This is a genomic window from Streptomyces uncialis (assembly GCF_001905345.1).
In the GTDB taxonomy this organism is placed as follows: Bacteria; Actinomycetota; Actinomycetes; order Streptomycetales; family Streptomycetaceae; genus Streptomyces; species Streptomyces uncialis.
In genome coordinates, this window is sequence record NZ_LFBV01000006.1 from 288,358 (window position 1) to 346,028 (window position 57,671).

Below are 57,671 nucleotides of genomic sequence, written 5' to 3' on the forward strand. Positions count from 1 at the left end.
CGGGGTAGGCGGCCGGGTAGGAGACATGGTCGCCCTTCTCCCCGCCGTTGCCCGCCGAGGCGATGACGGACGCGCCCTTCTTCAGGGCGTACTGGACGGCCGCGTCCTCGGCGGGTTCGGGGTGGGCGGAGGCGGAGTCGTCGCCCAGGGAGAGGTTGATGACGTCGGCGCCCTGGTCGGCCGCCCAGCGGATGCCTTCGGCGAGGGCGGTGCCCCGGGTGTCGCGGGCCTCCTTGCGGGAGGGGTCGCCGTCCTCCAGGATCACCCGGATCGGCAGGATCTCGGCCTCGGGGGCGATACCGAGGACACCGTCGGTGTTGCCCGCGCCGTGTCCGTGGCCCGCGATGATCCCGGCCATGGCGCTGCCGTGCCGGGCCCAGGAGCGGTCGCCGCGCCGGGCGCCGAAGCCGATGAGGTCCTTGCCGGGCAGGACGCTGCCGGTGAGGTCCGGGTGGCTGTCGTCCACCCCGGTGTCCAGCACGGCCACGGTGATGCCGTCGCCCCTGGTGGTGCGCCAGGCCTCCTCGACGCCGAGTGCCTGGTGGCTCCACTGGCGGGCGCGGATGCCGTCGGCGTGGGCGGAGGTGGCGGGCAGCAGGGCGAGCGCGGTGGTGAGTCCGGCGCAGACGAGGGCGGTGGCGGCGTGGCGCGCGGGCCTGGAGTGAGGGGCCGTGCGGTGGGGTGGGGGGAGCTGCCGGGGCGTCATGATGTCTTCTCCGGGGTCGCGCTCGCGCCTTTGCGGAACACGCGCTCCACACGGTCGGCGAGGCCCTTCGCCTCATGGCCGAGGCCCGACTGGGCGGGGGTGGTGGTGCTGTCGGAGCGGGCTGCGTCGGTGGCGGGCTCCGGGTCGGTGACGGTACGGCCGTCGGCGAAGCCGGACACCGCGAGGACGACGACCGGGGCGTCGGTGAGCACGGACACGGTCCAGGACGCGCGCTGACGGTCCCCGAATCCTTCGGCGACGGTGCCCTCGGCCGCGTACGGACGGGGCATCAGATCACGGCGGCGGTCCAGTTGCTCCTTGGTGAAGCGGGCGCGCAGGGCGCGCATCCCGTCGGCGTCCGTCTTGGTGAACAGCATCGCGACGGTGGTGACATGGCTGCGGGTGGCGTCCGTGTACGTGGCGCGCAGCAGCCGTACGCAGCCGGCCGGGGCGAGGGCGCGGCGCAGCAGCGGGTCGAGGCCCTGGGCGCAGGTGCCGTCGGGGGCGACGGCGACCCGGGTCCAGGTGCGGTCGGCGCCGCCCGGTCCGGCGCCCTCACCGCGGACGGTCCGGGGGAACAGGTCGTCGACGGGGGTGCTGTGCCAGCGTTCCCCGGCGGCGGCGAAGCGGTCGGCGGGGCCGGGCGCGGCGGTGCTGTCACCGGTGAGCCAGCTGCCGGTGACAGCACCGCCGATGAGGCCGAGTCCGAGGACGGCGCAGGCCACCGCGGCGGCGGCCCGGCGTCCGGTCCAGTGGCCGGTGGGCCGGGCGCGGTGTCCCGGGGGGTCGTCGAACGGGTCGTAGGAGCGGGGCGGCGGACGGTCGAGGGGGTCGTCGTCGCGGATAGGTCTGAGCCGGGTGGTGGTCTCGGTGGGGCGGGGGGCCGTGGTGAACGCGGGGGGCGCGCCGAGGTGGTGGGCGGGGCCGGGGGCGCGCGTGGCCTGGGGCGGACGGGGTCCCGGGTGGGTGTGGGGGCCGGGGTATCCGGGGTGCTCCGGACCGACGGGCGGGGCAGGTCGGCCCGGGTGGCCGGGGTGGCCGTGCGCGGGGTACGGGGGGCGGCCCGGGTGGCCGGTGCCCGGGGCGGGCGGGCCGCCGCGGCGGGGGCCGCCGCCTTCGTGGCGGGGGCCGTCGCCGGGCAGGTCGGCGCCCTGCGGCGGGGCGGGTACCTGGCGGGGCGGGACGCGCCGACGGGGTTCGGGGGGCGGTTCGTCGGGGAACCGGGCGGAGGCCGGGGGCGGGGGCGGCTGGTTCCCCGGGACCGGGCGGGTGGTGCCGGGGCGGGCGGGGGTCCGGGGGCCCGGCGGGCCGGGGACGGTGTCCCGCCCGGGGTGTCCGGGCATGCTGGTGCGGGGTCCGGGCGAACCCGGTCCCGGGTCGTTGTCGGCCATCCCGCGAACGTCGAACACCCCTTGAGTATCCAGTGACTTGGCCGTCCGGGTCCCGGGTGCCCCGGAACTGGCCGCGGAGGCAGGCATTCCGGATGGCTCGCCGAGCGGTGCGGGGGCGGCCGGTCGGGCCGTTCCGGGGGCCGTCGGGCGGGGAGTCGCGGCCCCGGGAGGCACGGCGGACGGGGGCGGGACGGGGCGCCAGGGTTCTCCCGGCGCGGGCGCGGTCGGGGCGCTCGACGCGGCGGGGGCGGTCGGAATGCCCGGCGCGGCCGGGGCCGGTGCGGTCGGGGCCGGGGCGGTCGGGGCCGGGGCGGTCGGCGCGGCGGGGGCGGGGGCCGTCGGGCCACCCGGCGCGACCGGGGCAGGTGCCGCCGGAACGCCGGTCCGGACCGGGGCAGGTGGCATCGGAGTACCCGTCCTCCCGACCGGCGCGGGCGCGGTCGGGGCACTCGGCGCGACCGGGGCGGGCGGGGTCGCGGTCCGGGGCGTGGGGACGGACCCCGGTGCGGAACCGCGCGGGTGGCCGGGGCCGCGGGCCGGGTCGCGGGCGGGCTCGGGCGGGGGGCGGTCCGGGCCGGACGGCGGCCGGGCGGACGAGGGCCGGGCGGACGGGGGCGCGGTGGCGGGCCTCGGAGGGTACGGGGGTGGCGCGACCGGGGGCCGCACGGGGTGGGGCGGGGCGGCGGGGCGCGGCGGGGCCGGGGAACCGGGCGGTGCCGGGGGCCGGGGCGGGACAGGGGGCGGGGGTGGGTAAGGGGGTGACGAGGGCTCGTCCGTCTCCGTGGTCATACGCCCCTCGCCTCCGGGCCGGTCCCCCTCGGACCGGGTCAGCTGTTCCCGGGGGTGATGCCCGGGTCCGTCGTCACCGGGCCGGGTCCGGACCAGGTCCGAACCGGCGCCGGGCCATGCCCTGTCCGGCTCCCCGGGCGGGACACGCGCCGCGCCCGGAAGCGCCCGGACCTGTCCGGAACCACGTCCGGGAGCACCGTCCCTTGCCGGGCGGGCCGTGCGGCCGCCCGTACGAACGGCGGGCCGCGGTGCGGGCGTCCGGGCCGGGGCCCGGGTCGTCCGCGCGGTCGGGGCGGGCTCCTTCCGCGACCCCGGGAAGGCGGTCACGGCGGGGTCCCAGCCGGTCCGGGCGCGGGCCCGGGACCGGTTCCTCCGTTTGCGTTCGCGTCACTCTACGGGCTGGCGACCACCGTGCGGGAGGCGGTCCGGGCAGCGGTGGCATCTGCCCGGTACATCCCCCTACCCTCCGGTAACCGGGTCTGGCAGGCTGCGGACATGAGTGCTCGCGCCGCCGACCGGGCCCGGTACGACCGGGCCACCGCCTCGTTCGACGCGCCCGTCGCGATCGTGGACCTGGACGCCTTCGACGCCAACGCCGCGGATCTGGTCCGCCGGGCGGCGGGCACCCCCGTGCGGGTGGCGAGCAAGTCGGTGCGCTGCCCAGCCCTGCTGGAACGGGTCCTCGCCCGGGACGGCTTCGCGGGTGTCATGTCGTTCACGCTGGCGGAGTCGCTGTGGCTCGCGCGGTCCGGTTTCGGGGACGTGCTGCTCGCGTACCCGTCGGCCGACCGGGCCGGGTTCGCGGAGCTGACGGGTGATCCGAAGCTCGCGGCGGCGGTGACGGTGATGATCGACGACCCCGCTCAGCTGCGGCTGATCGACGCGTCGCGCGGCGGTGGCCGGGAGCAAGTACGGGTCTGTCTGGAACTCGACACGTCGTTGCGGCTGCTGGGCGGCCGGGTGCGGATCGGGTCACGGCGTTCGCCGGTGCACTCCCCCGCCGAGGCCGCCGAGCTGGCCCGCGCGGTGGCCCGGACGCCCGGGTTCCGGCTGGTGGGGATCATGGCGTACGAGGGGCATGTGGCCGGGGTCGGGGACGTGGTGGCCGGGCGTCCGGTGCTCTCGGGCGCGATACGGCTGATGCAGCGCGCGGCGCGGCGGGAGCTGGCGGCGCGGCGCGCCGAGGTGGTGCGGGCGGTCCGGGCCGTCGTCCCGGACCTGGAGTTCGTGAACGGCGGCGGGACCGGGAGCGTGCAGCACACGGCCGCGGAGGACGCGGTGACGGAGGTGGCGGCGGGGTCGGGGCTGTACACGCCCCGGCTGTTCGACGGCTACTCGTCGTTCCGGGGCCGGCCCGCCGCGCTGTTCGCGCTGCCGGTGGTGCGGCGCCCGGGGGTCGGGGTGGTGACGGTGCTGGGCGGGGGATATCCGGCCTCGGGTCCGGCCGGGGCGGACCGGCTGCCGGTGCCGTGGCTGCCGGAGGGCCTGCGGTACGCCTCCCAGGAGGGCGCGGGTGAGGTGCAGACACCGTTGCTGGGCGGGCCCGCGGACGATCTGCTGATCGGCGACAAGGTGTGGTTCCGGCACGCGAAGGCCGGGGAACTGTGCGAGCGGTTCGACGCGTTGCGGCTGGTCGAGGGCGACACCGTCACGGCGACGGTTCCGACGTACCGCGGTGAGGGGCACACCTTCCTGTAGCGGGTCCCGTTCCGTTCGGCCCGGAGCGGGCGGGCGCGGGCGGGAGCGGGCGGCGCGGGTGGGCGAGGCGTACGGGCGGGGTGTACGGGCCCGCGAGTGGCGTGGGTGGCGTGCGTGGTCTCCGGCGCGGGCGGCGGGGTGGAGCGCTGTCCGCGGGCGGGCGGGCCGACGGGAGCGGGCGGGCGGGGCGGCGGGAGAGCGGGCGGACGGGTCGCCTCCGGGGTGCCCGCTGGGTAGTGCCGCGCCGCACCGGTGAGTAGTTCTCCCGTACCGGACGGCGTTTCCGCAGGTCACAGGGGGCGCGCGGCGGGGAGAAGTTTCCGGCGGGGGGCGCTGGATGGTGCCCCGGGGACTGGCACACGATGGGGAGCGTCTGCAAAGAGGCCCTTTTCGGCCCCCGCGTCAGAAAGCAGGTGCCATGGTCGTCAGCGCAGCGCCCGGAGCAGCGCCGCTTCCCCTCGACGGGGTCCTCTTCGCCGTCGTCGTGATCCTGGTGTGCTGCAAGTCCGTGGGCGCGCTGGCCCGTCGGCTGGGGCAGCCCGTGGTGATCGGGGAGATCGCCGCGGGACTCATACTCGGGCCCTCCGTGCTGGGCGCGTGGTGGCCGGAGGCGATGGACGCGCTGTTCCCGCCGGAGGTACTGGCCCCGCTGCATGTGCTGTCGCAGCTGGGCGTGGTCCTGTTCGTCTATCTCGCGGGCCTTGAGGTGGATCTGCGGCTGCTGCGCGGCAAGGGCAGGCTGACGTCGTACGTGAGTGTCACCAGCATCGTGATCCCGGTGCTGCTGGGTGTGGGTTTCGGGGTGCTGACGCACGAGCGGTTCGGGGGCGGGGACACCGGGCCCGTGCCGTACGCGCTGTTCCTCGGGGTCGCGATGGGGGTCACCGCGCTGCCGGTGCTCGCCCGCATCCTGGAGGACAGCCCGCTGCGCGGGACGGTCGTCGCCACGGTGGCGCTGACCTGCGCGACCGTCGGTGACGTGGTGGCGTGGTCGCTGCTGGCGGTGGTCGCGGGCATGGTCGCGGCGAGCGCGCCGAGTGCCGCGCTCACCGTGGCGCTGACGGTGGCGTTCACCGCGGCCTTGGTGTTCGTGGTGCGTCCGGCGCTCGCCCGGATGCTGGCCGAGCCCCGGTTCGGCGCGACCACCCGCACGGGTGTCCTGCTGCTCGGCGCGCTGGCGTCGGCCGCGGTGACCGAGTGGATCGGGGTGCACGCGATCTTCGGCGCGTTCCTGTTCGGGCTGGCCGTCCCCCGTGACCGGACGGTGGTCCAGGAGTCGGCGGAACGGCTGGGCACCGTCGCCGGGGCGCTGCTGCTGCCGCTGTTCTTCGCGTACAGCGGGCTGCGCACCGACCTCGGCTCGCTGGCCGGGTCGGGCGCGGTGTGGCTGTGGTGCCTGGTGGCGATCGCCGTGGCGGTCGCGGGCAAGCTCGGCGGCACGGCGCTGGGCGCGCGGGCGGCGGGGTCCGGCTGGCGGGACTCGCTGCGGCTCGGCGCGCTGATGAACTGCCGGGGCATGACGGAGCTGGTGGTGCTGAACGTCGGGCTCGACCTCGGTGTGCTCAGCACGGAGATGTTCACGGCGCTGGTCGTGATGGCCTTCGTCTGCACGGCGATGACCTGGCCGGTGGCGGGACGGCTCGGACGGGGCCGGGACGGCACCCTCGCGGCCCCGCCCACCCGGCGCAAGGGCCCGGACACGTCCGCCGCCTTGGGCGGCGTACCGCACCAACCGACCAGGAAGGAAGCGTGAGACAGCGTGACGGACATGGCTTCGCAGGACGGTGGGACTCCCCACGAGACGGGTACGGGCGGGGACTTCGCGGGTGATCTGCGGGGGTTCCTCGGCTCACTGCCGCGCGGGGACGCGGACGCGGTCCTCGGCTGGTTCGGCGGTTCCCCGGCCACGGGTCCCGGTGAGGGGCTGACCCCGGAGCTGACGGCGCTGTTCGAGGACGGGGAGGGCGGGCCCCGGGACGCCGGTATCGACCCGGCGAGCCGGCCGCGGCAGGGCGACCCGCGCGCGGTGCGCCGGGTGGGCGTCATCGGCGGGGGCACCGCCGGATATCTGACCGCGCTCGCGCTGCGCGCCAAGCGGCCGTGGCTGGAGGTCACGCTCGTCGAGGCGAAGGGCATCCCGATCATCGGGGTGGGCGAGGCGACCACCCCGTCGATGGTGCCGTTCCTGCACCACTATCTCGGGATCGATCCGCAGGAGCTGTACGAGGCGGTCGCGCCCACCTGGAAGCTGGGCATCCGCTTCGACTGGGGCGGCAAGCCGGGCGGGTTCATGGCGCCGTTCGACTGGGGCTCCAACTCGGTGGGCGTGCTGGGCTCGCTCGCCACCCAGGACGACATCAACGCCTTCACGTTCCAGTCGCTGCTGATGGAGCGCGACCGGGCGCCCGTGTTCCGGTCCGGGGACGACGGCCGGCTGTCGCTGATGAAGCATCTGCCGTTCGCCTACCACCTCGACAACGCGCGCTTCGTCCGCTACCTCACCGAGCTGGCGGAGCGGCGCGGGGTGGGTCATATCGACGCGAAGATCGACGAGGTGGTCCTCGGCGCGGACGGCTGGGTGGACCATCTGGTGACCGACGGCGGTGAGCGCCTCGACTTCGACCTGTACGTCGACTGCTCCGGGTTCCGTTCGCTGCTGCTCGGCAAGGCGCTGGACTCGCCGTACGTCAGCTTCGCCGACAGTCTGTTCACCGACCGGGCGGTCACCGCGATCGTCCCGCACCACGGCCGGATCAAGCCGTACACCCGGGCCACCACGATGGACGCGGGCTGGTGCTGGACCATCCCCACCCGGGACGACGACCATGTCGGGTACGTGCACTCCTCGGGGTTCATCAGCGTGGAGGAGGCCACCGCCGAGCTCCAGCGCCTCTACCCCGAGGCGCATACCTTCCGTACCGTGCACTTCCGTTCCGGGCGCCATGAGGAGGCGTGGATCGGGAACGTGATGGCGATCGGGAACTCGTACGCGTTCGTGGAGCCGCTGGAGTCCAGCGGTCTGATGATGATCACGCTGGGCATCCTGTCGCTGGTCGGTTCGCTGCCGGGCTCGTGGGACGAGCCGTGCCCGCGCAAGGTCGTGAACGCGGCCCTGGCGAAGAAGTGGGACGAGATCCGCTGGTTCCTCGCGATGCACTACCGGTTCAACACCCGTAAGGACACGGACTTCTGGCGGGCCTGCCGGGCGGACACCGATGTCTCCGGTCTGGAGGCGCTGCTTGAGGTGTTCGCGGGCGGCGCGCCGCTGCGGTTCCGGGACCCGGTGGTCCGGGGGTTCCTCGAATCGACCGCGCCGACGTTCTACGGACTGGACGGGGTGGACTGTCTGCTGCTCGGGCAGGGGCATCCGACCCGGCTGCTGCCGATGACGGAACCTGTCGACGCGTGGCGGGCCCGCAAGGCGGCGGCCGATGTGCTCGTGGACCGGGCGCTGACCGCGGCGGAGGCGCTGGCGGCGTTCGACCAGGACCCGCGGCTGAACGCGCAGTTGGTGGGCGATCCGGACAGCTGGGTCGTCAGGACCGGTACGAACCGGCTGGTCAGCGCGGATCCGGACGCGCCGGCGGCTCGTGGGTCGGCCGCGGACGGGCCGGCCGACGGGGCGGCGGTTGACGGGGCCTCCGGCGAAGGGGCCTCCGGCGGCGCGCTGGCCGGGACGGGGTCTTCGCGGGGCGACGGGACGGACGGATGACCAGGCCGCTGGAGCGGGTGCTGCCGGACGCCTCGGGCGAGTACGGGGCGCGGGTGCGGCGGCGGCTCGCGCGGGAGCGGGTCGTGTGGCTGTCCACGGTGTCCGACGAGGGGTTCCCGGAGCCCAATCCCGTGTGGTTCCACTGGGACGAGGACGACGGGTTCACCGTGTACAACGACACGGGGTCGCGCCGGGTCCGGAACATCCGGGCCCGGCCGGAGGTCACCCTGCATTTCGACGGCGGGGAGTTCGGGCGGGACATCGTGGTGTTCCGGGGGCGGGCCGAGGTGCTGGTGGGCGTGCCGCCCACGCTTCCGGGGTTTCTCGCGAAGTACGGGGACGACATCGATCGGATCATGGGCGGGCCCTCGGCGTTCCGGGTGGGGCACCCGGCCGTGGTGCGGGTCCGCCCGGTGGGGGTGAGGGGGCGGTAGTCCGGCCCCCTCTCCGGGCCGGGCCCCCGGGTTCGCTGTGCCGGGCGCACGTTGTTCCTGTGCCGTCGCTCGTGGGGTGCGCGGTTCCTCGCGCCCCTGGGTTGCCTGTGCTGGGCGCACTTTGTTCCTGTGCCGTCGCTCGTGGGTGCGCAGTTCCTCGCGCCCCTGGGTACTCCCCGGTTGGCGCACCTTGTTCCTGTGCCGTCGCTCGTGGGGTGCGCGGTTCCCCGCGCCCCTGGGTACTCCCCGGTTGGCGCGCTTCGTTTCTGTGCCGTCGCTCGTGGGTGCGCGGTTCCTCGCGCCCCTGGGTTTCCTGTGCTGGGCGCACTCTGTTCCTGTGCCGTCGCTCGTAGGGTGCGCAGTTCCCCGCGCCCCTGGGTACTCCCCGGTTGGCGCACCTTGTTCCTGTGCCGTCGCTCGTGGGGTGCGCGGTTCCTCGCGCCCCTGGGTTTCCTGTGCTGGGCGCACTTTGTTCCTGTGCCGTCGCTCGTGGGGTGCGCGGTTCCTCGCGCCCCTGGGTTGCCTGTGCTGGGCGCGCTTCGTTTCTGTGACGTCGTTCGTGGGCGGGGGCTGCTCGCGGAGGGGAGCTTCTCATTTTCCGCCAAGCGCGCCCCACGGTGACGGGCGGATGAACGCGGGTGTGGCGACGCGCGTCACCCCGCGCCGCCGCTGGGTGGAATCCATCGGGGCGAGGTGAGTAGTTCATCCGCGCCGGAGGAGAGAACCGCTGGTCGGGAGCGGGTGCGCCGGAGGAGAAAGTTCCCCCTGGATTGCGGTGGGACCGCGGAAGCCGTTTGCACACGATAGGAGAGCCCCAACCGACGTGGTTCGGCCAATGATCCCGAACCACTGGAACGCGATCGAAAGGGATGGACCCGTCATGAGCGAGCTTGAACTGACCGAGCAGACGTCGGACGCGGAGACCGGGACCGACGAGCTCGCGGATCTGGACGACATCGACTTCGACCTGGACGAGGTGGAGAACAAGATCGCTCCGCTGGCCCTGGCGCTCGCCGAGACCCGTTCATGGTGAGGCCGTCGCCGGACCCGTCGGCGGCCGGTCTGCTCGGCGGCGCCCGCACCTCCCCCCCGGTGGGTGCGGGCGCCGTCCGGGTGGACGTGGCCACCGGGCCCGCCGCCTCGTTCACGGGGCTGCGGGTCGCGCTGGGTGAACTCCGTTCGCGGGGGGCCACGTTCGGCGGCCTGCCGGAGCGTTACGCGGCGGAGTGGGCGGAGCTGTTCCCGGGCGGGGACGGGGCACCGGACGCCCTCGGGATCGCCGAGATCGCGCTCGCGCCGTCCGAGCGGCGGCTGCACCGGGAGTCCGAGCAGAACTACCGGGTGCTCGCCACCGCCGCGGCGGCGCTGTGCGCGGGGGCCGAGGAGCTGGGACGGCCCCTGGAGCTGTCCGGGGTCGGCGGTACGGACCTCTCGTCGCTGCGGGGCTTCATGCGCGCGGTGGAGCACTCCCGTACCCGCCCCGGTGCCGAGCTGCGGCTGGACGCGCCGGAGCGGGTCGCGCCGCCGGTGCTCCCCGAGGCGGACTACCGGGCCGAACGCGCCCGGTGCCTGCGCCGGATGGGGGTGCCCGTGGACGTGGCCTCGCTGCGTACCGAGCTGCCCGCGTACCGGCCGGGGCCGGACCCGGTGGGCGGCCAGGAGGCGGCGCTGTTCGCCGCGGCCTTCGGGGACGGCACCGCCTTCGACCGGCTCACCGCGGTCCTCGCGGGCTGCCGCCGGGGGTTCTTCACCGGCAACTGGGAGGCCATGGCGGCCCTCGCCGGGCTCGGCGGACGGCTGCTCGACGGCTTCCCCGACGCCTCGGTCGGTGATCTGCTGACGGCGGCCCGGGAACAGGACCTCCAGGCGGAGGCCATCGAGTTCGAGCCGGGCATCCTGCGCACCGCGGACGACGTACGGGCGTTCCTGCTCAAGGTGCTCGGGGTGCAGGCCACCTTCCGGGGGCGGCAGGACCAGGCGCTGGCGTACTTCCGGGCGATGCGGGAGGGCGAGCGGCTGTCGCCGGAGGTCCGGTCCCAGTCGCATCTGTACGCGGCGCTGACCCTGACCAAGCGGCTGGGGCACGTCGGGGACGCGGTGGCGGAGCTGGAGCAGGGTTTCGCGGCCGTACCGCACCGGGAGGGCGAGGAGAAGAGCGTGCGCCGCGAGCGCGGCTGGCTGCACAATCTGCGCGCGCTCACGCACTTCGCGCAGAAGGAGCTGCGGGACGCGTTCGGGCACGAGAAGCAGGCGCTGGCGTGCATCGAGGGCCTGGACGACGCGAGCTCGATCCATCTGCGGGTCAATCTGTTCTCCAACATCAGCGTGCTCCAGGAGAAGGCGGGCCGGCATCCGCAGGCCGCGCGCACCTGGGCGCGGTTCAAGGAGGCGGCCGGGTCCGGGAACGCGACGTTCGTCAAGCACCACGCGTACCGGGCGGCGGGGCTCGCCCTGCTGTGCGGGGACCGGGACGCCGCGCTGGAGGACCTGTCGCGGTCGGTGGCGTGCGCCGCCGAGTTCGACGACGACTTCCACGAGGCCGAGATCCGGCTGGAGACCGGGACGCTGCATCTCGCCGACGGGCAGCGGGCGGAGGCGGCCGGGCACTTCGAGCGGGCCGTCGAGCTCACCGCCCGGATCGGGGACCCGTACCGGATGGCGCTCGCGGGTGTCGGGCGGGCGGAGGCCGCGGGGACCGCGCCGGACAGCTCGCTCGGTGAGCTGGCGCTGCGCGGTCTGACCCGTCCCGGGGACGGGGCGGAGCTGGCCGCGCGGATCGCCAAGGGCGACACGGCGGGGCTGCTGCCCCGGGTGCGCACCAAACTCAACCGGCCGTTCGACCTGATCAACTTCCAGGAGTGATGCGGGAGTGAAGACGGGAGGGACCCACGCGGAGGGAGCGTCCTGGCGCCTGTACCCCCGGCTGCTGCTGCGGCGCGCGGGGTTCGGCGTCGAACTCCTCACGGATCTCGCGGACGGGGCCGTGGCGGGCGCCGCGGCGGACTACCGGCTGCGGGCGGACGAGTTCGAGGCGCGACGCGGTCTGTCGCTGGCCGCGCTGCGCGCCGAGGTGGACTCGGCCGCCGGGTCGGGCGACCGGGAGCTGCTGCGGCTGCTGTCCCGGGCGCGCGGCCGGATCGGCCGGCGACGGCCGCTGGACGGCCCGCTCGCCGGGTGCGGGCCCGCCGCCCTCGGGTACACCGGGGCGTGGCGGGCCCGTGAGGCGGCCTGGTCCACGCTGGCCGGGGCGCTCGCCGCCGAGCGCGACGGCAGGACGGCGAAGGTGCGCCGGGTGCTGGACGACGAGCGGCTGCTGGACGCGGTGCTGCAACTGGCGCCGTCGTTCGCGGCGGAGGTGGACCGGTTCGCCGCGGCGCCGCCGCGCGCGGGAGGTCCGACGGCGAAGGACCGCGCGTTCCTGCGGCGGGTGTACCTCTACTGCCAGCGGCTGGGTGCCAAGAACGAGACGACGAGCTTCTTCGGTCCGCTGGTGCACGGTGAGGTGACTGCCGCGCCGGAGGGTGACGCGGGCAATGGCGCGGCGGGCGTCGTGACGGGTCCGGAGACCTCGTCGGGCACCGTGGAGACGGAGGCGTTCCTGGCGTTCTGGGCGGTGTGCGAGCTGGCTGCGGTGCTGGCCCGGGACCCCCGGGTGGCGCGGCGGCTGCCGGTGTCGTGGATCGCGGCGTGCCGTCGTGACGGTGACTCGCTGACGCTGCCCGACGGGCGCCGGGTGCGGCTGACCGGGGCGCAGCGCCGGGTGGTGGACCTGGTCGACGGGGAGCGTTCGGTGCTGGCGCTCGCGCGGGGCGCGGGGCTCGGCACCGATGAGGTGACGGAGGTGGTGGAGCGGCTCCAGCGGGCCGGGGCGCTGCGGCACCGGCCGGAGCCGCCGTCGACCGCGCCGCGTCCGCTGGACTGGCTGACCGCGCGCGCCGACCGGTACGCGGCGGACACGCCGTGGCCGGGGGCGTTGCGGGGTCTCGCGCACCGGGCGGCGCTGTACGCCCAGGCGGAGGGTCCGGTGAAGCGGCGGGCGGCGCTGGAGGCCGTCGAGTCGGCGTTCAGCGAGCTGACGGGGGGTGAGGCGCGGCGGGCCGGTGGGCGGATGTACGCGGACCGGATGGTCGTGTCGCTGGACGCGAAGGGTGACCAGGGTCCGGTCCGGGTGGGCGCGGGGACGGCGGCGCGCTGGGAGCGTGAGCTGACGCCGGTCCTCGATGTGGCGGCGCGGTACGGCGAGTTGCTCCAGACGGCGTGCGCGGAGCTGTGCGCGGATCTGCTGCGGGAGGCCGGGGTCGGCCGGATGCCGTACGACGAGCTGATCCGCCGGTCGGCGGCGGCCGTCGCCGAGGGGCGGCTCGACGGGTACACGGCGCGGGCCGACGCGTTCGCCGCGGAGGTGGCCCGGGTGGTCACGGACGCGGTGCGCACCGACGGGGGCGGTCCGCCGGCGGCGGTGCTGAGGGCGGAGGAGCTGGCGCCGCTGGCGCCGGCGCGGGACCGGGCTCGGTTCGTCAGCCCCGATCTGATGCTGGAGGCCGCGGGACCCGGCGGTGAGCCGGAGGGGCTGGTGCTCGGGGAGCTGCATCCGTATGTCTTCGCCTGGGGTTCCCAGGGGTTGTTCGACCATGACCCGGAGGGGACGCGGGCGGCGTTCGGGGACCGGCTGGCCCCGTGGGGCGGCGCGGCGCGGCTGGCGACCGTGATCCGCAGGCGCCGTCACAAGGGGCTGGTGGGTGAGTGGTTCCCGGGCCGGTTCGTGGAGATCACCGCGGTCGCCACCGACGACCGGTCGCGTGCCGTGCCGGTCACCGCGCTGAGCGTCGAACTGGACGGCGCACGCGCCAGGTTGCTGGGTCAGGACGGTGAACTCGTGCTGTACGCCGGGGAGGACGACCATGTCCATCTGCGGGCGTTCGCCGCGCCGACGGCGGTGCTGCCGCCGGTGGTGGTCGACGGGATGATGCCGCGCTGGGGTGTCGGCGCGCTGATCGCGCAGCGTGCCCGCTGGTGGATCACGCCCGCCGATCTCGGCCCCGGGGCGGGGAAGCCGTCGGCGGACGAGGTGTTCCGGGCGGTGCAGGGGCTGCGGGTGGCCCTCGGTCTGCCCCGGTACGTCTTCGCCCATATCAGCGGTGAGCCGAAGCCGGTCGGCGTCGATCTCGACGCCCCGCTCGCGGTGGAGACCCTCGCGGCGCTGGCCACGGCGTCGGGCACGGAGCGGATCGCGCTCACCGAGATGCGTCCGGCGCCGGACCGGCTGTGGCTGCGCAGGCAGGGCCGTGCCGTGACCTCGGAGTTCCGGCTGGCCCTGCACCGGGAACCCGGATGAACCCCCCTTCGGAAGGTTCGATGACGACCTCGCGCCCCTCCCCGACGACCTCGCACCCCTCCCCCACCCCGTCCCTCCCGCCCGACTCCCGCGCCCCGGACCCCGTCCCGTCCGGCTCCTCGTCCCCCGCCCCGGCACCGTCCCGCCGGTCCTCCCCCGTCCGGACGGCCGCCCCGACGGCGGCCGGGGAATGGGAGACGCTGCCCACGTTCGTGGTGCGGACCGCCGGGTTCCCGTGGCGGCTGGTGGAGCGTCTCGGGTACGGCGCCGCCCGTCGGCTCGCGGCGGAGCTCGTCGTACTGGAGGAGCGGGCCACCGCGCTGGCTCAGGGGGCGGCGCCGGAGCGGCGGCTGCCCCGCGCGCTCGCGGCCAGGCTGCGCAATCGGCGTCCGATGCCCGCTGACGCGCCGTTCCCGCGGGAGTGGCTGGCCGGGTGGAACGAGCTGACCGGGCGGCTGGCCCGGACCAGGGAACTGTTCACGGCGGCGGTCGCCGAGGAGTCCGCCGCCGTCACCGGTGTGCTGGCCGGGATGACCGCCGACGAGCGGTTCCTGGAGGCCGTCGTGTGCTCGTCGCCGCCCGCCTACCGGGAGTTGCGCAAGGGGGCCAAGGGGGCGCGGCTGCGCCGTCAGAGCGCCTCGTACGCCCAGCGGTTCGCCGCCAAGTGCGAGACGATGAGCTTCTTCGGGCCGATCAACTACGGGCGGCTGGACCCGGCTCCCGGCGCTGTGGCGCGCTGGTCGTGGGAGGGCCATGAGCGGGTGCCGTGGCGTACGGCGTTCACCGCGGCGCGGGTCGTCGACCGGATACAGGAGGCCGTGCTCGCGGACCCCGCGGTGGTCGCCGCGCTGGTACCGGACCGCAAGTCGTGGCTGGCGCCGACCGGTACCGCGCCGGGGGCCTCGGTCCGGGCGCGGCTGGTGGGCGCGGCCGACGGCGTCCGGGACGTCGCCGCGCTGGCGCGGGCCCTGGACCTGGAACCGCCGGTCGCCGTCGAGGCGTTCCGGGACGCGGTGGCCCGGGGGCTGCTCACGCATTCCTTCGCGCCGCCCGCGACCGTCGCGGACCCGGTGGGCTGGCTGGCCGGGCGGCTCGCCCGGGAGCCGGACGCGCTGAGCCCCGCGCTGCGCGCGCTGGTGGCCGGGGTACGGGAGGTGCTGGCGCGCTATCCGGACGCGGCGCCGGACCACAAGGTCGAACTCCAGTCCCGGCTCCTGGGGCTGGCCCGGGACGCGGTCCCCGGCGACGGGCCCGGGGCGGACCCCGGTCGGGACGAGCGGGCGATCGCCGGGCGCGGACGGTTCTACAACGACCGGGTCATCGTCCACGAGGCCGCCGCCGGGACGCTGGACCTGCGGCTCGGCGGCGGGCTCGCCCGGGATCTGCGGGAGCGGGTGGCCCCGGTCCTGGATCTGCTGGCGGAGGACGCAGGTCTGACCCGCGCGCTCGCGGGCCGGCAGGTGGCCGGGCGGCTGGGCCCCGGCCGGTTCCCGCTGCTGACCGCGATGCGTCGGTGCGAGGGGCTGGCGTTCGAGCGCAGCGAGAGGCTTCCCTCAAGGCTGCTGGACATACTGACGGGCATGTCCGCGGACACCGCCGAAGTGGATCTCGCGGACCTGCTGGAGCGCCCCGCGCCCGCCGGTCCGCCGGTGCTGTGCTCCGTCGACGTCATGATCGACACGGCGGGACTGGACGACTACGTCCCGGGGCGGACCCCGCTGGTGCTGGGGGACATCCACGACGCCGCGCTGCTGACGCCCTGGGCCCTCCAGTTCCATCCGGACGGGGCCGCGCTGCGGGCGGGGAGGGACGCGGCGATCCGCCGGGTGCTCGGCGACCAGGACATGGTCAGTGTGATCGCGCGCCGTACGACGGGGCTGCCGCCGCTGGAGTTCCCGGGTCTGGTCCTCGAACTGGGCGGCACCAGCGAACGCGACGACGCCCCGCGGATCGGCCTCGACCGGCTGTACGTCGACAGCGACGGCGAGCGCGTCACCCTGCGGGCCACCGGGCACGACCGGCCGCTGATGCTCCACAACGGCGAGCTGGACACCGCCTTCCACACGGCCCTGGCCCTGCCCCGTATCCGTCGCCCACGACTGCCGGACCTGCCTCATGTGCCCCGGCTGACCTGGGGCAACGCCGTGCTGTCCCGGCGGCGCTGGACGGTGCCGTCCGAGGCGGTGGCGACGCTCGGCAAGGCGACGGGCGACGCGGAGCGACTGCTGGCGGCGGCCCGGCTGTGCGCCGCGCACGGCCTGCCGGACACGTTCTTCGCCAAGTCCGCGAACGAACGCAAGCCGGTGTACGTGGACACCGCGTCCCCCGCGCTCCTCGACTGCCTGGTGCGGCTCGCGACCACCGATGAGCGGCTGGTGCTCGGGGAGACGCTGCCCGGTCCCGGCCGGTCGTGGCTGCGGGACGGGGACGAGCGGATCGCGGCGGAGCTGCGGTGCGTGTATCTGCGGGGGGCGGTATGAGCGGCACGGGTCCGGGCGGCGACGGGCCGCTGATCGTCCCGCCGCTGACCGACTTCACGACCGCCGTCTCCGTGCCGTCCGGCGGTGAAATCCTCGACCTCGGGGAGCACTTCGTGCGCAGGCTGGCCGATCCGGAGCCGCTGCTGGCCCGTGCCGAGCGGCTCGACACCGGGCGCGGCACCTCGGCCGACGCGCTGCGGGCGCTGTTCGCGCGGGCCGCCGCCGACGCGCTGCGGCGGGGCCGCGCCGACCGGGCCGCGCTGCGGGCCACCGGGATGGCGCTGCGGCTCGCGGGCGACGCCGATCCGGCGCTGACCCTGGCGGTCGACGACCTGGAACTGCGGGACGGGACCACGGAGTCCGCCCCGGCGACGGACACCGCCGCGCGCCGCACCCGGCTGTTCGGTCCGGAGGTGGAGCTGGCGCTGCGGTGGGCCGGGGACCGTACGGTGCGGGTACTGGTCGACACCGACCAGCAGTTGCCCGCCGCGCTCGCCCTGGTCCGGGCCCTCGGTCCGGCGCGGGTGACGCTGTGCGGGCGGTTCGCCTGGGAGCACCGGGCGGTCCTGGGGCAGCTGCCGTCGGCGGCGGGCGCGCGGTTCGATCCGGCGGTCCCGGCGCGGACGGTCCGCCCCGGGTGGCTGCCCGGTACGGAGGACGTGCGGTGGGTGACCGTCCCCGGGGAGCGGACGCCCGGGGCGCCCTGGCTGGGGTGGCTGGACGTGGTGGACGCGGCGGCGTCGGCCGACGGGCACTGGGCGCGCTGCCGGGGGCTGACGGTGACCGTGGCACGGCTCGACTCGTGGGAGACGGCGGTCGGCGCGCGCGGCGGCCGGGCGGATCTGGCGGCGCTGTGCGCGCGGCTGCGGCCGGGGACCCCGCTCGCGGTGGAACTCCTGGTCGGGGCGCCCGGCACCGACGCCAAGGACGCGGCGGCGGCCGTGGCGCTGATCGCCGACGGCCCGGGGCCCGCCCCGGGGGTGCGGCCGGTCCTCGCGGGGCTGCGGCCGTTCCGGCTGCCCCGGCCGTCCGGCGGCGGGACGCCCCCGGCGGGCTGGGACGGGGTGCCGCTGCGCCTCCGGCCGCGTCCGGAGCACGATCTGCCGCGCTGGACGGACTTCGACGCGCCGGGCACCCTGGCCCCCGCCGAACGCTCGGCCACGATCCACGCCCTGCTGGGCGACCTGGCGCGGGACACCGACCTGTACCCCGGCAGGCTCGCCGGAGCCGCCGCGACCGCCCACGCGGTCGGGCCGCCGGCGGACGGGCCGCCGGTCTGGGACCCGTCGGCGCGGGTCGCCTCGACCGCACGGGCCGCGGTGGACGGCAAGGGGCCCGGCACGTTCGTCGCGCATCTGCGCACCGGCACCGCCTTCCGGCTGCACCCCCGGCTCGTCGAGGTCGTCACGGACCTCGCGGCCGGCGGCACGGACCGACTCGACCGGCTGTCCCCGGCTACCCGTACCCGACTCCTCGGCCTGCTCACCCGGGCCGGGGCCCTGGCCCCAGGGAGGACCCCATGAGCCGTGAGTGGACCATCGGCGGCGACTTCGTGGTCCGCCACGCGGGCATGCCGTTCGACTGGCTCGAAGCGCTCGGCGCGCCGGACGGCCCGCTGGCCGCCGCGCGCGAGCTGCTGGACGCGGAGGACGCCCTGCGGGCCGCCGCCGGGACGGGCTTCGGACGGCTGGCGCGGGCGGTGGAGGGCTGCGAACCGGAGCGGCTGCCGTCCGTCCCGGCCGCGCTGCGGACCGCGGCGGACCGCTGGCGCGGCGCGGCACACCGCTACCGGGACCTGTACGAGGGCGCCGACGCCGACGCGACGAAGGAACTGCGGGTGGTGCTGGAACGGCCGCAGGTCGCGGAGGCCGTGCTGCTGTCCAACCCGGACGCCTACCGCAACATGCTGCGTCCGCTGCTCACCGCCGACGGACCGCTGAACTCCCGCAGGCGCCGGGCCCGCCGTCAGCTCTACACCTATGTCCAGCGGTTCTGCGCGAAGAACGAGACGGTGAGCTTCTTCGGCCCGATGGCGTACGGCACCCTCGCGGAAACCGGCCCCGAAGCCGAAACCGACACCGGCCCTGGCCCTGGCACCGGCACCGGCACCGGCACCGGCACCGACGGCTCCGTCGACGTCACGACCTCCCTGCGCACCGATCTGCCGCGCCGCCGGAAGGTGTTCCTGTCCCACTGGGCGGGCCGCGCCCTCGCCCGGTCTGTCGCCCGGGACGGCGCGCTCCTGCCCGACCTGGTGTTCCACCAGGCGCGCCCCGGCGATCCGGACGGGGTCCCGCCCGAGCTGCCCGAGGGCACCGCGCCGGAGCTGACGCGGGCCGCGGGGGCCGCGTACGGGCGGCTCGGCGCGGACGGCGCGACGCTGCGCGGACTGGTCCGGGCGACCGGGCTGCCCGCCCGGGACCTGGCCCGGGGGCTGCGGCTGCTGCTCACCGCCGGGGCGGCCGATGTCCGGCTCGGGGGCGGCCCGTACGACCTGGAGCCGCTGCGGACCCTGCGCGGTCAGCTCGCGGAGCTGCCGCCCTCCGGCGCACGGGCGGTCTGGCTGGAGCGGATCGCCGGGCTGGAGGCGTGCCGCGCCGAGCTGGAGGCCGGGCCCCTGGACAGCGGGCCCGGGCCACGGGCGGAACGGATCGCCGCGCTGGAGGCGGCGTTCACGGCGGCGACCGGGGAGAGCGCCCGTCGTGCGGCCGGGGCGACCTACGCCGACCGGGCCGTGTTCTACGAGGAGGGCGCCTCGCCGTTCGCGCTGCGGGTGGGCACGGCGGCGGCCCGGCACTGGCACGAACGGCTGCGCGCGGTACTGGAGGTGTGCGTCGCGCACGGGGCCGCCACCCAGCGGGCGGCGACCGACGCGGTACGGGCGGCACTCGGTGACACGGGACCGCTCAGCCTCACCGCGTACGCAGCACGGGCCGCAGAGGCGTTCCCCGCGCCGGGCAGCGCCTTCGCGGTGCCGTACGCGCCGACGTACCCGGTCGCGTACGCGGCGGCCGGACTGGCCCGGCTGGGCGCCGCCGCGCGACGGGTCACCGGGGACCGCTACGCGCTGGTGGACCTGTGTGTGAAGGCGTCCGGCCCGGCGGAACTGGAGGGCGCGGCGCTGGTGGTGGCCCGGGTCCACCACCATCTGCTGGTGCCCGGCTGGCTGGGCACGATGCACTCCGGCCCGCGCCCCTTCGGTGCCGACGCCGAGCGGTGGGTCGCCGAACAGGACGGGCGGCTGGTGGGCTTCGACTTCGGACGGCGCAACAAGGGGTACTACCGCTTCCCGGGCCGCGAGGTGGCGCTGCGCCCGGGTTCCTGGGCGGACGCGGAGCGGGCGCCCTGGCGGCCGGAGGACGTGACGGTGACCGTCGGCCCCGGCACGGACGGCCCGGCCTCGGACGGCCCGGCCGGGGGTGGCCCGGCCAGGAGCGGCCCGGCCGTGGACGGGCGGGCGGTGGGCGACGGAAGGCGGGCCGAGGTGCGGATGTCCGGTCCGGCGGGGGAACCCGTCTCGGCGTACCTGCCGCTGAACGACTTCGTGAAGTACGCGCCGTTCGCCGCGCTGTCCCATCCGCAGGTGGCGCACCCGGCGTTCGTCCCCGGGGACGGGGAACCCGCGGACGGGGGCACGGTGTCCGGGGGCACGGTGTCCGGGGGCACGGTGTCCGGGGAAGCCGCGTCCCGGAGCACGGCGTCCGAGAGCGCGACACCCGGGGAAGCCGCGTCCCAGGGCGCGACCGCCGAGAGCACCGCACCCGAAATCGCGACACCCGAGGTCACCGCACCCGGGATCACGACGTCCGGAATCACCGCACCCGAAGGCGTGATCTCCGAGGTACCCGAGGTCACCGTCGACGGGGTGGTCCTCCAGCGGGCCCGCTGGACGCTGGACACCGGACGGCTCGGGCTGCCCGCCCCGCACGCGCGGTTCCTGGAACTGCGGCGGATCGCGCGCCGCACCGGGCAGCGGTTCCTGTTCTGCCGTTCCCCGAGGGAACGCAAGCCGTACCTCGTGGACCTGGCGTCACCGCTGGCGGCCGACCTGGTGGCCCATGTCGCGCGGGACGCGGGGCGGTTGACGGCGGAGGCCATGTCCCCCGGTCCGGACGAGCTGTGGCTGCGCGACGCGGAAGGGCGGCGTTACACGTGCGAGCTGCGGATGCAGGTCGTGGGCCGGGAGGTGACCGGATGAGCCGCCGGACCGGGGTGTTCGCGGAGCACTCCCACCGGCTGCGCCGGGTGTACCGGGAGCGGGGCGCCGACGAGGCGCGGACCGAACGGCGCTGGGGCGCGTGCGTGGAGACCCATGACGGACGGGGGCACGTCACCCATCGGTTCGCGGACGGGGCGGACCTGTTCGCGGACCGGACCAGGCCGGTCGGGGCGCGGGTGGCCCAGCGGGCCCGGGGGCTCGCGGACCGTCCGCTGTTCGCGCCGGACGACGCGGCGGACAAGGTGCTGCGGGACCTCGCCCGGGACGGCACGGAGCTCACCCTCGGGGTCATGCACCAGCATGTGGCCGCCGGGGACGACGCGTGGGTGACGGTGGACGAGCGGCTTTGGTGCACGGTGGAGGTCGGTGCCCGCGCGGCGGACGGGACACACGGGACCGAGGTGGTGCCGTGGCCGGTGGACGGCGACGCGGCCGAGGGCGCCGAACGGGTCGGGGCGGCCGTCGCGGCGCTGCGGTCCCGGCTGGCGCTGCCCCTCGCGGACACCGTGCCCGAGGGCTGCGACCTGGTGCTGGACCCGGGGCGGGCGGGGGCGTTCTTCCATGAGCTGGTGGGCCATCCGATGGAGGCCGACGTGGTGGCGTCGGGCACCAGCTATCTCGGGCGGCGCGCGGATCTGCCGGTCGCGCCCGGCTGGCTGACGGTGGTGGACGGCGGCGGGCGGGCGGCCCGTGGGCTGCGGTCGGCCGTCGACGACGAGGGCACTGCGTGCCGGGACGCCGTACTGATCGACGGGGGCCGGGTCGGTGAGCCGATGACGGACCTGGCGACGGCCGGGCTGCTGGGCACGGCCCCGACCGGGCACGGGCGGCGGCTCGACTACCGGCATCCGGCGATCCCCCGGATGACGCACACGGCCGCGCTGGTGGGCGACGCCCCTGGCGGTACCGGCGTGGGCGACGCGCCCGGCGGGATCGGCCCCGCCGGGGCCGGGCGCCGGTGGCCGGTGCCGCGCGGGGAGTGGATCGCGCCGCTCGATCTCCAGCTCCAGGTGATGAACATCGCGACCGGGGCCTTCGTGTTCCGTTCGTACACCCCGCTGCACCACCGCCCGGACGGTACGGTCCGGCGGCTGCCCCCGCTGGATCTGCGCGGCGACGGGCTCACCGTGCTCGCCGGTCTCGCACCGGTCACCACCCGCGCCGTGGAGTACGGACGGGCGACCAAGGGCTGCGGCAAGCTCGGACAGTTCCCGCTGGTGGTGACCTTCGCCAACGCGGGGGTACGGATCCCCTCCGGACTGGTCGGCGTACGGGAGGCCCGGGATGGCTGAACAGCGGCTCACCGGGACCGGGTTGCTCACCCCGACCCCGGCCGGCGCGCGCACGGCGGAGAGCCTCGACACCGTCACCGTCCTGCGGGACGACCGGCAGCGGGTGAGCGGGTCCCGGCGCCTGTCCGGCGACGACGGTTCGGGCGCCCGGGTCACCGCGTACGTGCGGGAGCTGCTGGCGGGCGCGGAGCGGGCGTGGGGCTCGGTGCCCGGGGCGCCGTTGCAGAGCGCGGTGGCCCGGGTCCGGGAGACCCGGCGGGAGACCCGCTCCGGCGACCACGGCGACGGCGCCTGGGCGACGGCGACGGTGCTGGCGCGGCTGGAGACGGTCGCGGGCCCGGTCCTGATCGGCGCCGGGACGGTCGGCCGGGGGCTCACCGGCTCCCCGCCCGCCGCCCGACCGCCGCTGCCGCCGCTGCCGCCGCTGCCGTCGACGGATCTGGCGCCGGAGCCGCCCGCGCACTGGCGGCGGCGTCCGCTGCTGCTGGGCCCGGCGGTCGCCGCCCAGTTGGTGACGGCCGCGTGGCTGGCGTTCACCTCGGGCGGCAGCCGGGAACGGCTCGCGAAGCTGGCGGGGCGGCGGGTGCTGCCGGGGCTCGATCTGCTCGACACGGCCGGGGACCAGCCGCCGGACGGCTCCGACGACGGCGGCCATCCGGCCGGGGCCCTCGCCGTCGTCTCGGGCGGGGTGCTGCGGGCCCTGCCCCGGGACCCGGACACCGGGCTGCTCGCCGGACGGATGGTCTGGGACCACGACACCCGTGGCTGCGCGGCCCGGTTCCCGGCGTCGCTGCGGCTCACCGGACCGGAGGTGCCCCTCCCGGCGGACGCCCTGGAACTCACCGTGTGCGTCGAGGGGCTCCAGCGCTACCACGCCGACGGCGTGCTGCGGCTGGCCTGTCCGGCGCGGACCGCCGACGAGCCGGACCGCTGGTTCATGCTCCAGCTCCGGGGCCGGCCGCTGCGGCTGCTCCAGGCGGCCCGGGGACTCACCGGTCCCCCGGCCGCCGTCCACACCGACCACACCGTCACCACCGCCGCCCTGGTCCTGCCGGGCGCCGCCGCGCTGACGGAGAAAGGAACGGGCTCCCTTGACCACATATGACTACCTGCTCGTCGGCGGCGGCATCGTCGGCGCGTGTCTCGCGGAGGAACTCGCGGGGACCGGTGCCTCGGTGGCCGTGCTCGACGCCGGGACCGAGGCGGGACGGGCGACCCGGCAGGCGGCCGGGGTCGCCGTGCCGTCGCTGCGCTACCTCGGCCGCCCGGAGCTGTACCGGTGGCTGTGCGAGGGGCGGGCGCGGCTGGACGAGGACATCCGGCGGCTGGAGCCGGAGCACGGCCCGTTCAGTGTGGCGCGGCCGATCCTGCGGGCGCTGCGCGCGTCCGACGCGGAGGCCCACGCCGGACGGCTGGACCTGCTGGCGGACGCCAAGTGGGTCGGCGCGGAGGATCTGCCGGGCGTGGCACCCGGGATGAAGCTGCCCGCGGAGCGCCGGTACCTGCTCGATCCCGGGGGCCTGATGGTCGACGGCGCCCGGTACCTGGCGGCGGTGCGCGCCCGGTGCGACGCGGCCGGGGTGTCCTGGCACCAGGACACCGAGGTCCGCGCGCTGACCGAGCACACCGGGTACGCCGTGGCGGCGACCTCGCGGGGCTCGTTCCGCGCGGACCGGGTGGTCGTCACCGCGGGTGCCTGGTCGGGCGGGCCGCTCGCGCCGTCGCTGCCGGTGTTCCCGCAGCGCGGTCAGCTGGTGGTGCTGAAACCGGCGGCCGAGGTGCCGCTGATCTTCTCGTCGGCGTTCTATCTGGCGCCGGGCGTGGACGGCGGGGTCATCGTCGGCGCGACCGAGGAGGACGCCGGGTTCGACGAGAGCATGACCGCGGCCGGGGTCGCCCGGCTGCTGATGTTCGCGGTGTCCGCGGTGCCGGGGCTCTCGGGCGCGACCCCCTGCGAGCTGCGCGCGGGGCTGCGGCCCGCGACCCGGGGCGGGGAACCGCTGCTGGGCCGGATACCGGACCGCAGCCGCACGTATGTCGCGGCGGGTCACGCGGGGCACGGGCTGCTGTCGGCGCGGCTGTCCGCGCGGGGCATGTCGGCGGGGCTGGTGCGTGACGCGTGGGAGGAGATCCCGGAGAGCATGTGCCCGGCCGTCGCCCTGGCCGCCGGGAACGACCAGGAGGGGCACCGGTGAACATCGACCACATGATCCTCGGGGCGCGGGACGTCGCCCCGCTGCGCGCGTGGCTGCGGGACGCGCACGGCTTCGGCATCACCGACGGCAGCCCGAACCCGGACGGCACGGCGAGCTGGGTCGTCCCGATGGACACCCCGCTGGTGCAGTACCTCGAACTGCTCGTGGTGCACGACGAACAGGCGCTGGCGGACTCGGACTTCGGCCGGGTGTTCCTGGACCGCACGGCGGACGGCCCGGCCTTCCTCAACTGGGCCGCGCTGTCGGACGACATCGACGCGGACGCCGCCCGGGTGAAGGAACTCACCGGCGCGGACCCGGAGCTGCTGCGCGGTGAGTCGGTGCGCGCCGACGGACAGGTGGTGCCGTGGGCGGAGGCCGGGTTCGCGGCGTCCTGGGAGGTGCCGTCGCGGCCGTTCTTCCTGGCGTACGAGAACTGGCCCGCCCGCCGCGCCCGGGTCCCCGGCGATCTGGCCGCCGCCGCGCATGACACGCTCCCGACCGGTATCGCCTCGGTGACGGTGGTGAGTTCACGGGCCGATCTGCCGGTCTGGCTCGGTACGGACGCCCTGCCGGTCACCGTCGAGGCGTCCGCGCACGAGGCGGTGCGCGCGGTCGAGGTACGTACCGATTCCGGGCCGCGGGTCCTGGAGCTGCCGTGACGGGCCCGGTGCTGTACGCCGTGGTGACCGGGGCGCCCCCGGCGAAGGACGTCGGCGCCCTGGTGGACCTCGCGTGCCGCGACGGCTGGCGGGTGTGCGTGGTGGCCACGCCGGACGCGGAGCGGTTCCTCGACGGCGACGCGCTGGCCGCGGCGACCGGGTACCCGGTGGTGAGCGGGTGGCACCGGCCGGGCCAGGCGCCCCGGCTGCCGCCGCCGGACGCGCTGGTGGTGGCCCCGGCGTCCGGCAACACCCTGGCCAAGCTGGCCGCGGGCATCTCCGACAGCTTCGCCCTCGGTGTGCTGGTGGAGGCCGTGGGACGGCGTGCCCCACTGGTCCTGGCCCCGTTCTCCAACGACGCCCATCTCGCGCACCCCGCGCTCGTGGAGTCCGTGGCCCGGCTGCGGTCCTGGGGTGCGAGCGTCCTGACCGAGGGCCTGTATCCGCCGCACCCCCCGGGGCCGAGCGCCGCGTACGCGCGATCCTTCGCGTGGGGGTCCGTCTGGGCGGCGCTGACCGCCCGTCCGGACGTGCCGCCCGCCCTCAGGCCGTCCCCCGACCCCCGCCTCCCGCCACGTCCCCCCGCCGCACCGCCGCTACCCGCCCGGAACGGGGACGCCGCCCGGTACGAGGACGCCCCGCCGCACCACGAAGCACCGCACCACGAAGCACCACACCGCGACACGGCGTCCCGCGACCCATCGCACCGCGCAGCACCGCACCGCGCGGCACCGCACCACGGCACACCTCCCCCCGACGCACCGCACCGCGCAGCACCGCACCGGCCGTCGCTCGCGGCCGGGCGCCCCGCCGACGACAGCAGTCCTTGAGGCCGCGGCCGTTCCGTGGCCCCCACCCAGGAGGAACAGCACCGATGACCGCATCCGTCCCCGAGATCGTCTTCCTGAGCGGTTCACTGGGCGAGCTGTCCCGGACGAACCGGCTGGCCCAGTGGTGCGCCGACCAGTGCGCGCCGCGGGCCCGGACCACCGTGTTCCCCGGCGCCGAGCTGGATCTGCCCTTCTACCGCCCCGGCAGCCCGCCACCGGGCCCGCGTCCGGCCCGGTACCTGGCCGCGTTGGAGCGTGCCGACGGGGTGGTGCTGGTGTCGCCGGTGTACCACGGCACCCTGTCGGGGCTGCTGAAGAACGCCCTGGACTATGTCAACGAACTCGCCGGGGCGCCCCAGCCGTACCTCGACGGCCGGGCGCTCGGCTGTGTCTCCATCGGGCTGGGCGAACAGGGCGCGTCGTCCACGCTCCAGACCCTGCGCACGGTCGGGCACGCGCTGCGCAGCTGGCCCACCCCGATGGGCGTCGCGCTGTCGCAGGGCCGCGCGGACCTCACCGACGACGGTTCCCCGGTCGACCAGCAGGCGCACACCCAGCTGACGGTGATGCTCGGCCAGGTCATGACGATGGCCCGGCTCAACGCCCGCCGCCGCGCGGCCCGCGCGGAGCGGACCGTCCCGGCTGCGCAGCCGGCGGGCGTCACCCCGGCCGCGGTGCGGGCCGGAGGGGTGCGGTGAACCACGCGCCCGCGGTCGCGGCGCCCCTGCGGTGGACGGTGCCGCACGGCCCGGCGGAACTGGCCGTCGAGCTGCTCTCACCGTGTCTGCTGCGCACCCCGGGGTTTCCGGTGGCGCTGCTGGCGGGCACGGCGAGCCCGGCCACCCTGGACCTCGCGGCGCGCGCGGCGGCGCGGGCCCGGGTCGCGCGGGCCGCCCGCGCGGACTTCCTGACCGGCCGCTGGCCCGCGCTGCGGGCGGCGGCCCGTCCGGCGGACGCGGCCCGGCATCCGGCGTGGCGGGCGCTGCTCCGCGCGCACCGGCGGATCGAGGGGTACGAGGCGCTGGGCGAGCCGCAGTTGGCGGCGCTGGAGTCGGTCGGCGGTACGCGGACCCGGATCTGGGCGGAGTCGTGGAACGCGCGGGTCCGCTCGGACGCGGCGTTCCGGGCCGGGGCGGCGGCACAGCTGCGGTCGGCGACGGTCGCCGCGTGGCGGCACACGGCGCGCACCGTGGACGACGAGCGGATGCGGCACGCGGTGTTCGTCTCCAACCCGTCCTTCTTCCGTACCGCGCTGAAGCGTCCGCTGGCCCCGCGGCTCGACGCGTGGGAGGTGCCGGACCGCGATACGGACGCGGTGCCGCCGCGGGGACTGCGCCGCACCCTGACGACCGCGCACCGCTATCTGCGGCGGTTCACGACACGCTGCGAGACGATCTCGTTCTTCGGCCCGGTGCTGTTCGCGGCGCTCGACGGGGAGTCGGACCGGCCCGTGGTCCGGGGAGAGCCCGGGGCGGAGCGGGTCCTGGTGGAGGCGAGCACCTGGCTCACCGACGCGTTGGGCCGGGCGGTGACCGAGCGGCTGGACCCGGCGCTGCGGGTGGCCCGGCGCAGCCCGCTGTTCCGCGAACGGGACGGCGGCGGCGGTAGCAGCGACCACGGTCATGGCGTCGGCGGTGTCCTGGAACGGGTCGTGGACGGGAAGGCGTTCCGGGTGGCCGCCGGGCCGCTGGCGCTGTGGCGGGCCGCCGACGGGACACTGACGCTGGGCGCCCTCGCGGAACTGCTGGGGCTGGACATCGCGGCGGCGGACACGGCGGCGCGGGCACTCGGACCCGCGCTGATCGTGGCGGGCCGTCCGCTGCCCGCGACCGAGCTGCGTCCGCTGGCGAGGCTCGCCCCGCACGACCCGACGGGCACCGCGGCACGGCTCGCGGCGGCGCGGACGGCGTACGCGACGGAGCCGTGGCCCGGACGGACGGCGGCGTACGAGCGGGTCGAGGAGCGGGCGGCGGAGCTGACCGGGGTGGTGCGGCGGGGCGCGGGCGAGCACTACGCGGACCGGGAGGTGGTGTTCGAGGACCGGACGAGTCCCTGGAGCGAGCGGGTCACGTTCGGCGCCCCGGTCCTGGACGGGATGCGCCGGGCGCTGTCGGCGGTGCTGCCCGTGTGCCATCTGGGGGCGCTGCTGGCCCGGGAGGACGCCCGGGAGGTGGTGCGCGGGGCGACCGGCGGGACGGGGCAGCCGCTGGCGCGGCTCGCGATGACGGAACTGCCCGATGAGCGGCCCCGTACGGAACTGCTGCGGACGGCCCTGCGGGATCTCGTCGCGGGACGTACGGCGTGCGACGGGGTGGTGGAGCTGACGGCCGAGGAGATCGGCGCGGCGACCGCCGGGCTGTGGCGGCTGGTCCCGGAGGGCGACCGGTACGAGGCGTCGTTGCCGAGTCCGGACCTGATGGCGATGGGCCGGGACCCGGGGAGCGCGACCTGGCTGCTGTCGGAGCTGCACGACGACGCGAGTTCGGTCTACGGAGGCTTGGAGAACCGCGCGCACAGCGACCCGGCGGGCCTGTGGCAGGAGTTCACCGCGCGGATCGCCGGCCGGTTGCCGCCCGAGGGGCTGGCGACGATCGTGTCGCGCCGCCGCAGCGCGCATGTCACCCCGGAACTGCCCGGTCTCTCGGTGGAGTTGAGCGGCCTGTCGGGCAAGCCGCGGACGGAGACGGCGCCGGTGGCGGAGGTCTCGGTGGCCCCGGCGGGTGACGCGATCGAGGTGCGGGGCGAACGGCGGTTGCTGTACCCGGGGGATCTGCGGTCCCCGCTGCACCGGGCGGTGTCGCTGCCCTCGGTGGTGCCGGTCACGGTGGAGACGGGCGCGCGCACGCCCCGGATCGTCATCGACTCGGTGGTCTACCAGCGGGCCCGCTGGCGGGTCCCGCTGCCGGACGCGCCCGGCCCGGAGCCGTACGACCGCTGGCTGGCGGTGCAGCGCTGGCGCTCCGGGCACTCCCTGCCCCGGCATGTGTTCCTGCGGCACGCCTCCGAACCGAAGCCGCTGTACGTGGACTTCGCCGATCCGCTGTCCGTGGCCGAGGTGGCGGGGCTGGGCGGCGGGGAGTGCGTGGTGTCGGAGATGCTGCCCGCCCCGGACGAGCTGTGGTGGGAGTCGGACGGCGGGGCGCAGTGCGCGGAGTTCCGGCTGGGCTGTGTCGTCGGGGCCCGGCGGTGAGCGGGCCGGACACCGGACCGGGCGCCGGGGCGGAGCAGGGCGGGGGCGCGGCCGTGGGCGGGGCGCGGGAGCGTGCCGACGCGGCGGGCGGGGCGGCGTGGGAGGCGGTGCCGGCGGGACTGCGCAAGCGCTGCCGGGCCGCGGTGGAGGGGCACCGTGAGCGGCTGCTCGCCCTGTCGCACGCGCTGCACGCCGATCCGGAGACGGCGTTCGAGGAGCACCGCGCGGCGGCGCGGGTCGCCGGTGTGCTGACGGCGGAGGGGTTCACGGTCCGGCGGGGCGTGGGCGGTCTGGACACCGCGCTGACGGCGACGTACGGCGACGGTGAGCTGGTGGTGGGGGTGTGCGCGGAGTACGACGCGCTGCCGGGGCTGGGCCACGCGTGCGGCCACAACGTGATCGCGGCGGCGTCGGTGGGCGCGGCGCTCGCGCTGCGGGACGTCGCGGGTGACCTGGGTGTGACGGTGAAGCTGATCGGCACCCCGGCGGAGGAGACCGGCGGCGGGAAGATCCTGCTGCTGGAGCGCGGGGTGTTCGACGATGTCGGGTTCGCGCTGCTGATCCACCCCTCGCCGGACGAGCTGTGCGCGCCGCGGACGCTGGCGGTCACCGATCTGGAGGTCCGCTACCGGGGGCGGGCGGCGCATGCCGCGTTCGCCCCGCATCACGGGGTGAACGCCGCCGACGCGCTGACGGTCGCCCAGGTCGCGATCGGGCTGGCCCGGCAGCATCTGGAGGACCGTCAGATGGTGCACGGCATCGTCACCGACGGCGGCGCCGTACCGAATGTGATCCCCGACGACACCCGGGCCCTCTACTATCTGCGCGCCGGTTCGTACGAGTCGCTGGAGGGGCTGGAGCGGCGGGTCCGGGACTGTCTGCGGGCCGGTGCGGTGGCGACGGGCTGCGCCGAGGAGGTGCGGCAGGTGTCACCGGCGTACGCGGATCTGGTGTCCGATCCCTGGCTGGCGGGTGCGTACCGCTCGGCGGTGACGGCGCTGGGCCGCTCGCCGGTGCCGTTCGCCGAGGAGGCGGGCCGGCTGACCCCGGCGTCGACGGACATGGGCAATGTGTCGCGGGCGCTGCCCGCGATCCAGCCGAGCATCGGGGTGGACTGCGGGTCCGCCGTCAATCATCAGCCGGGTTTCGCCGAGGTGTGCGCGGGGCCGTCCGGGGACCGGGCCGTGCTGGACGGTGCGGTGGCGCTGGCGTGGACGGCGGCGTCCGCCGCGCTGGACAGCCCGGCGCGCGCGCTGCTGCTGGCCGGGGTGCGGGAGCGCGCCGCGGGCCGGGTAGGGGGTCCCTGATCGGCGCGACCGGCCGCCGCGGTGGTCCGGCGCGGCTGCCCGCCGGCCGCTCCCCCGTACGGCGGGGACCCCGCCCGGGGCCGGGGTGTCCGGTCCGGGCGGGGTCCTCGGTGCGCCGTGCGGGGTGTCGGTCAGCGGGTCGCCTTCGAGCCGTCGATCACGGCGAAGACGGCACCGGCGACGTCGGTGAGGACGGCCTTGCGGCCGGCCGGGATGTCCTCGGGCGCGGAGACCAGGGTGGCGCCGAGGCCGACCGCGCGCTCGACGAGCTTGTCGGTGCCGGACGCGGGGTCGACGCCGAAGTACACCGTCCAGTGCGGGGGGACCTCGGCGGGGACGGCGTCGGGGAGCTGGAGGCGGCCGAGGAAGGGCGCCGCGCCGTGGCCCCACACGCTGTAGTCGTAGGTGACGCCGTCACCGATCTGCTGCTGCTCGTAGCCGAACAGGCCGCGGTAGAACTCGTCGGCGGCGGAGCCCTGGCGGGTGTTGAGCTCGGCCCAGGCCAGGGTGCCGGGGGCGCCGGTGCGGAACTCCGCGTCGCGCAGCGACTGCCACGCGCCGAAGAAGGCGCCGGTCGGGTCGGCGGCGATGACCACGTGGCCCTGCTGGGGCGCCTCGTTCTGGTAGACGACCTGTCCGCCGAGGTCCTTGACGCCCTGCGCGGTCGCGTCGGCGGCGTCGGAGTGCAGATAGAGGGTCCACGCGGGGGGCTGGCCGGGCTGCGCGGCCCGCAGTCCGGCGATCGGGTTCCCGCCGTCGACCGCGTAGGTGTAGGTCCCCGAGGGGTCGAGCGAACCGTCGAACTCCCAGCCGAAGAGGCCGCGGTAGAACTCCTTGCTGGCGTCGAGGTCGGCGGAGGTGACGTCGATCAGGGCCGGGGTTCCTGGACGCGAGGACATGGCTGTCTCCTTGGTTCGTGCGGAGGAATGGTGCCGGTGGACGGGACATGACGCGCGAGGCGTCACGTGGCCGAGTACGAGACGTTCTTCTTGACGCCGAGCAGGGACGCGACGGTGCTGACGGCGACCTCGCGGACCCGGTCCTCCCGGAAGTAGGCGTGATCGCAGACACGCGGGATGAGCATGCCGTCGAGCATGGCCAGGATGACCGTGACCAGGTCCTCCGGGTCCTCCTCGGTGGTGAACTCACCGCTGGCGATGCCGTCCCGGATGGCCTCGATGAACGGCCTGCGGTACCGCTGCTGGATGTCGACGCTGTGCGCGCGCAGCTCGGGGTCGCGGGCCGCCGCGTACCAGAACTCCAGCAGCATGCGCCAGGTCTGCACCGGGAGGATGGCGAGGCCCCGTTCCAGCAGCTGGACCAGCCGCTCCCATGGAGTGCTTCCCGAGGCGGCGGCCTGCTCCATGGCCCAGACCTCCTCCTCGGTGGACTGGTGCAGCGCCTCGATGAGCATGTCGTCGCGGGAGCCGAAGTAGAACTGGAGTGTGCTCACGGCGACGCCCGCGGCGGTGGCGACATCACTGAAACGGGTGCGGTCGTAGCCGCGTTCGGCCAGTACACCGACCGCCACGCGCAGTACCTCGCCCCGTCTTTCGCCTCCAGCCCGACGCCGACGCATTTGCCCCTTTTCCAACACTTCTCCCTAATAGTTCCAATAACCCTACCATACGACCGACCGGTATTGCAGCCCCGGTAGGCCGTACCGTACTGTCATACGGTATCGTACGCATCGGTAACGAAGGGGTTGTCTTGTCCGACCACACCCTGATCAGTCCGCCCGCGTCCGACCTGCACCTGAGGGACGCCGTGACGGGATACCGCCGCTCGCAGGTGATCTACGCGGCGGTCAAACTGGGCGTCGTGGACGCGCTCGCCGACGGACCCAGGTCCGCCGCCGCACTCGCCCGGCACTGCGGAGCGGACGCCGCGGTCCTGCCCCGGTTCCTGCGCGTCCTGGTCGCCGAGGGCCTCCTGGCCGAAACCGCCGGTGGGGGGTTCTCCCTCACCCCGCACGCCGCCCCGCTGCGCTCCGACGCCCCCGGCTCGCTCGCCGCGTGGGTGGTCACGGTCTGCGAGGAGCAGTTCTTCGCCTGGGGCCATGTCCTGCACACGGTGCGCACCGGCGGCTCCGCCTTCGAGCAGGCGTTCGGCACCGGCTTCTGGCAGTACCTGCGCGAGCACGACACGGCCGCCGCGGCCTACGACGCCGGTATGGCCGACTCCATCGGCCAGGCCCGCGACCTGGTCGTGACCGGCCACGACTTCGGCACGGCACGGCGCGTCGCCGACATCGGCGGCGGCCGCGGCGCCCTGACCGCCGCCCTGCTCGACGCCCACCCCACGCTCCACGTCACCCTCGTGGACCTGCCGGACGTGGTGACACGTGCTGCCGGACCGCTCGGCGCGCGCGGCTGGGGCGACCGGCTCACCCTCGCCCCGGCCGACTTCCTGGACGAGGTGCCCGGCGGCCACGACGTGCACATCCTGTGCCGGGTGCTCGCCGATTGGGACGACCACCGGGCCCGCCGCATCCTCACCACCTGCCGCCGCGCGATGGAGCCGGGCGCCGTCCTGCTCATCGCCGAAGGACTCGCCCGCCCCGCCGACCCGGCGGGCGCCCGGGGACTGCTCGATCTCCATCTGCTGCTGCTCATCGGCGGCCGGGAGCGGTCCGCGGACGACTACCGCACCCTGCTGTCCGAGGCCGGGTTCACGGTCCGCGGCGTCCAGGACACCGGCCGGATCTCCCTGATCGAGGCGGTCGCCTGCTGACCTTTCCGGGCCCGGGGGACGGGTCGTCCAGCGCACTTCCGCGACATCTGCACGCAGTCATGTGATGCACCAAGGGGGAGAACGCTACGTGAAAGAGCTCCAGCACAAGCCAGGAAGCAAGCCCTACCGCAGGGAACTGCGGGAACAACTGAAGGCCCTCGGATTCCCCGCGGACCGGATCAACGACGCCGTGGCCACGGCACTCGCCCAGCTCTGCCATATGCGCCCGCGCACCGCGCGCCGCCTCGCCTGCGAACTCTCGCTGGACGAGGTCGCCGCCCGCTACAGCGCCCTGCGCAACGACGCCGAGTCCCGGATGCGCGGCAGCCGCATATGGGACTTCGAGCAGTGGCCCGCCCGTGGGGTGCATCCCACGGTGCGCACCCTGCGCACCCTGGCCGACATCTACGGCACGAGCTGGGTCCAGCTCGTCGACATCGAGGACCTGCGGCACATGCCCGAGGAGGACCGCGAGCTGTACCACCGGCGGCTCGCCGGTGACGCGGACCCCCAGCAACCGCCCGCCTCCCGCCCGCGGACCGCGGGGACGGCGACCGCCGGCTGCCCCGGGCACCCCGGCCCGCCCGACCCCGCGCACCGCCCGTTACGGCTGCGGGAGACCGGCACCGCCGAACTCATGGCCGTCAGCGGCGAGAACGCGCTGGGCACCGCCCGCCATGTGACGACGACCAATGTCGACGACGTCACGGTCGAACAGCTCGACCGTGAACTGCGCGACGCGGGCCGCGCCTATCTGCACGCCTCACCCGCCCCGGTGCTGCTCCAGCTCACCCAGCTCGGCGAGCGCATGGCCGAACTGCTGCGCGGCCAGCAGCGCCCCAGCCAGACCGTCCGCCTCCAGGCCCTCGCCGCCCGCTGCTCCGCGCTGACGGCCTGGGTCTGCGACGACCTCGGCGGCACCTCGGCCGCCCGCGCCCACCTCTGGGCCGCCTCCATGTTCGCGGGCCAGGCCGAGCACGACGACGCGCGGCGCTGGGTCAGCGTGGTCCGCTCCCGGCTGGCCTTCTCCGACGGCGACTTCGTGGAGTCCGCCCGGATCGCCGACGACGGCGCGCGCGGCGAGTGGCCCGACGGCATCAAGTCGCATCTGCTGCTGCGCCGGGCCCGCGCGCTCGCCCGCGCCGGACAGGACGACGAGGCACGCGAGGCCCTGCGGGCATGGGAGGAGGGCAACAGGAAACAGATGTACTTCGGCACCGGGAACGGGGCCGACGGGATCTTCCACCTCCAGAGCGCCCAGCAGCGCTACTTCGTCGGGGCGGCCCTGCTGGACGTCCGCGACATCCACCCGGCGCTCCAGGAACTCCTCACCGCCCTGGACCTGTTCGACAAGGCGCCCGCGGAGGTACGCGCCTACGCCGAGCACGCGCTGAGCCGGATCGACACGGCCAGGGCGTTCCTCACCCTGGGCGAACCCTCGGAGGCGCACGAGGTGATGGAGCCGGTGTTCGCGCTGCCGCCGGAGCGCCGCTCCCGCTGCGTACTGACCGCGCTGAACGAGCTGCTGCTGGTCGCGGGCGGCGATTCCCTGTTCGGCCGGCGGTTCGCCGCGGAGTGGGGGATGCGCGCGGACCCGTACGCGAGCCGGGCGCCCGCCCCCCAGGGGCGCGCCGCCGGCACCTCGGTGCCCACCTGCGCCTGAACCTCCGGGTGCCGGGCCGGCCGACCGGCCCGGCGCCCGGGTCCGCGGGCCCGTTCCGCGACCGCGCCAACCCCATCAGCAACGCCGAGCCGAGGAGAACCGTCCGTGGAGAGCTCACCCCGCGTCGCCCCCGGAACACCACGGGGGATCGAGGCCATCGAAGGGATCGAGGGGATCGACACCAGCCGGGCCAGCGCCGCCCGGATGTACGACTACTACCTGGGCGGGACGCATCATCTGCCCGCCGATGTGGAACTGGCGCGCCAGGTCGTCGAACTGCTGCCGGAGACACCGCTCATCATGCGCGCCAACCGCGCCTTCCTCCAGCGGGCCGTGCGGTACTGCGCCGGGGCGGGAATACGCCAGTTCCTCGACATCGGATCGGGCATCCCGACGCAGGGCCCGGTGCACGAGGTGGCACGCGCGACCGACCCCGGGATCAAGGTGGTGTACGTCGACAACGACGACGCCGCCGCGCTGCACGCCGCCGAACTGCTGGCCGACGACCCCCTGTCGGAGGCCGTCCAGGGCGATCTACGTGATGTGGACGGGGTACTGGGCCACCCCGGGGTACGGCGACTGATCGACTTCGACGAGCCGGTCGCGCTGCTGTTCCTGTCGGTGCTCCAGTTCATCCCCGACGAGGACGACCCGCGGGCGCTGGTGGCCCGGTACCGCGACGCGCTGGCGCCGGGCAGCCATCTGGCGCTGTCCCACGCCACCGACGAGGGCCTCACCGCGCAGGCACCGGAGATCACCGAGATCTACTCCCGCAGCGCCAACCCCATCCGCTACCGCAGCCGGGACTTCGTCCTCGGTCTGTTCGACGGCTTCGACCTGGTCAGGCCGGGTCTGGCGAAGCTGATGGAGTGGCGCCCCGACGGCACGCCCGAGGAGCGCGAACTGGCGGCCCGGGTGCACGGGGCCGCGGGGGTCGGTGTCAAGCCCCGTTCCACAAGTCGTTAACCGCACACTCACTCGTACGGCGGAGTTGTTTCGATCTACCGTATGGACAGCTGGTACGGTCGTACGGTAACTCGATCACGCCTGACGAGCGAGAGAGAACGGCCCATGTACCACGCGACACCGGCTCCGGCGGCGGGGCGGCCCCACCCTTCCGCCGCCGGAGCACCCCACCCCACCGGACGGAGCCGGACGGCCCGTCCCGCTCGCCCGCGCCCTGTGGCCCCGGCGATCGCCGGGGCCCCGGCCGCCACCCCCCACCCGCCGAGACAGGCCCCGCACCGCCACTGACGCCGGCGCGCGCCCCACCCCCCACCCGGACGACCCACCGGCCCGACACGCCACGGCCGTTGTGCGACGGCCGGCCGGACCCGCCCACCACACGGGTCCGTGACCGCCGACCGGACGTCGTACCGCGATCGCCACCCGCGCACGGAGCGTTCCGCGCGCCCTCCCCCCACCACCGTCACCTTTCATCACCCCGTCGCGCACGGCTGTGCCCCTGCGGCACGCCCGTGCTCCGGACAGCACCGTCCCCCTCCCCGTCATGTCCCGCCGGTCCCACCCGGCGCGCCCAGGGCCGAGCGCCCGGGGCCATGGCGGACCGCGCCGCGCGCGGCGGGAGCCGGTGCGGTCCGGTCGCGACGGGCCGGACCGACCCGTACCGAGACCAAGGAGACCCCATGCCCCTTACCCGTGAAGAGCGCGAAGTGTTCCTCGCCGAAGCCCATGTCGCGGCGATCGCGCTGGACTCGGGCGACCCGTACCGGGCCCCCGTCACCGTCCCCGTCTGGTACCAGTACGAGCCGGGCGGCGACATCTGGATCATCACCGGTGCCACGTCCCGCAAGAGCACCCTGATCGCCGCCGCCGGGCGCTTCACCCTGCTGGTGGACCGGACCACGCCGACCACGCGCTATGTGTCGGTGGAGGGTCCCGTCATCAAGACGATGCCCGCGACCCGGGACCACTACCACGAGATGGCGTCCCGCTATCTGCCCGCCGAGAGCGTGGACGCCTATCTCGCCCACGCCGAGAGCGAGCAGGGCGAACAGGTGGTCTTCCATATGCGTCCCGAGCGCTGGATGTCCGCGGACCTCGGCGGGGCCTGACCGGGCCCGAAGGGACGGCGTACCGGTGGACAGGACCGGTACGCCGTCCCGCCGCGTCCCCGGGGCGCGCTACAGCGGGGTGACATAGGCGCCGGAGATCCCGCCGTCCACCAGGAAGTCGGTGGCGTTGACGAACGACGAGTCGTCGCTGGCCAGGAACGCGACGGCGGCGGCGATCTCGTCGGCCTCGGCGAAGCGGCCCACGGGGATGTGGACCAGCCGCCGGGCCGCGCGCTCGGGGTCCTTGGCGAACAGCTCCCGCAGCAGCGGGGTGTTGACGGGCCCGGGACACAGGGCGTTGACGCGGATGCCCTCCCGGGCGAACTGCACACCCAGTTCCCGGGACATGGCGAGGACGCCGCCCTTGGACGCGGTGTAGGAGATCTGCGAGGTCGCGGCGCCCATCCGGGCGACGAACGACGCGGTGTTGATGATGGAGCCCCGGCCCTGGCGCCGCATATAGGGCAGGGCGGCCTTGCAGCAGAGGTAGACGGAGGTCAGATTGACCTCCTGGACCCGCTGCCAGGCGGCCAGCCCGGTGGTGAGGATCGAGTCGTCCTCGGGGGGCGAGATCCCGGCGTTGTTGAAGGCGATGTCGACCGAGCCGTAGGTGTCGTACGCCGTCCGGAAGAGTTCGTCGACCTGCCCGGCGTCGGTGACGTCGACCCGGACGAAGGTGCCGCCGACCGCGTCGGCCGACGCCCGGCCCGACTCCTCGTCGATGTCGCCGCAGACGACGCGCGCGCCCTCCGAGGCGAGTCTGCGCGCGGTGGCGAGGCCGATACCGCTGCCCGCTCCGGTGATCACGGCGGTACGGCCCACCAGCCGCCGGCAGACGGCCGCGGCGGGTCTGTCGTCGTCGGTGCGGGCGGGGTCGGCTCCGGGGGTGTCGGTCATGGGCGGTCAGACCTCCGTGCTGAGGAAGATGTTCTTGGTCTCGGTGAAGGCGGTCAGCGCGTCGGGCCCCAGCTCACGGCCGAGCCCGGACTGTTTGTAGCCGCCGAACGGGGTCCAGTAGCGGACGCTGGAGTGCGAGTTCACGGAGAGGTTGCCCGCCGCGACCGCCCGGGATACCCGCAGCGCGCGTCCCAGGTCCCGGGTCCACAGCGAACCGGACAGCCCGTACTCGGTGGCGTTGGCGAGCCGTACCGCGTCGTCCTCGTCGGTGAAGGGGAGCACCACGGCGACCGGCCCGAAGACCTCCTCGACAGCCGCGGGCGCGTCCGGGGCGAGACCGGTCAGCAGGGTCGGCGGGAACCAGAAGCCCGGTCCGGTGGGGCAGTCGCCCCGGACCCCCGGCAGCTCCCCGGGGACGTACCCGCGGACCCGGTCGAGCTGGGCGCGGGAGATCAGCGGCCCCATCTGGGTGCGTTCGTCGGCCGGGTCACCGACCCGGACCGCCTCGATCCCGGGGGCGAGCAGTTCCAGGAACCGGTCGTACACGGTGTCCTGGACGAGGATGCGGGTGCGGGCGCAGCAGTCCTGGCCGCTGTTGTCGAGGAAGGCCATCGGCGCGCTCGCGGCGGCGGCCTCGATGTCGGCGTCCGCGAAGACGATGTTGGGGCTCTTGCCGCCGAGTTCGAGGGTCACCCGTTTCACCCGTGCGGCGCACTTCGCCATGATCGCCTTGCCGACCCGGGTGGACCCGGTGAACACGATCTTCGCGACCCCGGGATGGGCGACCAGCGCGTCACCCGCGACGGGTCCGGTGCCGGGCAGCACCTGGAAGAGATGTTCGGGCAGCCCCGCCTCACGGCCCAGTCCGGCGAGCCGCAGCGCGGTGAGCGGGGTGGTCTCGGCGGGTTTGAGGAGGACGGCGTTGCCCGCGGCGAGGGCGGGCGCGACGCCCCAGGCGGCGATGGGCATGGGGAAGTTCCAGGGGGCGATCACCCCGATCACCCCGAGCGGTTCGAGGATCGTGAGGTCGATCCCCCCGGGTACGGGGATCTGGCGCCCGGTGAGGCGTTCCACTCCCCCGGCGGCGTAGTCGAGGAGGTCGCGGACATTGCCCGCCTCCCAGCGGGCGTTGCCGATGGTGTGTCCGGCCTCCCGGACCTCCAGTGCGGCGAGTTCCCCGATCCGCGCGTCGACGGTGGCGGCGAACCGGCGCAGGGCGCGGGCCCGGTCGGCGGGCGCGAGGGCGGCCCAGCCGCGCTGGGCGGCGGCGGCCCGGGTGACGGCCCGGTCCACATCGGCGGCGGTGGCGCCGGGGACGGTGGCGACGACTTCCTCGGTCGCCGGGTTCAGCACCGTCAGTTCGTACGGTGCGCCGGGGTCACGGGGTGGGCGGAGCGGGTCGTCCTCGTGCTCGTGCGGCAAGGCGTTCCTCACAGGCGTTCGAAGGAGCGGCGCAGTTCCCAGTCGGTCACCGCGGCGTCGAAGGCGTCGAGTTCGACGCGGGCCATGGTCCGGTAGTGGTCGACCACCTCGTCCCCGAAGGCGGCGCGGGCGATCGTGCTGTTCTCCCAGAGCCCGGCGGCCTCGCGGAGGGTGGTGGGGACCCGGGCATGTCCGGCGGTGTAGGCGTTGCCGGTGCAGGGTTCGGGGAGTTCGAGCCCGTGTTCCACCCCGTGCAGCCCGGCGGCGATCAGCCCGGCGACGGCGAGGTAGGGGTTGACGTCGCCGCCCGGGAGCCGGTTCTCGAAACGGGTGCCGGGCCCGTGGCCGACCACCCGCAGCGCACAGGTCCGGTTGTCATGGCCCCAGGCGACGGCGGTCGGCGCGAACGAGCCGGGCTGGAAGCGTTTGTACGAGTTGATGTTCGGCGCGTACAGCAGCGCGAAGTCCCGCAGCGCGGCGAGCTGACCGGCGAGGAAGTGCCGCATCACCGCGGACATCCCGTCGGGCCCGTCTCCCGCCATCACGGGTCGGCCGTCGGGGCCGGTGAGCGAGAGATGGATATGGCAGGAGTTGCCCTCCCGGGCGTCGTACTTCGCCATGAAGGTCAGCGAGCGGCCCTCCTGGGCGGCGATCTCCTTGGCACCGGTCTTGTAGACGGCGTGCTGGTCGCAGGTGACCAGCGCCTCGTCGTAGCGGAACACGATCTCGTGCTGGCCGGGATTGCACTCGCCCTTGGCCGACTCGACGGCCAGTCCGGCGCCCGCCATCTCGTTGCGGATCCGGCGCAGCAGGGGTTCGACCCGGCCGGTGCCGAGGATCGAGTAGTCGATGTTGTACTGGTTGGCCGGGGTGAGGCCCCGGTAGTCGGCGTCCCACGCCTGCTCGTAGGTGTCCTCGAAGACGATGAACTCCAGCTCGGTACCGACCTGGGCCGTCCAGCCGTGTCCGGCGAGCCGTTCGAGCTGCCGGCGCAGGATCTGCCGGGGCGCGGCGGCGACCGGTGAGCCGTCGGCCCACGCGAGGTCGGCGAGCAGCAGGGCGGTGCCGGGGTGCCAGGGAATCCTGCGCAGGGTGGCGGGGTCGGGACGCATGGCGAAGTCGCCGTAGCCGCGGTCCCAGGAGGACATGGCGTAGCCGTCGACGGTGTTCATCTCGGTGTCGACGGCGAGCAGGTAGTCGCAGCCCTCGGTGCCGTGCTCCAGGACCTCGTCCAGGAAGAAGCGCGCGGCGAACCGCTTGCCCTGGAGCCGTCCTTGCATATCGGGGAAGGCCAGGACGACGGTGTCGATCCCGCCGTCCGCCACGAGGGCGCGCAGTTCCTCGACGCCGAGCGGGGGTGTGCGGTCTGCCACGGGGACGGCCTCCTTCGGTGCGCCGGCGCCTAAGGTATTACCCGCGGCGCGCCGCCGGGCGGGTACCGGCTGCACGACACGTTCCCCGATCCGGCCCCGTCGGAACCGGTCCGCTCCCCCGGCCACCCCGCCGGGAACGCCACGCTCCGCGCCGCCCTGGACGATCCGCCGGACCGCGTCCCTCCGCCGAGTTCACTCCATGGAGTGATGGACCGTCAGAAGGAGTGTGCCCGGTGAGCAGGCCGCTGATCGGAGTGAGCACGTACCGCGAGCACGCGCGGTGGGGGGTGTGGGAGCTGGAGGTGGCGCTGCTGGCGATCGGCTATCCCCGGCTCGTGCAGTCCGCCGGAGCCCTCGCCGTACTGCTGCCGCCCGACGACCCGGCGCACGCGGCGGCGGCCGTGGCCCGGCTGGACGGGGTCGTCGTCGCGGGCGGCCCGGACGTGGAGCCGGTGCGGTACGGGGCGGAGCCCGATCCCCGGACCGGCCCTCCCGCGCGGGAGCGGGATGCCTGGGAACTCGCCCTGATCGAGGCGGCGCTCGCCCAGGGGACACCGCTGCTCGGGGTGTGCCGGGGGATGCAACTGCTGAACGTCGCGCTCGGCGGGACGCTCGTCCAGCATCTCGACGGCCATGTGGAGCGGGTCGGCACGTTCGGTACGCATCCCGTCACGGCGGTGCCGGGCACGTTGTACGGGGCGCTGGCCCCCGGGGTGTCGGTGGTGCCGACGTACCACCACCAGGCGGTGGACCGCCTCGGGACGGGACTGGTGGCCTCGGCGTTCGCGGAGGACGGCACGGTGGAGGCGGTGGAGCCAGCGGAGGGCGGCGGGTGGGTGCTGGGGGTGCAGTGGCACCCGGAGATGGGGGACGATCTCCGGGTGGTACGGGGGTTGGTCTCAGCGGCGGCGGAAGGCCGCGGCTGATCCCCTTCGGGGCGTCATCCGCGCGAACAGGAATCCCTGTCACCGGTGGACCGGGGCGGGGCCGCCACACCCGACGAGGCACCCGGCCTTCCGGTCAGGGACCCTTGCTTGCGGAACCGGGACCTACTCCAGGCTGTTCTCGACGGCCTCGAAGATGTCCGAGTCGGTCTCCCTCTGCCAGTCCGGCAGGTCGGGCCAGTCGGCCACGTATCCCGGCTTAGGGTCCTCGAAGTGCTTGAACATCTGTGCCGTCCAGCTCGTGGCGACGAACCGGCTCTTCTGCTCGCGCGACAGACGGGAAGCGTGACCACCACTCAGTTCGAGCAGCTGGCGTACCTGTTCGTAGACGGCCCCCGCGGCCTCACGTTCCCAGTCCGGCGTCTGCTCCCATGGAGTCACGTAGCCCGGCTTCGGCTCGCCGGGGAAGTGCTTGCGCACTCCCGCGATCCACGCCTCACGAAAGACCCGCGCGCCCTCGGTGGTCATGCCATCCCCTCTCGTCACGCCGACAGACCGCCGATCTCGGCCTTCAGTTCGGCGACACCCCGGTCCCGCCCTACGGCATCCAGCTCGGCGGTCAGGGTCGAGAGTCTACGGATGGCATACCCCGACCCGGAGGCCCGCGCCAGCGCCAGGGCTTCCCGCCCGTACCGCACGACCTGCTCCGAGTCCTTCCGTCTGGCCCCGATCGCCGCCAGATCCACGAGTACCGCGCCCCGGCGCCGGAAGGAGGGTCCGACGGCCGGCGGACCGAGCTCCAGCGCGTCCTTCAGGGCCGCCTCGGCCAGGTCGAGGCGGTCGAGCTGGAAATACCGGGCTCCGCGCTCCTCCGCCAGACGCGAACCGTCGAAGCGCAACCATCCGGCGGCCGGCTCCCGGTCACCGAGGTCGGCCACCTTCTCGGCTTCGTCCAGGGCGGCCTCACAGGCGTTGAGGTCTCCGAGGCCGGCAGACGCCTCGGCCTGCACCGCCGCGGCCCAGTACTTGGTGGCAAGGCCGCTGTCCCCGCGCAGGGCGACGCGCCGCGCGGCCCCCAAGGTGTCAGCGGCGCGCCGGTAGCGACGCTCGGAGAGATCCACGTAGGCGCTGCGGATCAGGGCGCACGCCCACAGGTCGTAGGCCCCGGCCTCCTTGCTCGCACTGGCCGCCAACGCGTAGGAGGAGGCGGCGTCGTGGTTCCGATCGGCGTCGAAGGCGAGCTCGCCCGCCAGTTGGAACAGGTCCCCGGCCGCGACACGGAGCGAACCTGCCCGGCCTCGTCCGTCGCGCAGCGCATCGTTCAAAGCGATGAGCTGCGACTGCACCGCGGGGTACACCGAGTGCTTGGCGCGAGCGAGCCGGTAGACCTGCCACAGGTGACCGTTCATCCGCTCGAAGCCACCGGCACCGCCTTCCAGGGCACTTGCCCCGCCCGCGGGCACGGCGGCGAGCGGGCCCGAAACCGCCATGAGGTGCAGGAACTCACGTCGGATCATCTCGTCAGCGTCCCCCGGGCCGTAGTAGGCACCCGACGCGAACCGTCCGGGCTCCGGCGGCACCGCAGCCGGGGTGAGCAGAGCGTCGAGTTCTTCAAGGTCCATCTGTAGCACAACCGGTCGGGCAACCTCGTCTCGCTCAACATGGTGTGCTGCCCGAACCCGCACCATCCCGAACTCATCTGCCCGCTCACCTGACGCACGAAAGGGGCGCGGGGAACTGCGCGAAAGCGAGGGCAACACGCACCCGACGAACAAGGCACAAGCAGCAGGGGTGCCCCGAAAGGGGCGCGGGGAACCGCGCGAAGACGAGAGCGACCCGCGCCCGGCGAACAAGGCAACAGCACCAGGAAGCGCCCCGAAAGGGGCGCGGGGAACTGCGCACCCACGAACGACCCGCACAGGGACAAGTGGGTCCAGCCGGGCAGACCCACCGGCGCGCGGGGAACCGTGCGAGAAGCGGACGACCAGCACCCTGCACAGCCACCCGCACGGGCCCCCCACGGGTCACCAGTGGGTGAGGGTGAGGAGGTCCCGGGCCGGACCCGTGGGGCGGGGACCCCGGGGCCAGGTCGCACGCAGGGCGCGGGTCAGGGCGATGTCCTGGAGGGGGACGGCGACGAGGCGGCGCGCGGCCAGTTCCTCCCCGACCGCGAGTTCGCTGAGCACCGCGGGCCCCGCCCCGCCCACCGCCGCGGCCTTGACCGCGGTGGTGGACGACAGCTCGATCAGGGGCCGGGCCAGCCCACCGAGCGCCGCGGCCAGCACCTCCCGGGTCCCGGAGCCCTCCTCCCGAAGGATCAGCGGGGTCCGCGTCAGCTCGTCCCCGGCCACCGGCCGCCCGCGCCGGGCCCAGGGATGCCCGGGCGCCGTGACGACGACGAGCCGGTCGTGTCCGATGACCACCGAGTCCAGGCCGGGCGGCACGCCCACCCCCTCGACGAACCCCAGGTCGGCCTCGCCGGACAGCAGCCGCCCGGCGACCGCGGCGGAGTTCCCCGCGAGCAGGGACACCGCGGTGTCCGGGTGGCGCGCGCGCAGCGCGATCAGCCAGCCGGGCAGCAGATACTCGGCGATGGTCATGCTCGCGGCGACCCGCAGCCGCGAGTCCCGCCGGTCGCGCAGCGCCTGCGCCCCCGCGTCGAAGACCTCCGCCGCCTCGACGATCCGCCGCGCCCAGTCGGTGACCAGCGCTCCGGCGTCGGTGAGCCGGGACCCGCGCGGGGAGCGGTCCACCAGGGCCACCCCGAGCTGCCGTTCCATCGCGCGGACGCGGCTGCTGGCGGCGGGCTGGGTGATGCCCAGCTCCCGGGCGGCCCTGCCGAGGCTGCCCAGCCGGGCCACGGCGAGCAGCAGTTCCAGTGCCCCGAGGTCCGGCACCCGGTGCGCGAGCGGACCGCTCCGCTGCCCGCTTTTGCTCCCTTGACCCATAAATCCAGCTTATGCCCTCATAGCAACAACACCCCTGGTGGGCGGTCGGCCGCCGCGCGACGGTGGACCCATGCTCCATACCGCCGCCCGTCCCCGGATGTCCCCGCCGCCCGCCGGACCGCCCGCCGCCGGGGCCGCGGTCCGGCCCGGCACCCGTCATCTCGGGCCCAACTGGTACGCGTGTGTGATGGGGACCGCGATCGTGGCCACCGCCGGGACCGCGCTCCCCGTCCGGGTGCCGGGGCTGCGGACCGTGTGCGTGGCGGTGTGGGCGCTGTCGGTGCTCGCGCTGGCGGCGGTGACGGCCGCGCGCGCGGTGCACTGGCGGCGGCACGGGGACCAGGCCCGCGCGCATCTGCGTGACCCGGCGATGGCGCCGTTCTACGGGTGTCTGTCGATGGCCCTGCTCGCGGTGGGCGCCTCGACGGTCGCGGTGGGCCGGGACGTGCTCGGCGAGCGGGTCGCGGTGGTCCTCGGCGCGGCGCTGTTCACCGTGGGGACGGTGACCGCTCTCGCGGTGGCGGTGGTGATCCCGTATCTGCTGGTGGTGGTGCGGCGTACACCCCCGGCGCGTCCGGCGCCGGTGTGGCTGCTGCCGGTGGTGGCCCCGATGGTGGCCGCGGCGACCGGTCCGCAGTTCGTGCCGTACCTGCCGGCGGGGGCGGCCCGGGGGACGCTGCTGTTCGGCTGCGCCGCGCTGTTCGGGATCGGGCTGCTGGGCACCCTGATGATGCTTCCGGCGGTCTTCGCGACGCTGGTGGCGGACGGTCCGCCGCCGCTCGCGCTGACCCCGACGCTGTTCCTGGTGCTGGGGCCGCTGGGGCAGTCCACGACGGCCGCCGGACGGTTCGCGGAGCTGGCGCCGGACGCGGCCTCGGCGGCCCACGCGCGCGGGTTCGAGGCGTTCGCGGTGCTGTACGGCGTGCCCGTGACGGGGTTCGCCCTGCTGTGGCTGGCGTTCGCGGGCGCGCTGGTGGTGCGGGCGCGGCGGCGCGGTATGCGGTTCACGATGACGTGGTGGGCGTTCACCTTCCCGGTGGGCACCTGCGTCACGGGCGCGGCGGCGCTGGCCGACCGGACGGGACTGGCCGTGTTCGGGGCGCTGGCGGTGCTGCTCTTCGTCACGCTGGCCGGGGCCTGGACGGTGGCGGCCGTCCGGACGGTCCAGGGGCTGGCGCTCGGAAGCCTCCCGGCCGCGCCCCGCTGACCGGGCGGGGCGTACGGGTGTCCGGGGCCCGGCCGGGTGTCATCTGCGGCGCAGCAGCTCCCGCAGCCCCGCGCCGACGGTCCCCGGCGCCTCCGCCAACGACGGCCCGTACCAGGTGAGATGACGGCCGCTGACGAACGCCGCGGGGAACGGCAGCGCGTCGGGTCCGTCGTCGGGGCCGAAGGGGTACGGCTCGTCGGGCAGGACCGCCAGATCGGCGCCGCAGGAACGCAGTTCGTCGAGCGGGACATGGGGATAGCGGTCGGGATGGCCCGCGTACAGGTTGTCGACCCCGAGGCGGGCCAGCATGTCCCCGGCGAAGGTGTCGCGGCCGAGGACCATCCAGGGCCGCCGCCACACCGGTACCACGGCCGTGACGCGTTCCCAGGGTTCGGGCAGCCCGGACCACACGGACTCGGCGAGATCCAGCCAGGCGGGCCGTCCGTCGGCGCCGCACGCCTTGAGCACCCGCTCCAGTTCGCGGAACGCCTGCTGGACCGTGCGGATCTCGGTGACCAGGACCTCTACGCCGGCCGCCCGAAGGGCGTCGAGGTCGGGGCGGCGGTTCTCCTCCTCGTTGGCGACGACCAGGTCGGGGGCGAGGGAGACGATCCGCGGCACATCGGGGTTCTTGGTGCCGCCGACACGGACGGCGCCGAGGTCGTCGGGGTGGGTGCACCAGTCGGTGACGCCGACGAGGGTCCCGGGCAGGGTGGCGGCGACGGCTTCGGTCAGTGAGGGCACCAGGGAGACGATCCGGGCAGATTTCACGGGATCAGACTAGTCAGCCGGAATGTGCCACGGGAGGGAGTCGATCTCATCTCCTCCGGTCCTGCACAGCGTCGATGTGCTCGGCGACGGCCACCACCAGGACCCGGGTGTCCGGTTCGGTGGCCCGCCAGCGGTGCCGCACTCCCCCGGTCAGGTACAGGGTGTCCCCGCGGCCGAGGCGGTGGGCCCGGCCCTCCGCCTCGATCTCGACGGCGCCGTCCGCGACGTACAGCAACTCGTCGTTGCGGTGCTGGAATTCACGGGCCGTGTCATGGTCGCCGGTGAACTCGGTGGCGTGCAGCTGGTGGTGGCCGCGGACCAGGGAGCGGGCCCTGCTGCGCTCCCCGCCGGGGGACCGGAGGTCCTGGCCGGGCGGGGTGTCGGCGCGGACGACATCGACCGTGCAGGCGGGATCGGCGGCGGCGAGCAGCTCGACCGCGGTGGTGCCGAGCGCGTCGGCGACCTTCTCCAGGGAGGCGCGGCTGGGCCGTGCCCGTTCGTTCTCCACCTGGCTGAGGAAGGGGACGGACAGCCCGCTGCGCTCCGCGACCACGGCGAGGGTGAGTTCCAGGGACCGTCGCCGCCGCCGTACGGCGGCGCCCACCCGAAGGGTCTCCTTCTCGTCCATCGCTCCGGCTCCCTCCCGTGTCCGTGGTGCCGTGTGACCCGTCCGGGGTCTCCGTCGGGTTTCTGCACCCTACGCGTGTTCGGCAAACGGCCGTCGCCGGGATCACCCGTGAGGGGCGGGCCCCGTCGTGCGACGGGGCCCGCCCCTCATGGTCGGACATGATCGGCGGTTCGGCTCGCCGGAGCCGGATTTCCGGCCATTTCACAGCCGGGCGGAGGACGCCGGGCGGTAGGTGCCGGGCGGTGGGTGCCGGGCGCTCTACCCGGCGGCGGCCCGGTCGCCGGGCACCGGTGCCCACTTGTCGACGGTGTCCGGGTGCTTCTCCAGCCAGTCGCGGACGGCCTGCTGCTCCTTGCCCTTGCCCGCCTTCTGGATGGCGGACTCCAGGTCGGTGAGCTGCTTCTCGGTCATCCGGAAGTCCTTCAGCCAGCGGCCGACCTCCGGGTGGTCGTCGCTGAAGCCCTTGCGGCTGAGGGTGTGCACCTCGTCGCCCTCGCCCCACGCGCCCTTCGGGTCCTTGAGCTTCTTGAGGTCGTAGTCGCTGTACGCCCAGTGCGGGGACCAGAGGGTGACGGCGATGGGCTCCTTCTTGGCGTACGCGCGCTTGAGCTCGGCGAGCATCGCGGGGGTGGAGCCGTCCACGACCTTGTACTCGTCGCCCAGACCGTAGGCGCCGACGACATCCTTCTTGAGCAGGCCCATCATCCCGGCGCTCGGCTCGATCCCGATGATCCGGCCCTTGAAGCGGTCGCCCTGCCCCTTGAGGTCGGCCATGGAGTCCACGCCCTTGACGTAGCCGGGGACGGCGATCTCCAGTGAGGTCGGTCCGTACCAGGCGCCGAGGTCTTCGAGCTGCTTGCCGTACCTCTTCCAGTACTCGGCGTGGGTGACGGGGAGCCAGCCGTCGGTCTGGAAGTCGATCTGTCCCTGGGCCAGACCGGTGAACAGCGGTCCGGCGGCGTACTGGGTGGTCTCGACCTCGAAGCCGCGGCGTTCCAGGAGTTCCTTCCACAGGAAGGTGGTGGCGATGCCCTCGTCCCAGGGGATGTACCCGATCTTGACGGTGTCGCCCTTGCCGACGTCCGTGGCGGAGTCCGTGGTCCCCTTGTCGCCGGGGGTGCCGAAGATGCCCATGCCGCCCGCGACGAGCGCGAGGACGACCACACCGACGACCGCGACGGCCGGGCGGGGGCGGTGCTGCCAGATCCGCAGCTCACCGGCGGCCCGCGCCTTGGCGGCGGCGCGGCGGCCGAGCGGCGAGATCTGGTCACCGAGGGCGCCGGTCATCCGGTCGAGGTAGATGGCGAGGACGACGATGCCGAGGCCGGCCTCGAAGCCGAGTCCGATGTTCAGCTGGCCGATGGCCTCGTTGACCGCGCCGCCGAGGCCGCCGGTGCCGACCATGCCCGCGATGACGACCATGGACAGGCCCAGCATGATGACCTGGTTGACGCCCGCCATGATCGTGGGGAGCGCGAGCGGGAGCTGCACCCGCAGCAGGGTGTTGCGGGGGGTGGTGCCGAACGCCTCGGCCGCCTCGACCAGTTCCGCGTCGACCTGGCGGATGCCGAGTTCGGTCATCCGTACCCCGGGTGCCAGCGCGAAGATCAGGGTGGCGACGACTCCGGCGGGCACGCCCATGCCGAAGAACAGGATCGCCGGGATCAGCAGCACCATCGACGGCATGGTCTGGAGCAGGTCGAGGACCGGCCGGACGACGGAGCTGACCGTCTGCGAGCGGGCCGCCCAGATACCGAGCGGCACCCCGATGACCAGGGCGATCACGGTCGCGACCAGCACCAGGGACAGCGTCGACATCGACTTGTCCCACAGTTCCATGGAGTCGATCAGCGCGAAGCCGCCGAAGGCGAGGACACCGGCGACCAGTCCGCGCAGCCACCAGGCGAACAGGGCGAGGATGCCCGCGAGAAGCAGGGGTTCCGGGGCGGTGAGAACGGCGTTGGTGCCGTCGTACATGCCCTCGACCAGGCTCTTCAGCGCGTCGAAGAGCCACGCCATATGGGTGACCAGCCATTCGACACCGCTGTCGACCCAGTCACCGAGATGCAGCCTAGGCATCGGTGCTCACCGCCTTGCCGGTCGTCGTGGCGGCCTTGCCCGAGCCGTCGCAGGGCACCTCGGCCCGTACCGCCTCGTCGCCGTCCGCGAGGAAGCCCACCAGCCGTTGCTGGGGCACCACCCCGATCAGCTGCTTCCTCTTGTCGAGCACGGCGACCGCGTGCGGCACCCGGGCGCTGATGCCGCACAGGTCGGCGAAGGCGGTGTCGGCGTACGCGGTCTCGCAGCCGCAGTCGGCCTCGTTGCCGCGCAGCTCCCCGTCCATCACGGCCGACGCGGTCAGTACGCGGGAGCGGTCGACGTCCTGGGTGAACGCGGCCACGTAGTCGTTGGCCGGGGTCATCAGGATGTCCTCGGCGCTGCCGGTCTGCACGATCCGGCCGTCCCGCATGACGGCGACCCGGTCCCCGAGCCGCATGGCCTCGTTGAGGTCGTGGGTGATGAAGACGATCGTCTTGTTGAGGCGGCTCTGGAGTTCGAGGAGCTGGTCCTGCATATCGCGGCGGATCAGCGGGTCCAGGGCACTGAAGGACTCGTCCATGAGCAGCAGATCGGCGTCGGTGGCGAGCGCGCGGGCCAGGCCCACCCGCTGCTGCATCCCGCCGGACAGCTCGTCGGGCCAGGACTTCTCCCAGCCGGCGAGCCCGGTGAGGCCCAGCGCCTCGGCGGCGCGCTCCTCCCGTTCGGCCCGGGGCACGCCCTGGACCTCCAGGCCGTAGGCGGCGTTCTCCAGGACGCTGCGGTGGGGGAACAGCGCGAAGTGCTGGAACACCATGCTGATCTTGCGGGCCCGGACCTCGCGCAGCTCGCGGGGGCTGAGCGCGGTGAGGTCCTGACCGTCGAAGAGCACCTGTCCGGCGGTGGGCTCCAGCAGTCCGTTCAGCATGCGCAGCAGCGTGGACTTGCCGGAGCCGGAGAGACCCATGACGACGAAGATCTGGCCGGGATCGACCGTGAAGGAGGCGTCGATGACGGCGGCGGTGGCCCCGTCGGCGCGCAGTTCCTCGCGGTCCGCTCCCTGGCGGAGCCTCTCGACGGCGGCATCGGGTCGTCTGCCGAACACCTTGTACAGGTGCGCGGCCTCAAGCCTGGACACATGAACCTCTCGGGTCGAACCAATACGGCCCGCCTTTCCCCCGGGCGGGCCGTGGAGACGCGGGGTCGGCCCGCTGCCGGTGCGCGCGTCCGGTGGAGATGGACGGGCCCGGTTCGCTCCGGGAGCGCGCCTGCCCTTAGATGTATGCACCAAACACAGAAGTGGCGCGGGTCACATTTCGCCCGGTCCGTCCACGGGAGCGCCACTCGTCCCGAGCCGCCCCCCTCGGGCGGAACGTCCGGTGCGGCCGGGGCGTCGGGCACCCCGGACCGTCAGTGCCGTGCGGCATGATGCGCTCGTGACTCAGCGAACCCGACGGCTCATGCTCCTCGACACCGCCTCCCTCTACTTCCGGGCCTACTTCGGCGTCCCGGAGTCGGTGAAGGCACCGGACGGCACCCCGGTGAACGCGGTGCGCGGTCTGCTCGAATTCATCGACCGGCTCGTCAAGGACCATCACCCGGACGATCTGATCGCCTGTATGGACGCCGACTGGCGGCCCCAGTGGCGGGTCGACCTGATCCCCTCCTACAAGGCGCACCGGGTGGCGCGGGAGACCCCGGCCGGTCCGGACGAGGAGGAGGTGCCCGACACCTTGTCCCCGCAGGTGCCGGTCATCGAGGCGGTGCTGGACGCGCTGGGGATCGCCCGGGTCGGGGTGGAGGGGTACGAGGCCGACGACGTGATCGGTTCGTTCACCGCCCACGCGACGGGCCCGGTGGACATCGTGACCGGTGACCGCGACCTCTACCAGCTGGTGGACGACGCCCGGGATGTGCGCGTGCTGTACCCGCTCAAGGGCGTCGGCACCCTCCAGCTCACCGACGAGGCGGTCCTGCGCGAGAAGTACGGCGTGGGGGGCGCCGGGTACGCGGATCTCGCGCTGCTGCGCGGCGACCCCTCCGACGGACTGCCCGGGGTGCCCGGCATCGGCGAGAAGACGGCGGCCAAACTGCTGGCGGAGTTCGGCGACCTCGCCGGGATCATGGCCGCGATCGACAGTCCGGCGGCCCGGCTGACCCCGACCCAGCGCAAGCGGCTGCACGAGTCCCGGCCCTATCTCGCCGTCGCCCCCAAGGTCGTCGGGGTCGCGCTGGACGTACCGCTGCCGCGGGTGGACCCGGCGCTGCCGCGCGCCCCGCGCGACCCGGCGGCTCTGGACGCGCTCGCGCAGCGCTGGGGGCTCGGTGGATCACTGGCCCGCCTGCTCTCCACTCTCCAGTCGTGAGATGCTAACTTAGGTAAGCCTAAGTACCAGTGATCAGGGGAGTCCTCATGGCCGAGCGACCTGTACGCCAAGCACCGGCGACCCATCTGGGACGCGTCGTGCGCACGGAGCGGATCACCCCGCACATGCACCGGGTGGTGCTGGGCGGCGAGGGGCTCGCCGACTTCGCGGCGGACGAGTGGACCGATCACTATGTGAAGTTCCTGTTCCCCCCGGCCGGGGTGAGCTATCCCGAGCCGTTCGACATCCAGCGCATCCGCGCGGAGGTCCCCCGGGAGCAGTGGCCCGTGACCCGCACGTACTCCGTGCGGTCGTGGGACCCGGTGACACGTGAAGCCGTCTTCGACTTCGTGATCCACGGCGACGCGGGCATCGCGGGCCCCTGGGCCGCCGCCGCCCGCCCCGGCGACACCGTCCGCATCCTGGGCCCCGGCGGCGCCTACGCCCCCCAGGCGGACGCCGACTGGCATCTGCTGGCCGGTGACGAGAGCGCCCTGCCCGCGATCGCCGCCTCGCTGGAGGCCCTTCCGGCGGGTGCCGTCGTCCATGCCTTCGTGGAGGTCCCCGGCCCCGAGGAGGAGCAGAAGATCGCGACGGACGCCGAGGTCGTCTGGCTGCACCGGGGCGAGCGCCCGGTCGGTCAGGCCCTGCTCGAAGCGGTGCGAGCCCTCCGGTTCCCGGCGGGCCGGCTCCAGGCGTTCGTCCACGGCGAGGCCGGTTTCGTGAAGGAGCTGCGCCGGATGCTGCGGATCGAGCACCAGGTGCCCCGCGAGGACCTGTCGATCTCCGGTTACTGGCGCCTCGGCCACAACGAGGACGGCTGGCAGGCGTCCAAGCCCGAGTGGAACGCGCAGGTGGAGGCCGAGCAGGAGAAGACGGCCTGACCGGGCCCGCCCCTCACACCGGGTCCCCGGCCACCCGGGCGTGCAGATGCATGTCGTACCAGCCGTCCTGGTGGAGGGCCGCCGAGCGTTTGGTGCCCTCCTCCACGAAACCGGACTTGGCCGCCACCCGGCAGGACGCGTCGTTGCCGATCGCGTGCATGAGCTCCAGCCGGTGGAAGCCGATCCCGAAGGCCCAGCGGCTGAGCGCCCGCACCGCGCGCGGCGCGACACCGCGCCCCCGCGCCGACGGCACGGTCCAGTACGCGACCTCCGCCACGCCGTCGCCCAGCTCGATGCTCCGCAGGGCCACCCGGCCGACCAGTTCGTCGCTGTGCGCGTCGGCCACCGCCCACTGCGCGTCGCGTTCACCGGCCCAGGCGGCCCGCCAGCCGGCGATCCAGCGCAGCACCTCGTCCGGTGTGTCGGCGCTGCGGACATGCCACTGATGCAGGGTGGGGTCCTGGAACGCCGTGAACACGGCGGAGGCGTCGTGATCCGCCCACGGCCGGGCCACCAGCCCGCCCTCGACCTCCATCGAGGGCTGGGGAACCCTCGCGAGCGTGCCCGCGGCCACCACGTCGTTCACCAGAGTAGGCATCCCCCCATCCTGCCTAACCCACCCGGCCCCGACCACCACTTTTCCCAGCCCGGCCGCCCCGCCCCGGGGACCCCGGCCACGCCCGGCGCGACCCGCCCCGGCCGCGAGGCGGACCCGGTCCGGGACTACCCTCGACCCCGATGAGCCGAAGGCGCCGCACCCCGCCCCCGCCCGCCCCGCTCCCCCAGCGCGACGGGATCGACCCGGTACGTCTGCGACTGCCCGCCGCCGGACCCGACACGGCCAACTGGCCGACAGTACGGGACCATCTCGTGGACCGGCTCGCCCCGTCCGCCGACACCATCGACGCCCTGCTCGGCGCCGGTGCCTTCGTCACCGCAGACGGCACTCCCGTCACCCCGCTGACCCCGTACGTCCCAGGGCTGTACGTATGGTTCCACCGGCCCCGGACACCGGAGACACCCGTCCCGTTCCCGCTTCCCGTGGTGTACCGGGACGAGCACATCGTCGTCGTGGACAAGCCCCACTTCCTCGCCACCACCCCGCGCGGCGGCCACATCACCGAGACCGCGCTCGCCCGGCTGCGCCGCGACCTGGACCTCCCCGCCCTGGGCGCCGCGCACCGGCTCGACCGGCTGACGGCCGGGCTCGTCCTGTTCACGGTCCGCCCGGAGGAACGCGGCGCGTACCAGACCCTGTTCCGCGACAAGCGGATCCACAAGGAGTACGAAGGGCTGGCCCCGTACCGCGACGATCTGGAGCTCCCCCGCACGGTCCGCAGCCGTATCGAGAAGGAACGGGGCGTCCTCACGGCCCGCGAGGTGCCGGGCGAACCGAACGCGGAGACCCGGGTGGAGCTCATCGGCAACGCCGGACCGGACTCGGCGGCGCGCTACCGGCTGCTGCCCCGCACCGGCCGCACCCACCAGCTGCGGGTGCACATGAACTCCCTGGGCATCCCCCTCATCGGTGACCCGCTGTACCCGGTGGTCCTGGACCCGGTGGCGGACGGCGACTTCCGCGAACCGCTGCGGCTGCTGGCCCGGGTCCTGGGGTTCACCGATCCCGTCACGGGCCTGCGCCACCGCTTCGTCAGCGCCCGGCGGCTCGACGGGGCCCCCGCGCGGCCACCGGAACCGCCCGCGCGCTGAACCCCGGACCGCGCCGTCCTCCCCGCTCAGGCCGCGCGCCACCAGCGCGCGAGCCGCCGCCACAGCCCGCGCGGCACCGGCTGGGGAGCGGGGGCCACCGGCTCGGCGGGCGGCGGCAGCGGACCGGCCGCCCCGGCCGGCCGGTCGGGCGCCACCACGGGACCGGGCGCCGACAGCGGCGCGGGCGACGACACCTGCCAGTCGCCGCCCGCCGCGGCGGGCACCCCGAGGCTGGGCCGGGTCATCACGTCCTGGGTGGGCTGCGGGGTGAAGGTCACCGGCAGCTCCACCAGATGCCGCGACAGGATCGACGAACGCCAGCGCAGCTCGTCCTCGCCGATGTCGAGCTGCACGTCCCGCAGCCGCATCAGCAGCGCGTCCACCCCGGTGTCCGCGATGGCCCGGCCGATGTCCTGCCCGGGGCACTCGTGCGGGCCGCCGCCGAACGCGAGATGCGAGCGGTTGCCCTGCATATTGGCCTCCAGGTCGGGGCGGACCTCCGGGTCCACATTGCCCGGCGCGATCCCGAAGATGAGTCCTTCCCCCGCCCGGATGCGCTGACCGCCCAGCTCCGTGTCGTGCTTGGCGAAGTAGCCCACCATCGCGCTGAACGGCGGCTCGTCCCAGAGGATCTGCTCCACCGCCTCGGGCACGGTCATCTGGCCGCCGCCGAGCTGGGCCCGGAACCTCGGATCGGTCAGGATCATCCGCAGTACGTTCGAGATGAGATTGGCGGTCGCCTCGTACGCGGCGATGAGGACGAGCCGCAGATGCTGGGCGACCTCGTCGTCGGTGAGCCCCGACCCATGGGCGAGCAGCGCGCTGGTGAAGTCCTCCTCCGGCTGGGCCCGGCGCCGCAGGACCAGGCTCATCAGCGCGCTCATCACGTACTCGTTGCTGGCGATCGCGGTCTCGGTGCCCTTGATCATGTCGCGGGCGGCCTGCACCATGCGCTCGTCGTACTCCTCGGGCATACCGAGGAGTTCGCACATCACCGCCATCGGCAGCTGCTCGGCGAACTGGCTCACCAGATCGGCGCGGCCGTCCTCGCAGATGTCGTTGACCAGGCGCTGGCTGTAGCGGTTGATGTAGCGGCGGACCCCGCGGGCGTCGATGCCCGACAGGGCGCCGGTGACGGCGCCGCGCAGCCGCTGGTGCTCGGCGCCCTCGGCGAAACTACAGATGGGCTGCCAGGAGAAGACCGGCGCCAGGGGGTGGGTGGGACCGGCCGTGCCGTCCTTGACGGCGTGCCACTCCCGGGCGTCACGGTTGAACGTCGAGGGTGTACGGACCAGTTGCAGGTTCTCGCCGTGGCCGAGGACGGCCCACATCGGGACGTCGTTGTGGATCAGTACGGGGGCCACCGGGCCGTGCTCGGCGCGCAGCTTCTCGTAGAGGCCCGCCAGATCGGCGTCGGCCTCGGGCCCGTACAGCCTGCGTCTGCCCGCGGCGAGGCCGTGGGCGGGACAGCCGGGCGGCGGGGACGCGGCGGGATCGTCGGTGCCGGGGAGGTGAGGGGGAGTCATCACGGTGGTCGCTCCGAGAAGTCCGGGCCGGTGGCGGGGTACGGGCAGGAGGGCGGGAAGGGCGTGCCGGGAAGAGCGTTTCGGGAAGGGGGGCGGGCACGGGCGGCGGCGGGCGGACCGACCGCCCGGCCCAGGTGGAGGGCCCCGGGTGGGCGCTCCGGGGCAAGCGGTCCGGGGCAGGCGGAGAAGCGGTTCAGGCAGGTGACCGCCCGGGTCGGACAGCGGCCCGGGTCGGGCGGAGTGCCGGTCATATATGGGGTGCCGGTCGGACAGGGATGCCGGTCAGGCGGGAGTCCGGGTCAGAGAGTGCAGGAAGTGCATCAGGGTCATCAGCGCGTCCCGGCTGGACGCCCGCTGCCGGGCGTCGCAGTTGACGATGGGGATGTCCTCCGACAGATCGAGCGCGGCCCGCAGTTCCCCGACGGGGTAGCACGGGGCGTCCGGGAAGTCGTTGACGGCGATCACGAACGGCACCCCGCGTTCCTCCAGCCGCCCGATCACGTCGAAGCTGACCTCCAGACGCCGGGTGTCGATCAGCACGACAGCGCCCAGCGCCCCTTCGAACAGGCCGTTCCACAGGAACCAGAAGCGTTCCTGGCCAGGGGTGCCGAACAGGTACAGCACCAGTTGCTCGGTGATGCTGATCCGTCCGAAGTCCATGGCGACCGTCGTGGCGGTCTTGGTCTCGGAGCCGTAGTTGTCGTCGACACCGATGCCCGCCTGGGTCATCGTCTCCTCGGTGGTGAGCGGCCGGATCTCGCTCACCGCGCGGACCATGGTGGTCTTGCCGACCCCGAAGCCGCCCACGATCACGATCTTGACGGCCGCGGTCGCGGTGTCCGGAAGGTGATCCTCTGCGCGTGGGCCCGTGATCGTGCCGATGCTGTCAGAGTCGTTGAAGTCCATGTATCACCGCTTCGAGAAGGGAACGGTCGGGCAGCGCGGAACGCACGATCGGTGCGCGTGCCTGGACCAGATCCGCCGCCAGTAGTTCGGTCAGCAGCACGGTCACCACGCTGAACGGCAGGTTGAGATAGGCCGAGATCTCGGCGACGGACAGGGGTGAGCGGCACAGCCGGAGCACGGCCGCCTGTTCGGGCTGGGCGGTGGGCGGCGGTTCGCAGCGGGTGACGATCAGGGTCACCAGGTCCACCTCCGCCCGTTCGGTCCCCTCTGCGCCGCCGGCGATGACGTAGAGGCGCTCCGGGTCCTTCTCCGGGGCGGATCGGGGGGCGCGGCGTTCGCGTTGCGGAGGAGTCATACGGCCTGCCCGTCCCGCCTCGGGGGACTGGTGAGATGGGCGCCGATCCGTACCACCAGGTCACGCATGCGGTTGCTCATCAGACCCGCGTCGACGGTCTCGTCGGCGAGGACGGCGAGGAAGGCCCCCGCGCCGGCCGCCATCAGATAGAAGTAGCCGCCGCTGACCTCGATGATGACCATGCGCATCCGGCCGTCGCTGTCGGGGATCTCGGCGGCCACGGCGCTCGCGAGGCTCTGGAGTCCGGCACAGGCCGCCGCGAGCCGGTCGGCCGCGTCGGGTTCGCCGCCGAAGCGGGCGATCCGGAGTCCGTCGGCGGAGAGCACGACGACCTGCCGGGTGTGCGGGACTCCGTCCGCGAGTTCCTTGAGCATCCAGTCGAAATTGGCGCGCTGCTGGATCACTTGCGGTCCCCCTCGTCCATGAGGTCGTCGGTCTCCGGGCGTGCCTGCGGGTGCGGGCCGGTGCGATGGCCCTGTGCGGTGCCGTTGACGACGCCACCGCTGCCGTTGACGGCGGTACCGGGGCGGGTGCCCCCGGGGCCGTGGTGCGCTGCGGGGTCGCCGGAGGCGTCCGGTCCGGTCGGGCCGGTGCCGTCGGGACCCGCCGTGTCCGGGGTGGTCGGCGCGCCCTTGATGCCGTTCATGAACGCCTCGACCCACAGGCCCGGTTCGGGCTCGTCGGGCTTCTCGGCCTGGGCCGGTACGGGGACCCGCCAGGGGTCGGGTTCCCCGGCGGCCTCCGCGGCGGCCGACGCCGCGGCCTCGGCGTAGCGCTGGCTGAGCGGGGTCTTGACCCGGCTGCGGCGCTGCGGCAGCCCGTTCGCCGTCCATTCGGTGACGACCGGTACGTCGTCGTCGGTGGCGCCCGTGGGCGTCAGATCGTCGGAGGGGCGGCGCGGGCCGGTGGTCGGACGGCGCTTCTTGGCCTTCCGCTTCAGTTCCTGCATGGGGGTGCCGTCGTCGTTCACCCGGGGTACGGCGGTGGCGCCGATGCCGTGGGCGAGTCCGGGCGCGGGTCCCGAGGTGAGCATGTCGCGCGGCACG

The 57,671-nt window shown here is 74.7% G+C and carries 46 protein-coding genes and 1 pseudogene (2 of these 47 only partly in view); 27 read left to right on the top strand and 20 right to left on the bottom strand.

The features are described 5' to 3' along the window. Together mycP and AB852_RS40945 are read right to left on the bottom strand one after the other, a co-directional pair. Positions 1 to 706 carry the 5' portion of a type VII secretion-associated serine protease mycosin gene (gene mycP / locus AB852_RS23785; protein WP_073792206.1) on the bottom strand. 506 nt of this gene lie to the left of the window's left edge, so the window shows 706 of its 1,212 coding nt (coding positions 1–706); it begins with the start codon at positions 704 to 706; its stop codon lies off the left edge, out of view. Then, positions 703 to 2,097 (bottom strand): hypothetical protein, encoded by a 1,395-nt coding sequence (locus AB852_RS40945; RefSeq protein ID WP_245876890.1) that lies wholly within the window; start codon positions 2,095 to 2,097, stop codon positions 703 to 705. Before AB852_RS40945 ends, mycP begins: the two co-directional genes overlap by 4 nt. A gap of 1,284 nt (positions 2,098 to 3,381) precedes the next feature. Here AB852_RS40945 and AB852_RS23800 point away from each other — a divergent pair. The 18 genes and pseudogenes from AB852_RS23800 (at position 3,382) to AB852_RS23885 (ending at position 30,240) form a co-directional block, all read left to right on the top strand. Further along, positions 3,382 to 4,584: an amino acid deaminase/aldolase gene (locus tag AB852_RS23800; RefSeq protein ID WP_073792208.1), complete on the top strand. Its 1,203-nt coding sequence runs from the start codon at positions 3,382 to 3,384 to the stop codon at positions 4,582 to 4,584. 418 nt (positions 4,585 to 5,002) lie between these two features. Further along, complete coding sequence (locus AB852_RS23805) at positions 5,003 to 6,337, top strand: cation:proton antiporter (RefSeq protein WP_073792209.1); 1,335 nt, start codon at positions 5,003 to 5,005, stop codon at positions 6,335 to 6,337. A gap of 15 nt (positions 6,338 to 6,352) precedes the next feature. Then, positions 6,353 to 8,296 (top strand): tryptophan halogenase family protein, encoded by a 1,944-nt coding sequence (locus tag AB852_RS23810; protein WP_073792210.1) that lies wholly within the window; start codon positions 6,353 to 6,355, stop codon positions 8,294 to 8,296. Beyond that, positions 8,293 to 8,730: a pyridoxamine 5'-phosphate oxidase family protein gene (locus AB852_RS23815; RefSeq protein WP_073792211.1), complete on the top strand. Its 438-nt coding sequence runs from the start codon at positions 8,293 to 8,295 to the stop codon at positions 8,728 to 8,730. The genes AB852_RS23810 and AB852_RS23815 overlap by 4 nt, the downstream gene beginning before the upstream one ends. 937 nt (positions 8,731 to 9,667) lie before the next feature. Then, positions 9,668 to 9,763 (top strand): annotated as a pseudogene (locus AB852_RS40950) (ammosamide/lymphostin RiPP family protein); the annotation flags it as partial. Next, complete coding sequence (locus tag AB852_RS23825) at positions 9,757 to 11,592, top strand: hypothetical protein (RefSeq protein ID WP_218623283.1); 1,836 nt, start codon at positions 9,757 to 9,759, stop codon at positions 11,590 to 11,592. The pseudogene AB852_RS40950 and the gene AB852_RS23825, both read left to right, overlap by 7 nt. 7 nt (positions 11,593 to 11,599) lie before the next feature. After that, a complete protein-coding gene (locus tag AB852_RS23830; protein WP_073792213.1) occupies positions 11,600 to 14,065 on the top strand; it encodes a lantibiotic dehydratase in 2,466 nt (821 codons plus the stop codon). A gap of 20 nt (positions 14,066 to 14,085) precedes the next feature. Then, positions 14,086 to 16,545: a lantibiotic dehydratase gene (locus tag AB852_RS23835; protein WP_143201272.1), complete on the top strand. Its 2,460-nt coding sequence runs from the start codon at positions 14,086 to 14,088 to the stop codon at positions 16,543 to 16,545. After that, the gene (locus tag AB852_RS23840; protein WP_073792214.1) at positions 16,542 to 18,068 is read left to right on the top strand and encodes a hypothetical protein; all 1,527 of its coding nucleotides are present in this window, start codon (positions 16,542 to 16,544) and stop codon (positions 18,066 to 18,068) included. Before AB852_RS23835 ends, AB852_RS23840 begins: the two co-directional genes overlap by 4 nt. Continuing rightward, positions 18,065 to 20,743, top strand: coding sequence for a lantibiotic dehydratase (locus AB852_RS41385; protein ID WP_073792215.1), 2,679 nt, complete (start codon positions 18,065 to 18,067; stop codon positions 20,741 to 20,743). The genes AB852_RS23840 and AB852_RS41385 overlap by 4 nt, the downstream gene beginning before the upstream one ends. After that, positions 20,740 to 22,056: a metallopeptidase TldD-related protein gene (locus tag AB852_RS23850; RefSeq protein ID WP_073792216.1), complete on the top strand. Its 1,317-nt coding sequence runs from the start codon at positions 20,740 to 20,742 to the stop codon at positions 22,054 to 22,056. The genes AB852_RS41385 and AB852_RS23850 overlap by 4 nt, the downstream gene beginning before the upstream one ends. Then, positions 22,049 to 23,161: a hypothetical protein gene (locus tag AB852_RS23855; RefSeq protein WP_073792217.1), complete on the top strand. Its 1,113-nt coding sequence runs from the start codon at positions 22,049 to 22,051 to the stop codon at positions 23,159 to 23,161. Before AB852_RS23850 ends, AB852_RS23855 begins: the two co-directional genes overlap by 8 nt. Next, positions 23,148 to 24,251 (top strand): NAD(P)/FAD-dependent oxidoreductase, encoded by a 1,104-nt coding sequence (locus tag AB852_RS23860; RefSeq protein ID WP_079184875.1) that lies wholly within the window; start codon positions 23,148 to 23,150, stop codon positions 24,249 to 24,251. Before AB852_RS23855 ends, AB852_RS23860 begins: the two co-directional genes overlap by 14 nt. Then, entirely contained in the window at positions 24,248 to 24,913 is a 666-nt protein-coding gene (locus AB852_RS23865; RefSeq protein ID WP_073792218.1) for a VOC family protein, read from the top strand. Before AB852_RS23860 ends, AB852_RS23865 begins: the two co-directional genes overlap by 4 nt. Continuing rightward, the gene (locus tag AB852_RS40285; protein WP_073792219.1) at positions 24,910 to 25,743 is read left to right on the top strand and encodes a flavoprotein; all 834 of its coding nucleotides are present in this window, start codon (positions 24,910 to 24,912) and stop codon (positions 25,741 to 25,743) included. The genes AB852_RS23865 and AB852_RS40285 overlap by 4 nt, the downstream gene beginning before the upstream one ends. 44 nt (positions 25,744 to 25,787) lie before the next feature. Then, positions 25,788 to 26,441, top strand: coding sequence for an NADPH-dependent FMN reductase (locus tag AB852_RS23875; RefSeq protein WP_073792220.1), 654 nt, complete (start codon positions 25,788 to 25,790; stop codon positions 26,439 to 26,441). Next, positions 26,438 to 28,933, top strand: a complete 2,496-nt coding sequence (locus AB852_RS39885; RefSeq protein WP_073792221.1) for a lantibiotic dehydratase — start codon at positions 26,438 to 26,440, stop codon at positions 28,931 to 28,933. The genes AB852_RS23875 and AB852_RS39885 overlap by 4 nt, the downstream gene beginning before the upstream one ends. Further along, positions 28,930 to 30,240 carry an amidohydrolase gene (locus AB852_RS23885; protein WP_245876891.1) on the top strand — a complete coding sequence of 437 codons (1,311 nt, stop codon included), beginning with the start codon at positions 28,930 to 28,932 and terminating at the stop codon, positions 30,238 to 30,240. The genes AB852_RS39885 and AB852_RS23885 overlap by 4 nt, the downstream gene beginning before the upstream one ends. A gap of 131 nt (positions 30,241 to 30,371) precedes the next feature. Here the strand turns inward: AB852_RS23885 and AB852_RS23890 are convergent, their stop codons facing one another. Further along, entirely contained in the window at positions 30,372 to 31,139 is a 768-nt protein-coding gene (locus AB852_RS23890; protein ID WP_073792222.1) for a VOC family protein, read from the bottom strand. A 62-nt stretch (positions 31,140 to 31,201) separates the two neighbouring features. Next, on the bottom strand, positions 31,202 to 31,771 hold the full coding sequence (locus tag AB852_RS23895; protein ID WP_178391095.1) for a TetR/AcrR family transcriptional regulator: 570 nt from the start codon (positions 31,769 to 31,771) through the stop codon (positions 31,202 to 31,204). 179 nt (positions 31,772 to 31,950) lie between these two features. Here AB852_RS23895 and AB852_RS23900 point away from each other — a divergent pair, with 179 nt between their 5' ends. The 4 genes from AB852_RS23900 (at position 31,951) to AB852_RS23915 (ending at position 36,711) form a co-directional block, all read left to right on the top strand. Then, positions 31,951 to 32,973, top strand: a complete 1,023-nt coding sequence (locus AB852_RS23900) for a methyltransferase (RefSeq protein WP_079184877.1) — start codon at positions 31,951 to 31,953, stop codon at positions 32,971 to 32,973. Positions 32,974 to 33,061: 88 nt separating this feature from the next. Then, positions 33,062 to 34,636 (top strand): hypothetical protein, encoded by a 1,575-nt coding sequence (locus AB852_RS23905; RefSeq protein WP_073792224.1) that lies wholly within the window; start codon positions 33,062 to 33,064, stop codon positions 34,634 to 34,636. Positions 34,637 to 34,741: 105 nt separating this feature from the next. Then, complete coding sequence (locus tag AB852_RS23910) at positions 34,742 to 35,602, top strand: SAM-dependent methyltransferase (protein ID WP_241561684.1); 861 nt, start codon at positions 34,742 to 34,744, stop codon at positions 35,600 to 35,602. Positions 35,603 to 36,282: 680 nt separating this feature from the next. Then, positions 36,283 to 36,711, top strand: coding sequence for a pyridoxamine 5'-phosphate oxidase family protein (locus AB852_RS23915; RefSeq protein WP_073792225.1), 429 nt, complete (start codon positions 36,283 to 36,285; stop codon positions 36,709 to 36,711). A gap of 69 nt (positions 36,712 to 36,780) precedes the next feature. Here AB852_RS23915 and AB852_RS23920 read toward each other — a convergent pair whose 3' ends face one another. From AB852_RS23920 to AB852_RS23930, 3 genes are read right to left on the bottom strand one after another with little or no spacing between them, the layout of a single operon-like run. Beyond that, positions 36,781 to 37,608 (bottom strand): 3-oxoacyl-ACP reductase, encoded by an 828-nt coding sequence (locus AB852_RS23920; RefSeq protein ID WP_073792226.1) that lies wholly within the window; start codon positions 37,606 to 37,608, stop codon positions 36,781 to 36,783. A 6-nt stretch (positions 37,609 to 37,614) separates the two neighbouring features. Beyond that, a complete protein-coding gene (locus tag AB852_RS23925; RefSeq protein WP_425444188.1) occupies positions 37,615 to 39,030 on the bottom strand; it encodes an aldehyde dehydrogenase family protein in 1,416 nt (471 codons plus the stop codon). An 8-nt stretch (positions 39,031 to 39,038) separates the two neighbouring features. Next, positions 39,039 to 40,403 carry a glutamine synthetase family protein gene (locus AB852_RS23930; protein ID WP_073792227.1) on the bottom strand — a complete coding sequence of 455 codons (1,365 nt, stop codon included), beginning with the start codon at positions 40,401 to 40,403 and terminating at the stop codon, positions 39,039 to 39,041. A gap of 233 nt (positions 40,404 to 40,636) precedes the next feature. On the opposite strand from AB852_RS23930, the gene AB852_RS23935 reads away from it, so the two are divergent. Beyond that, the gene (locus tag AB852_RS23935) at positions 40,637 to 41,329 is read left to right on the top strand and encodes a gamma-glutamyl-gamma-aminobutyrate hydrolase family protein (protein ID WP_073792228.1); all 693 of its coding nucleotides are present in this window, start codon (positions 40,637 to 40,639) and stop codon (positions 41,327 to 41,329) included. 123 nt (positions 41,330 to 41,452) lie between these two features. Here AB852_RS23935 and AB852_RS23940 read toward each other — a convergent pair whose 3' ends face one another. The 3 genes from AB852_RS23940 to AB852_RS23950 form a co-directional block, all read right to left on the bottom strand. Then, entirely contained in the window at positions 41,453 to 41,815 is a 363-nt protein-coding gene (locus AB852_RS23940; RefSeq protein ID WP_073792229.1) for a hypothetical protein, read from the bottom strand. 14 nt (positions 41,816 to 41,829) lie between these two features. Next, a complete protein-coding gene (locus AB852_RS23945; protein WP_073792230.1) occupies positions 41,830 to 42,909 on the bottom strand; it encodes an NsdA family TPR-like regulatory protein in 1,080 nt (359 codons plus the stop codon). Positions 42,910 to 43,311: 402 nt separating this feature from the next. Beyond that, positions 43,312 to 44,235, bottom strand: a complete 924-nt coding sequence (locus AB852_RS23950) for a LysR family transcriptional regulator (protein WP_073792231.1) — start codon at positions 44,233 to 44,235, stop codon at positions 43,312 to 43,314. 70 nt (positions 44,236 to 44,305) lie between these two features. Between AB852_RS23950 and AB852_RS23955 the strand changes: the two genes are divergently transcribed. Next, the gene (locus AB852_RS23955) at positions 44,306 to 45,442 is read left to right on the top strand and encodes a TDT family transporter (protein ID WP_073792232.1); all 1,137 of its coding nucleotides are present in this window, start codon (positions 44,306 to 44,308) and stop codon (positions 45,440 to 45,442) included. A gap of 39 nt (positions 45,443 to 45,481) precedes the next feature. Here the strand turns inward: AB852_RS23955 and AB852_RS23960 are convergent, their stop codons facing one another. From AB852_RS23960 to AB852_RS23975, 4 genes are all read right to left on the bottom strand, one after another. Next, on the bottom strand, positions 45,482 to 46,213 hold the full coding sequence (locus AB852_RS23960; RefSeq protein ID WP_073792233.1) for a helical backbone metal receptor: 732 nt from the start codon (positions 46,211 to 46,213) through the stop codon (positions 45,482 to 45,484). Between the two features lie 46 nt (positions 46,214 to 46,259). Then, entirely contained in the window at positions 46,260 to 46,841 is a 582-nt protein-coding gene (locus tag AB852_RS23965) for a helix-turn-helix domain-containing protein (protein ID WP_073792234.1), read from the bottom strand. Positions 46,842 to 47,099: 258 nt separating this feature from the next. After that, positions 47,100 to 48,920 carry an ABC transporter permease/substrate binding protein gene (locus tag AB852_RS23970; RefSeq protein WP_073792235.1) on the bottom strand — a complete coding sequence of 607 codons (1,821 nt, stop codon included), beginning with the start codon at positions 48,918 to 48,920 and terminating at the stop codon, positions 47,100 to 47,102. Then, the gene (locus AB852_RS23975; RefSeq protein ID WP_073792236.1) at positions 48,913 to 50,016 is read right to left on the bottom strand and encodes a quaternary amine ABC transporter ATP-binding protein; all 1,104 of its coding nucleotides are present in this window, start codon (positions 50,014 to 50,016) and stop codon (positions 48,913 to 48,915) included. The genes AB852_RS23970 and AB852_RS23975 overlap by 8 nt, the downstream gene beginning before the upstream one ends. 322 nt (positions 50,017 to 50,338) lie before the next feature. On the opposite strand from AB852_RS23975, the gene AB852_RS23980 reads away from it, so the two are divergent. Both AB852_RS23980 and AB852_RS23985 read left to right on the top strand, forming a co-directional pair. Then, positions 50,339 to 51,244 (top strand): 5'-3' exonuclease, encoded by a 906-nt coding sequence (locus AB852_RS23980; protein ID WP_073792237.1) that lies wholly within the window; start codon positions 50,339 to 50,341, stop codon positions 51,242 to 51,244. Positions 51,245 to 51,291: 47 nt separating this feature from the next. Then, positions 51,292 to 52,128 carry a siderophore-interacting protein gene (locus tag AB852_RS23985; protein WP_073792238.1) on the top strand — a complete coding sequence of 279 codons (837 nt, stop codon included), beginning with the start codon at positions 51,292 to 51,294 and terminating at the stop codon, positions 52,126 to 52,128. A 13-nt stretch (positions 52,129 to 52,141) separates the two neighbouring features. Here AB852_RS23985 and AB852_RS23990 read toward each other — a convergent pair whose 3' ends face one another. Continuing rightward, complete coding sequence (locus AB852_RS23990; RefSeq protein WP_073792239.1) at positions 52,142 to 52,726, bottom strand: GNAT family N-acetyltransferase; 585 nt, start codon at positions 52,724 to 52,726, stop codon at positions 52,142 to 52,144. Between the two features lie 140 nt (positions 52,727 to 52,866). Between AB852_RS23990 and AB852_RS23995 the strand changes: the two genes are divergently transcribed. Then, positions 52,867 to 53,838, top strand: coding sequence for a pseudouridine synthase (locus AB852_RS23995; protein ID WP_073792240.1), 972 nt, complete (start codon positions 52,867 to 52,869; stop codon positions 53,836 to 53,838). A gap of 26 nt (positions 53,839 to 53,864) precedes the next feature. Here the strand turns inward: AB852_RS23995 and AB852_RS24000 are convergent, their stop codons facing one another. The 5 genes from AB852_RS24000 to AB852_RS24020 form a co-directional block, all read right to left on the bottom strand. Continuing rightward, complete coding sequence (locus tag AB852_RS24000; protein ID WP_073792241.1) at positions 53,865 to 55,364, bottom strand: cytochrome P450; 1,500 nt, start codon at positions 55,362 to 55,364, stop codon at positions 53,865 to 53,867. Positions 55,365 to 55,646: 282 nt separating this feature from the next. Next, positions 55,647 to 56,270 carry a GTP-binding protein gene (locus AB852_RS24005; RefSeq protein WP_073792242.1) on the bottom strand — a complete coding sequence of 208 codons (624 nt, stop codon included), beginning with the start codon at positions 56,268 to 56,270 and terminating at the stop codon, positions 55,647 to 55,649. Further along, the gene (locus tag AB852_RS24010) at positions 56,251 to 56,625 is read right to left on the bottom strand and encodes a DUF742 domain-containing protein (protein ID WP_073792243.1); all 375 of its coding nucleotides are present in this window, start codon (positions 56,623 to 56,625) and stop codon (positions 56,251 to 56,253) included. The genes AB852_RS24005 and AB852_RS24010 overlap by 20 nt, the downstream gene beginning before the upstream one ends. Continuing rightward, complete coding sequence (locus tag AB852_RS24015; RefSeq protein WP_073792244.1) at positions 56,622 to 57,029, bottom strand: roadblock/LC7 domain-containing protein; 408 nt, start codon at positions 57,027 to 57,029, stop codon at positions 56,622 to 56,624. Before AB852_RS24015 ends, AB852_RS24010 begins: the two co-directional genes overlap by 4 nt. Then, positions 57,026 to 57,671: the 3' portion of an ATP-binding protein gene (locus AB852_RS24020; RefSeq protein WP_178391096.1), read on the bottom strand. It continues 1,112 nt past the right edge of the window; only the last 646 of its 1,758 coding nucleotides appear in the window; its start codon lies off the right edge, out of view — the gene reads right to left on this strand; the stop codon is at positions 57,026 to 57,028. Before AB852_RS24020 ends, AB852_RS24015 begins: the two co-directional genes overlap by 4 nt.

What these genes read in the sequence shown, in the direction of transcription:
- AB852_RS23995 (WP_073792240.1), top strand. Translation starts at nt 52,867, where the DNA reads ATGAGCCGAAGGCGCCGCACCCCGCCCCCGCCCGCCCCGCTCCCCCAG.
- AB852_RS23800 (WP_073792208.1), top strand. Translation starts at nt 3,382, where the DNA reads ATGAGTGCTCGCGCCGCCGACCGGGCCCGGTACGACCGGGCCACCGCC.
- AB852_RS23875 (WP_073792220.1), top strand. Translation starts at nt 25,788, where the DNA reads ATGACCGCATCCGTCCCCGAGATCGTCTTCCTGAGCGGTTCACTGGGC.
- AB852_RS23825 (WP_218623283.1), top strand. Translation starts at nt 9,757, where the DNA reads ATGGTGAGGCCGTCGCCGGACCCGTCGGCGGCCGGTCTGCTCGGCGGC.
- AB852_RS24010 (WP_073792243.1), bottom strand. Translation starts at nt 56,625, where the DNA reads ATGACTCCTCCGCAACGCGAACGCCGCGCCCCCCGATCCGCCCCGGAG.
- AB852_RS23840 (WP_073792214.1), top strand. Translation starts at nt 16,542, where the DNA reads ATGAGCGGCACGGGTCCGGGCGGCGACGGGCCGCTGATCGTCCCGCCG.
- AB852_RS23890 (WP_073792222.1), bottom strand. Translation starts at nt 31,139, where the DNA reads ATGTCCTCGCGTCCAGGAACCCCGGCCCTGATCGACGTCACCTCCGCC.
- AB852_RS23920 (WP_073792226.1), bottom strand. Translation starts at nt 37,608, where the DNA reads ATGACCGACACCCCCGGAGCCGACCCCGCCCGCACCGACGACGACAGA.
- AB852_RS23950 (WP_073792231.1), bottom strand. Translation starts at nt 44,235, where the DNA reads ATGGGTCAAGGGAGCAAAAGCGGGCAGCGGAGCGGTCCGCTCGCGCAC.
- AB852_RS23990 (WP_073792239.1), bottom strand. Translation starts at nt 52,726, where the DNA reads ATGCCTACTCTGGTGAACGACGTGGTGGCCGCGGGCACGCTCGCGAGG.
- AB852_RS23915 (WP_073792225.1), top strand. Translation starts at nt 36,283, where the DNA reads ATGCCCCTTACCCGTGAAGAGCGCGAAGTGTTCCTCGCCGAAGCCCAT.
- AB852_RS23955 (WP_073792232.1), top strand. Translation starts at nt 44,306, where the DNA reads ATGCTCCATACCGCCGCCCGTCCCCGGATGTCCCCGCCGCCCGCCGGA.
- AB852_RS23940 (WP_073792229.1), bottom strand. Translation starts at nt 41,815, where the DNA reads ATGACCACCGAGGGCGCGCGGGTCTTTCGTGAGGCGTGGATCGCGGGA.
- AB852_RS23985 (WP_073792238.1), top strand. Translation starts at nt 51,292, where the DNA reads ATGGCCGAGCGACCTGTACGCCAAGCACCGGCGACCCATCTGGGACGC.
- AB852_RS23850 (WP_073792216.1), top strand. Translation starts at nt 20,740, where the DNA reads ATGAGCCGCCGGACCGGGGTGTTCGCGGAGCACTCCCACCGGCTGCGC.
- AB852_RS41385 (WP_073792215.1), top strand. Translation starts at nt 18,065, where the DNA reads ATGAGCCGTGAGTGGACCATCGGCGGCGACTTCGTGGTCCGCCACGCG.
- AB852_RS23980 (WP_073792237.1), top strand. Translation starts at nt 50,339, where the DNA reads ATGCTCCTCGACACCGCCTCCCTCTACTTCCGGGCCTACTTCGGCGTC.
- AB852_RS40945 (WP_245876890.1), bottom strand. Translation starts at nt 2,097, where the DNA reads ATGGCCGACAACGACCCGGGACCGGGTTCGCCCGGACCCCGCACCAGC.
- AB852_RS24005 (WP_073792242.1), bottom strand. Translation starts at nt 56,270, where the DNA reads ATGGACTTCAACGACTCTGACAGCATCGGCACGATCACGGGCCCACGC.
- AB852_RS23855 (WP_073792217.1), top strand. Translation starts at nt 22,049, where the DNA reads ATGGCTGAACAGCGGCTCACCGGGACCGGGTTGCTCACCCCGACCCCG.
- AB852_RS23945 (WP_073792230.1), bottom strand. Translation starts at nt 42,909, where the DNA reads ATGGACCTTGAAGAACTCGACGCTCTGCTCACCCCGGCTGCGGTGCCG.
- AB852_RS23970 (WP_073792235.1), bottom strand. Translation starts at nt 48,920, where the DNA reads ATGCCTAGGCTGCATCTCGGTGACTGGGTCGACAGCGGTGTCGAATGG.
- AB852_RS23835 (WP_143201272.1), top strand. Translation starts at nt 14,086, where the DNA reads ATGACGACCTCGCGCCCCTCCCCGACGACCTCGCACCCCTCCCCCACC.
- AB852_RS23805 (WP_073792209.1), top strand. Translation starts at nt 5,003, where the DNA reads ATGGTCGTCAGCGCAGCGCCCGGAGCAGCGCCGCTTCCCCTCGACGGG.
- AB852_RS24000 (WP_073792241.1), bottom strand. Translation starts at nt 55,364, where the DNA reads ATGACTCCCCCTCACCTCCCCGGCACCGACGATCCCGCCGCGTCCCCG.
- AB852_RS23965 (WP_073792234.1), bottom strand. Translation starts at nt 46,841, where the DNA reads ATGGACGAGAAGGAGACCCTTCGGGTGGGCGCCGCCGTACGGCGGCGG.
- AB852_RS23810 (WP_073792210.1), top strand. Translation starts at nt 6,353, where the DNA reads ATGGCTTCGCAGGACGGTGGGACTCCCCACGAGACGGGTACGGGCGGG.
- AB852_RS23815 (WP_073792211.1), top strand. Translation starts at nt 8,293, where the DNA reads ATGACCAGGCCGCTGGAGCGGGTGCTGCCGGACGCCTCGGGCGAGTAC.